Raw genomic sequence first — 57,671 nt, forward strand, 5'->3', positions numbered from 1 at the left:
TGGCTGGTCTGGTTATAGGTCTCAAAAACCTGCGGGAATTATTACTTTAGTTCGTGGACTTTATCAGTTTGAATCCACCTTTCTTGGCTGGAAACTCGCTCTAGGTCTACTTGTGTGTACACCGTAGTACCTTAAAAAGGGGGGAACCGGAATCAAAGTCCCCCTTAAAAAGGGGGATTTAGGGGGATCTAGAATTTTTGATGCCGACAAGAGGACTTTTCAAACATCTTCTTATGACAACGGGGAATGCACAACGTCAACGACAAGCCAATTGGGCTTTCATCGAAACCTGGGATTTCAAGTGCTGTGTTACAAAAAGTAAGTAATAGGCTGTTGCTTGTCTAGACTACTTAAGTTTTTGTATACACGGAAGCAAACCAGAAAATTCCATTAGGTAAATTTTTGCATTACAGCTGGGGTCTAGCTGAGATTGGTAGAATTAAAGTAGTAGGAATTTTCACCATCTAGCCATCAAGACTCATGCCCTCTGAAATTGCTGTAGAGAAAAAAAAGTTAAAAAATCCACCTTTGGAACTTCATTATTTAGGCGATCGCGTGCTGCGTCAAGCTGCAAAGCGGATTTCTAAAGTTGATGACGAGCTTCGCCAAGTGGTGCGCGAAATGTTGCAAACTATGTATAGCAAAGATGGCATTGGTTTGGCTGCGCCCCAAGTGGGAATTCACAAACAACTAATTGTCATCGACCTAGAACCAGAGAATGCAGCTAATCAGCCCTTGGTGTTGATTAACCCCACCATTAAACAAGTCAGCCGCGATATCTCCGTTGCCCAAGAAGGATGCTTGAGCATTCCCAACGTATACTTAGACGTAAAGCGCCCCGAAGTCGTAGAAATAGCCTATAAAGACGAGTATGGTCGTCCCCGGACATTAAAGGCTAATGACCTCCTAGGACGCTGTATTCAACACGAGATGGATCACCTTAACGGCGTGGTATTTGTAGACCGTGTAGAAAACTCCTTGACTTTAGCCCAGGAGCTATCTAAGAATGGCTTCTCGTATCAAGCGGTGAAACCAATAGTATAGGGGGCTAGTAGTGTATTTAACTCCAAAAAGCGGTTTATTTCTGGGTGGTTCTTGTGTGAGTGCGATCGCGGCTGTCGGTTCGATTTTTGAACTCAGTTACGGACGACCAGATTTTGGTTTCACAGCTACGGCAATTATCCTGGCATTGAGCATTCCACTCACAGGATTATTTTTCTTTGCCGCAGTGAAGGACGCAAGGGCTAACATGAAATAAGCATCAGGTACATAAAAAAGGTAAAAGGATGAAGGAAAAGGCAAAATTCATTCTTTTACCTTTTATTTTTGCTCTGTATCTTCCACTGCCCCTAAAGCTTTTAGCGTCAACAACTGCGCTGTGGTTAACCCTGTTACCCCGGTGATATTCATCCCTTCGTAGAGTCTCTGAATTCTAAGAGTTTTTAGGCACTCACCGATTTTAATATCCCAAAGCTTGATTGTTTCGTCTTCGCTGCCACTCGCTAGGATACAATTATCTGGGCTGAAACTGACCGATCGCACCCAACTGGTATGCCCTTGCAAAGTTTTAAGACATTGTGCTGTATGGATATCCCATAACTTTACTGTTTGGTCATCACCACTACTAGCCAAAATGTGTCCATCAGGGCTGAAGGCGACTGACCATACACGACTCTTATGCCCCTGTAAAGTTTTCAGGCATTGTCCTGTGTGGACATCCCATAACTTGACAATTTGGTCATCACCGCTACTAGCCAGAATTTGTCCATCTGGACTGAAGGCAACTGGCCATACCCAACTGGTATGCCCTTGCAAAGTTCTCAGGCACTTACCTTCACGAAAATCCCATAACTTCACGGTCTGGTCTTCACTACCACTCGCCAGAGTTTGATTATCTGGACTGAAGGTGACTGACCATACCCAACTGGTATGCCCTTGCAAAGTTCTCAGGCATTGTCCTGTGTGGACATCCCATAACTTTATTGTTTGGTCGTCGCCGCTACTAGCCAGAGTCTTACCATCGCAACTAAAGGCAACCGACCTTACCCAACTAGTATGCCCTTGCAACGTTATGAGGCATTTTCCCTCATGAATATCCCATAATTTCACTGTTTGGTCGTCACCACCACTGGCTAGAATATGACCGTCTGGGCTGAAAGCAACTGACCAGATCCAACTGGTATGCCCGTGCAAGACTTTGAAACATTTTCCCTCATGAATATCCCATAATTTAATTGTTTTATCGTCAGTACCACTTGCCAAGATGCGACCATCTGGATTAAAAGCAGTAGCCCGTACTCGATGGGTATACCCTTGTAAAGTTTTGACACATTTTCCCTCACGGATATCCCATAACTTCACAGTTTGGTCTTCACTACCACTTGCCAGAGTTTGCCCATCTGGACTGAAGGCGACTGACCAGACCCAACTAGTATGCCCAGTTAATGTTTTAATGTATTGACCCGTGTAGCCATCCCACAATTTCACCGTCTGGTCGTCACTACAACTGGCGATGATTTGACCATCGGGACTAAAGGCAACTGACCTGATCCAATTGGTATGCCCTTGCAGAGTTTTAAGGCAATTACCTTCATGAACATCCCATAGCTTTATAGTCTGGTCATCACTGCAACTTACCAGAAATCGACCATTAGGACTAAAGGCAACTGACCTTATCCATCCGGTATGTCCTTGCAGAGTTCTGAGGCACTTACCTTCACTAACATCCCATAGCTTAATAGTCTGGTCTTCACTGCCACTAGCTAATATCTTCGCATCAGGATTAAAACTAACTGGCCATACCCAACTGGTATGCCCTTGCAAAGTTTTGAGGCATTGTCCTGTGTGGACATCCCATAACTTAACGGTGCGATCGTCACTGCCACTAGCCAGAATCTTCGCATCTGGACTGAAAGTGGCTGACCATACTCGATGGCTATGCCCTTGCAAAGTTCTCAGGCACTTACCTTCACGAACATCCCACAACTTCACTGTTTGGTCTTCACTAGCACTGGCCAAAATTCTACTATCTGGACTGAAGGCAACTGACCATATACGGCTTTTATGTCCCGATAAGGCGAAAATTTCTCTAGTATCAGCAACTTGCCATAAATGGGTTTTCGCATCAGCATCGCCTGCTGCTAATAGTTTTCCATCTGAACTAAATGCTACCGAAGTAATACTACCTAAGGTTCCAGAAAAGGCAGACTTAGCTAAATCGGCATTGGCAAAATTGACATTATGCAAATTTACACCTTGTAAGTAGGCTTGCCAAACGGTCAGATTGGAAAAGTTGTAGCCAGTTAAATCTGTCTGCATTTGACACAACAAATTGAGAATATTTCCGACCGCATATCCTGGTTGTGGAGGAGATTTTTCTTGCAGTTTCGATAAAATTTTAGTCAGTTTGTCTTCAATAGTTTTGGTCAATCGGAAAATCGTGATTAACCTCTTAAGCACTGGTATAAGTATGAGGTTAATTTGAGCGTTCCTAATATAATCTTTGGCTGTAGCCTCACTCAGTGGATGACTCATGAATAGAGTCATTTCACCTGTGCTAATCTGTTGAGCAACTTTTTCAACTAACATCTCGGTGATGTACTCCATCACCACAGGTTGGAGCGTGAACAGTGCAGCACTTTTCTCAATTAGCGATCGCCTGCGTAGGGATTCCACTGCCTCTAGTAATTCCCTTTTTACCAAGGGACGCACAATATCGTCTAGCAAATCTTCTAGTGAAACTGCTTCACGCTTAATTGCTAACCAGTAAATGATTTCTTTTTCTAGATCAGATGTACGCTCAAACTGCTGATCTAATAAATTACGGGTGTCACCAAAAATTATCTCTCCTTCATCTAAAAAGGCAGCGATATCACCACCAAATAATTCCCGGATTGTCTCAGAGACTAGTTTTAATGCCAAGGGATTACCTGAATAATTCTCAACCAGTTTTGCCCAGTTGGTGTGTGAACCAAACAAGCCTTTATCTTTAAGAATTTCTTGCCCTTCTGTTTCTCCTAATCCGGCTAGTGATAATGTTCTGACTGGTGATGCTTTTCCCTCTAAAGGTGCAAATTCTTTGGGTTTTTCCCGAGAAGTTAGCACTAAACAACTTTGATGAAATTCTTCTCCTACCCGTTTGAGTAGCTGACCATAACCTTCATATCCTTCTCTATAATGTCCGGCGCGTTCGCCTCCTTGTAAAATCGTCTCTACATTATCCAACACCACAAGACAACGACGCTTTCGGAAATAATGAATTAGCAGCGTTATTCGCTCATCTACTGTTTTTGGCAAATCACTTTCTTGCTCATCAGATAAAAATCGGATCAGGATCGCCAACATTTCTTCGATAGGTGGAGCATTGCGGAGAGTTCGCCAAATCAGGCGCTCACAATTATTTTGCACCTCGTCTGCCAGTTTCACAGACAAAGCTGTTTTACCAATTCCTCCCATGCCTAATAATGCTATTAAGCGACAGTTATCCTTGACAATCCACTCCTTCAGCTTAGACAGTTCTGCTTCCCTTCCATAGAAGACACCACGAATACTAGGTGCTTGTCCCCAATTTTGGTAATTGTTGGCAATGGGTTTAACAGTAACTGAAGATGCACGATACTCACTTTCAATCACTTGCTGTAACTTGGTGAGCTTTCCTGGACCAGCCCCACTGACATGAAATTTTTTATAAACCTCACTTAATCTTTTGCGTACTGCCTCAGCGCTAATACCCAATTCTTTGGCGATCGCATTTGGCGATTTGTCTTGAACAGCATACAACAACACCTCTAGCTCACTGCTAGACAGACTCCGTTCTTGGGCTAAAGCCAAAAGAAATTCTTCGGGAATCTCACTCATACTCACACTAAGACAAACTACACTCCAATCTTAGCTCACTAGGTGAGAAATGAATCTACCCAGATTGACGCTTAAACTATTGTCTAGTGATGACAATGCGTTGTTGAGTCAGTATCTTGAAATAATTTTCTCAGTTTTACTTGACTAGGTAACTTAGTTACTTTATAGTGAGTTTAACACAATCGATTTAAATAACTTAGTAAGTTTGCGGTTGAATTACCCAAACTTAGTGAGTAAGAGGTAAAGGCAAAAGCTGGAACCGTTAATCGATTTTGAAAAATACAAGGATTCACAGTCTGTTGTCTGTATGAATTGCATTTTAGGGGTTGATGCGCGTAGTCTGCGTTCTGCATGATCACGAGCATGAAGCACCTAACTTCAATTTCAAAATTATCTTTGCAATTCATTTAAAAGTTTACTTCCACCATTTGTAATGGTATTTACAAATGGTTCAGGTTTGGTAGGACTATTGCGTGCCTTGACTAGCTAAAAGCAACGCAAGTATTGGCTCCTTTTTTAGGACAGTCGAGGTAGCTCTAGTTGCTGCTTAGATTCAACTCTCAAAACAGGACAAAAACTATGAAAATCAATCTCAAAGATGATGAGAATCTACTATTCAAGTGGTTTTCTCAGGGACTCAAGTATTTTCTGCTGACTCTGCTTGGTTTAGCGATCGCTCTTGTATTGTCTCATGTTTTTGGCGCTGCCTCAATAGCTGGGATGCTTTTATCCACAAGCCTATGGATATGCTTTGTGAGGATAGCAGTATCTCTGTTTTGTCTATTTGCGATCGCCATGATTGTTGAGTCTTGGAGTTGATTTTTCATCCAATCATCAGCAACAAGATTGCAATTTTAGGTTCGTAGTGAAGCTTAATCAACTCTCTTGGGTTAAATGCAAGTTTAGCCCAAGGCTTACCACTAGGAGATTATATCATGCCAAATAACAGCAACGGCTCTGGGGGAGAAACACTTTCGCCAATATTAGTCATCTTAGTGGCGGGGTCTATCTCTTTGGCGATCGTTAACAAAGCTAATCACCCAGCATATTTTGACATCGTTAAAATAGCTATGGCCTACAGCTTTGGCTCAATCAAGTCCCAAGGAAAAACTAAACATTCTAATAACCAGGATGAGGTAGATAAGGATGAGTTGAAATAGCAGGCGTGAAGATAGTAAAAAACAAGTATTTTTTACAGATAGCCTGCCAAAATTAAGCTCATTTCACTCCTAAAAGGGGATAGGATAACACGAAAGATTGATGACTGATGACTGTTAACCGTCATCAGTCAACAGTTAACGGCGGCGGGGCGGCTATCCCGGACACTTGTGTTGAGCGCAGTCAAAACACCCCTTGAGGAAGTGGGCTTCCCACCGCCAAAGGTGAGTTGCAGATTAGAATTTGCTTCTAAAATAGAAGAATGCTGTCAACTCCCAATCAACTACGGCGACTGTCTCAAGGACAACTCAACTTACTAGAAGCTTGTCCGCGTAAATTCCAACATACCTACCTAGAACAACTCAATTCGCCCTCAAATCCAGAACAGGAAGAACGGCAAACTTTGGGTAGTCGTTTCCACCTGCTAATGCAGCAGCGAGAAATGGGTTTGCCAATTGATAGTTTTCTGCAAGCAGATGCTAAACTCCAAAGCTGGATGCTAGCTTTTGCCGATGCAGCCCCAGAAATTTTAACGGCCGCATCTGATAATCAAACTTTCCGTGAGAGTGAACACTACCGCACACTGCAAGTTCAGGACTATTTGCTGACGGTTGTCTATGATTTATTGATTGCAGATAACCAACAAGCGCAAATTCTCGACTGGAAAACTTATCCTAAACCACCCAATAAACGCAAGTTAGAATCCAACTGGCAAACACGGCTTTATCTATATGTATTGGCAGAAACTAGCGACTATTTACCAGAAAATATTTCCATGACTTACTGGTTTGTCCAATCTGAGGGTAAACCGCAGAACATTAAATTTAATTACAATACTGCTCAACATACACAAATAGCAAAGAAACTTAATCAACTATTAAACCAGTTAACTAATTGGCTGGAATATTACCAAAATAACCAGCAGTTTCCCCAAGTTGTGGAGGGTAGTAAAATCTGTGATTATTGTCAGTTTGCCAAACGGTGCGATCGCACACAAGTTACTGAAGAAGCAGTGAAAGACTCATTGCCCAATTTTGACAGCATTCAAGAAGTCTCATTCAACCCTATACATTAGAGAATATTTGTCAAGTCCAGTAGGGATATAAAGAAATTACAACTTCTAAATTTATGTCAAGCTTTGACGAAACCGAAGCCATTTATGTCCGCGAATTAGGAATTGATGACATTGCTCCTATTTATCACTTGGGAGAAGGGTTATTTACCAGCGATTTATATCCTTATTTATACCGTACCTGGGACGAATGGGAGGTGATTGGACTTTACAACACCGATCCAGAATACTGTCTTGTGGCTGAAACAGACGGAGAATTAGCAGGATTCATTTTGGGAACCATCATCACCAAAGCATCCTGGACTTATGGATATATTCTATGGCTAGGAGTTAGTCCGAAGTTTCAGCGTCGGGGAGTAGCAGACAAGTTAGTTGATAAAGTCGTCGCCCGCATGATTGAAGATGGGGCGCGGTTTATGCTGGTAGACACTGATCCTACCAATACTTCAGCATTAAAGTTTTTTAACCGCAAAGGTTTTGGTAATATCCGCCAGCATATTTTCTTGTCGATGAATTTAAGCAAGCATGAATATTATGGCAGATTGATTGATTACGAACACCAAAAAGCTGAAAGAGCCGGTTACAAGCGATCGCGTCCAGCAATTCGCGCCCGGAAACCCGATAGCGCCGCTAATGAAGTAATCCTCAATCCCCTAGTGAGTGAATCTCAAACAACCGAAGATCAATCTCCGATTTAACTAGTTCCGTGAGTTTATGTCCCCCCCTTCTAAGCTGTTAAGCATTTAATTTGCACATTGAGATCGCAGGGGGGCAGGGGGCAGGGAGCAAGGGAGAGGGTTTGCAGCTTTTATTACCATGAAAATGATGCAATTTAAATGACGATTAGCTTATCAAGCAGCAAGTTTTGTGGTGAAGTCTAATTCCCTGTTGCAAAACTTAATTACGAATTACGAATTATTTAACAATGCCAGAACAACAGCAGTGGACTATAGCAGCAACCGAACAACCCCCGGAGTGGTTCATCCAAGCGGTGAAACAGCATACACCTGCATCAAGTGGAATATATGCAGCGCAATTGTTGTGGCAACGGGGAATTAAAGATCATCAACAATTAGCAGCTTTTATCAATTACAAAGCTTATCAACCAGCGAGTCCGTTTGAGTTTGGGCAAGAAATGCACTTAGCGATCGCACGATTGCAACAAGCGTATAACATCAAAGAAAAAATTGCTATTTGGGGAGACTTTGATGCTGATGGTATTACCGCCACATCTGTACTTTGGGACGGATTAGGGCAATTCTTTACACAAAAGACTCAGTTAATTTACTATATTCCCAATCGCCTGAAAGAATCTCACGGACTCAATAATCAAGGGATTGATAACTTAGCAAAACAAGGTTGCAAATTAATTGTTACTTGCGATACTGGCAGCACAAACCTTGAGGAAATTATCTATGCCAAACAACTAGGCATAGATGTAATAGTTACAGACCATCACACCTTACCCACTGAACGCCCACCCGTCGCAGCAATTATTAATCCTCGTTATTTGTCTAGAGAACATCAGCTGTTCAATCTTTCTGGGGTAGCGGTAGCTTATAAGTTGGTGGAAGCACTGTATCAAACCCTGCCTAATGTTGCCAAACATCCGTTAGAGGATTTATTAGATTTAGTAGCAGTAGGATTAATTGCCGACTTAGTGCAGTTAAGTGGAGATTGTCGCTATTTAGCACAGATGGGAATTCAACGACTGCAAGCAGATTTTCAACAGCCAGCAGCAGTGCGTCGCCGTCCGGGGGTGGGGCGATTATTAGAATTGTGTCAGAAAAATGGCGATCGCCCCACAGATATTTCCTTTGGTTTGGGGCCAAGAATTAACGCCGTCAGCCGCATTCAAGGTGATGCCAGTTTTTGCGTTGAATTATTAACTAGTCGGAATACCAAACGTTGCAACGAACTAGCCGAAGTTACAGAACTCGCAAACACCCGCCGCAAATCTTTGCAAAAAGATGTGCAAGCGCAAGTAGCACAAAAACTTACTCAATTAGACTTATCAACCACCAGCGTCATCGTCCTAGAAGATGCCCAATGGCCTGCGGGTGTCTTGGGCTTAGTTGCTGGACAAGTAGCACAAGAAACAGGTCGCCCAACGATTTTGTTGAGTACGGAAAGCGCTATTTCCGCAGATGTGGAGAATGAATATATCCCCGCATCTTCTCCTCCTCCCCTCGCCCGTGGTTCCGCCCGTTCGGTGAATTCTGTCGATTTGTACCAACTGGTGAAAGACCAAGCACATCTGTTACATCGCTTTGGGGGACATCCCTTTGCAGCGGGTTTGAGTTTGTTAGTGGAGAATATTCCTTTATTTACAGCAGCAATTAATCAGCAGTTGCGGCAATCTTTAGGTAGTACAACCCTAACGCCAACCGTGCAAGCAGACTTGACGGTAACAGTAGCAGACTTGGGGAAAGAGTTATTTTTAGAACTGAAACTGTTAGAACCTTGTGGAATGGGTAACCCTGTTCCGAAATTGCTAATTCAAAATTGCTGGTTTGAAAATGCTTGGCATCGCAATCAGCAGGATTGGCAAGGGAAAAAGGTACAGTACATTAAAACCGAGTTTGACATTCGGGATGATTCCAGCAGAAGTGCTTTTCCTGGTATATGGTGGGGGCACTACAAAGATGAATTGCCTATAGGAAGGTGCGATTGCATAGCAGAATTAGACTATAACACCTTCAAAAAACGTTATGAAATCAGATTAATTGCCGTGCGTCCGAGTGTTAACTCAGCACTCAACACTCGGAATTTACCACTCATCTTGGACTTACGAAATCAGGAACATTCAGCACTTAGGACTCAACACTCAAAACTGATTATCGAAGATTGTCCTACAAACTGGGATGATTTACGCGCGTGGTTGCGGCGATGTCTAACAGCAAGCAGTTCGCAACAACTAGCGATCGCTTGGTCTAAACCCAACCTTCAACCACCCAATCAAATTTGGCTGACTCTTGTCGGAATTGCCAAATATCTCAGTCGCACAAATCAACTAGTTACCCGCGTCCAACTGTTAGAGAAAATCGGCATCACTGACCAAACCTTACTTGTAGGCATCAAAGCTTTAAAATCTTTAGGGTTCACAGTCAAACGACAAGACCGTTATTTGCAAATCGCCTGGTATCCAAGCGAGAGTGCAGAAAACTTGGCCGACGCAGCCGTGGAACGATTTTTAGCTGCTGTCCGAGAAGAACAATTTCAGCGACAGTATTTTGCCGAAGTGCCTTTATCTACTATTGTTGCGATCGCAAGCTATGATAACTTGGTTTGAAAAATGTCATTACATAGAAATTGGTGGGATGGATACCTTACAGCAACTCGTGGTTCTCTGTCGGCAAAATTTGAGATATTCTTGGCGGCTAGCGTTTAACATCAGTTAATATGACTAATCGCGCTCTGGCTTAAGTTTTAAAATATACAGTAATGTTTGATGTTTAACTTGTAATTATGCTAACCAGTGTTGACCGTTTATTATTTGTCCGGCGAGTCCCGATTTTTAAGGAATTGCGGGATGATTTTATTGTGCGGCTCACTTCAGTAATGAACGAATTGTCATTTCCGGCTAATTACACCATCTTTCGCCAGGGAGAAGAAGGGCGATCGCTCTATATTGTTGTGTCAGGTCGAGTTAAAGTTCACATCGGCAATAAACAACTTGCAGAGGTAGAACAGGGAAAATACTTTGGTGAGATGGCAGTATTTGATACTCAACCTCGTTCCGCTACTGCAACGACTTTGGAACCTTGCGAATTTTTGGAACTGACGCAAGAGCAGCTATATGATGCGATCGAAGAAACTCCCGAAATTGCGGTGAATATCATTCGTGAGTTATCCCGTCTGATTCGCAAGTTGAATGATGATATGAATGTCACGTCTTTGCGAAGTTAATAATCAAGTCAATCTTGAATAACGGAGAATTAATTTAACGCAAGTAATAGAAGAGAAGATGAATTCATTTACCGCTTGACCTTCTATAGCCGTTCTCATTTACGTCAGTTACACCCGTAGGGGCACGGCAGTGCCGTGCCCCTACACCTCGTGATGTAATGTTGTACCGCATCTGAATGGGAACCGCTACCATGTTCTTCTTCTGAATCTTAGATTTTCATAATCAAGAAAATATTTTCTGATAGTTTTTAATTCACCCTACTAGGTTTTAGGCTTGCTTAGATTCACGTTTATTCCGACATTCTTTAATAAACTGCTGGGGAATTTCTCCACTTTCTCCCCAATGCAGATGAACATAAGAAGCATGAACATTTGCAGGTAAACTCCATCCCTCGTATCCCATATTTTCGTCACAATCATAGCGAGAAGTTTCAAATAGGGGATGAGTAGGAGTTAAGGTTAAATAAGAACGATGAAACTCATGTCCATAAACAGTTGTACCTGCCTTGACTAACAGATTATCTTGCAAAGCTAATGCACGACGGTAACCCAAAGTTAAACGCCCACCCATCACAGCAGATGTCGGTAAAACTCCCGCCATTGGCCAAGATTTACCCTCAAAATCGATAATTTGCTCACATAAATACATCAATCCTCCGCATTCGGCGATCGCAGGCATTCCTTGAAGAATTGCTGTTTTCACTGCATCACGAACGCTGGTATTCTCTGCTAATTGCTGGGCAAAAACTTCTGGGAAACCACCGCCAAAATACATTCCCTGCACATCTTTTGGTATTGCAGCATCTTCTAATGGACTCCAGAAAACCAGTTCTGCACCAAGTTGTTGCAGCAAATCAAGATTGTCTTGGTAGTAGAAATTAAAAGCGCGATCGCGGGCTACTGCAATTCTAACTGGAGAGGAGGGGGGATGAGGGGGATAAGGGGTATGAGGGAGAGGTTTTGATTTTAATAGGGGTAATAAATGTTGCCAATCGAAGCAGGTATCTCCTAAATCGGCGAGGCGATTAATTAAAGCGTTGAGTTCGGGAAGTTCTGCTGTGGGTACTAAACCCAAATGGCGATCGGGAATTGTAATGTTATCTTGACGGCGGAGTACGCCGAGTATTGGTAATTGTAAGGGTTCTAGGGAATCTTTGAGGAGAGAAAGGTGGCGATCGCTCCCCACGCGATTTAATACTACTCCAGCTATTTTAATTCTGGGATCAAAAGACTGGTAGCCATGAGCGATCGCAGCTACAGAACCAGAAAGGCGACTACAATCAATCACCAACACCACAGGTAAATCTAAAAGCCGTGCGATGTGTGCAGTACTCGCAAAATCAGTTGATTTTTGCTTTTCTTGCCCATGCCCTATTCCGTCAAATAACCCCATTACCCCTTCCACTAGGGCATATTCGCTCAGTTGACTATGACGGGCAAAACATTGCTGAATGTAGGCTTCGGAAGTCAATACGGGGTCTAAATTGCGACAAGGGCGACCAGTTACGTGTTGATGAAACATCGGATCAATGTAGTCTGGGCCTACCTTGAAAGATTGCACTAGGCGATCGCGACGACGTAAAGATGCTAAAAGGGTGAGCGTAACTGTTGTTTTGCCCACCCCACTACGTTCTCCAGCAATGATTACAGACATAAATGAAATAAATGAATGAGGTTTTAAATTAACAACTCGCGATCGCAGCTTGTGCTATGGCTTCTCGATGAGTTATATCAGGTTCGGTTATTAGCTGTGCCGCACCGTTAGCCATAGCCTAACGCACCACTTTACTAGGGTTGATAGCGAAGGCTAAAGTAAAAACCATCATCCTGAGCGTTATTACCGCGATCGCTCAGATCGATAAATGGAAATCCATAATCGAGCCGTAAAAAGAGATTATCAATTCCCATTGCCTGATTCCATAATAATCCTAAACCTGCGCCCACCAAAAAAGTTTGATCGGGCAGCTGATTGGGATTATTAGACTGATTCCAGACGGCTCCCATGTCCAGAAATGGCGCGAGTTGAATTGTGGATAAGCCAGATTCATTGCGCTGGACTGTGATCCGATCTTCTATAGCTACACGAAATCCATTATCTCCAGAACGGATATTTTGGCGATATCCTCTTACAGACTGTCCACCGCCAATCACAAATTGCTGAGAAGGTAAAAGGCTATCTGGTGTTAGTTGCAAGTCTGCTTGGATGAGCAACAGATGATCGTTGCTGAGTTGCTGTACGCGCTGGACTTGACCTAGCCAACTGAAAAAGCGACCATCGGGTATGGGGTCATTGTTGATAGTTGCATCTAATATGTCAATGCCAAAATTAAATTGCGATCGCAAAAACCAGGCTCCTTGAGGTTCGCGCCTAACATAGTCTTGACCAAATTTAATTACACTGGTGCGGCTAACGCCATTGGCATCAGGCCCAATGCCAAAGGGGGTTGCAAGGTTATCGAAGAGGAAGGTTTGACCATCTTGATAGGTAAATCCTAAGGATAGGGCAAATTCTTCTCTGGGCGATCGCATTAATGGTTGACGATAATTAATTTCATAAAGATCCTGGTTTGCTCGAATGCCAAACGCATCAAAGGGTGGCTCAGTGATTTCGCTGCGATTAAATGCCGCTCTAATTTGTACCTTACCGTTCATGGCGTTAACGGGAACTTGATAGCTAAAGTCAAAGGCATCGGAACCACCAGAAAGCGTGTGGTAATAGGAGCCTGCTAACTCATCTCCCATCCCAGTTAAATTGCGCGATCTTAATTCAACACCCAACCTTTCCGCACCAATACTCGGAGGCGAATAATTATCTACACCCAAGCTACCAGTTAAAGGGTTTGCCTCTTCAACTCTGACAATGAGAATACTTTGACCAACCTTACCCGTTGGACGCAGACGCGCTTCCACATTTGTGAATAGGGGATCGAGTCGCAACAGTTTCAGCTGATCTTCGAGCTTACCAGTATTTAGAGGGGTACCGGCACCTAGTTGGATGCGACTCCGAATATAAGATGGGTTTAATCGCCGTGTCCCTTCGATCTCAATCTCTGTCAAACGTCCTTCAAAAACTCGAATTACCACAACACCATCGGCGGTACTAGCTTGCTCAGTGTCTGGAATCGCTCTGGAATTTATATAGCCTTTATTTAGGTAAAGTTGGGTAACAGCATCTGCGGCTTGTCTGATTTCTTCTAAAGTCAAGTCCCGTTCTTCAAACGGCTTGACAACTGGATTAAAGTCATTTTCAGTAAATACTGTGCTGCCTACTACCTGGATTTTGCGAACCCGAATGCGTTGTGGTGGAGGTGATTGGGGGTTCGGTTCTGGTTGATTAGAGTCAGTAGCCGGAGAAGGTTCTGTTTCCTGTGCTATTTGTAACTGTGGGTGATTGCTATTTTCAGCCGGGTTTGGTGTAGAGATATCGGCTTTAGCTCTAAGTCCATTGGCAGTTACAATCCAGACCGCAGGCAGAATTAGCAAGCCACACTTGAAACTGAAACTGTGCTGACTCCATTTTTTAGTTGCCAGACTGTGCCAAGTGTCCAACTGATGAGAGAGATAGACAATTCTTTGCTGAGTCGTTGCTCCAGACTTAACACGAGTTTCTGTTCCTTTTGTCATTTCTTTTCGGTGGTGTGCCTGATCTTACGACATGGCTGATTTCAATTTTTGGGTATGCTACGGGTGCATGAGTATTTGAATATCATATTTTTGACATTCAAATTTAAGAAAATTTGTAACTAAAAGATAATAAACAGCAATCATTACTAAGTAAAAGCCCTTAACATTATATTCTGGTAAGCAGGTAGAAAACTTGGGATTACTTCGATGTCACCACTGATCTCCATTGTCATCGTCAATTACAATCGGGAGGCTTACCTTCAAGAAGCGATCGCCAGCGTCTTAGCACAGACATGGCAAGACTTTGAGCTACTGATTTGGGATGATGGCTCCACAGATGGATCAGTGGCGATCGCCAAAGAATATGCTCAACAAGATGGGCGAGTACGGGTAGTCCAAGCACACCATCAAGGGCTTACTGCGGCACTTAAAGCAGCAATCAAGCAAACTAGTGGCGCTTACATCGGTATCGTAGACAGTGATGATATCCTAGTCCCCACCGCCCTTGCCCAAACTGCTCAAGTCCTTAACAGCCATCCAGAAACAGGATTTGTTTACACCGATTACTTAAATATTGATCGAGACAGTAAAGTGATCGGTTACGGTCATCGCTGTGGCATTCCCTACTCTCAAGAAGGTCTTTTAGTCAACTTCATGACGTTTCACTTCCGCCTGATTCGGCGGTCGGTTTATGACCGGGTGGGAGGTGTTAACAAGTCGTTCCGTTGTGCCCAAGATTATGACCTATGTCTGCGACTTTCAGAAGTAGCTCAAGTGCGCCGTGTTCCAGAGCCACTTTACCTCTACCGGATTCATTCTCAAAGCATCTCTACTACCAAAAGAACAGAACAAATCCTCTGCTCTAAGCGAGCGATCGCTCAAGCACTTTGGAGACGCGGATTAGCAGACAAGTTAGAAATCGATGTAGAATTGCCAGCAGGTCGCTTCATATTGCGTCGTAAAAAACCTCTAGTGCCCAGCATCGCCGCTTCAGTGCTAGCTATTGTAGCGATGAGTTCGGGATTAGCCCAAGCACAACAAATTGTCCCTGCTACTGATGGCACAAACACAATTGTTACACCCAACGGCAACCGACTTGATATCACCGGCGGTACAACTTCAGGAGATGGTGTAAACCTCTTCCATAGTTTTCAACAATTTGGGATTTCACCAGAACAAATCGCCAACTTTCAAGCCAGTCCGGCGCTGCAAAATATTCTTGGTCGGATCACAGGCGGGAATCCCTCGATTATTAATGGCTTAATTCAGGTAACAGGTGGCAATCCTAACCTATTCTTGATGAATCCAGCCGGATTTATTTTTGGATCAAATGCCAGCTTAAATGTGCCTAGTGCTTTCACGGCGACAACAGCCAATGGTATTGGTTTTGGCAGCAGTTGGTTCAACGCTATTGGTATTAATGACTACACTGCTTTAGTTGGAAACCCCAACGGATTTGCTTTTAGTACCAACCAGCCAGGAGCGATCGCAAATGCTGGAAATTTGGCTGTAGGTGCTGGGCAAAATTTGAATTTATTAGGCGGTACGGTTGTAAACACTGGGCAACTTTCGGCACCGGGGGGACAGATTACTATCACATCCGTACCAGGGGAAAATTGGGTGCGTCTCAGTCAGCCAGGAAATCTGTTGAGTCTGGAAATTCAGCCCCTCGCCTCTAGTAGCAACCAACCTAATAACTGGACAATTCCCATTGCATCTTTACCGGAATTGCTCACAGTTGGTAACACTGACACAGGATTAACTGCTAACCCTGATGGGACTGTAAAATTGACAGGCTCTAATGTCACAATTCCTACAACTCCAGGGACAACGATTGTTTCGGGCATTGTGGATGTATCGAGTCAAACAGGCGGGACAGTAACTGCTTTGGGTAAACGAGTTGGAGTGATTGATGCCAATATTAACGCCTCTGGAAACAATGGTGGCGGTACAGTGCTAATTGGCGGTGATTACCAAGGTAATGGGACTTTACCAAACGCAGATCAGACTTATGTTGACTCCAAGTCCGTCATTGCAGCCGATAGCAATTTGAATGGAAACGGCGGACGCGTCATTGTTTGGGGTAACGATACAACCCAGTTTTTTGGTAATATTTCGGCTCGTGGAGGAGCAAATGCTGGGAATGGTGGTTTTGTAGAAGTATCAGGCAAAAATTTCTTGACTTTCAACGGTTTGGTAGATACTTCAGCCCCCAATGGTAGCTTTGGCACTTTATTATTAGACCCCAGCACATTGACAATTATCGATGGTGGAGTGGGTAGTTTTGATGCCACAGCTGGCAATATTGCCTTTGACGCTCCAGATATTGGAGCTAACACTGTTTCTTGGGGTGCGATCGCAGCTTTGGGATTCGGTGCAAATATCGACTTACAGGCTACAGGAAATATTACCATTAATGACATCACAGGAGCTACGCCTGGAGTGACTACCGATGGTGTCGCTACTTTAAATTTGGGTAATAGCGGTAGCTTCAGCCTGACTTCACAAAGCGGTTCTGTAAACTTTGTTGATCCCACCAACACAATCCAGACAACCGGGGGAGCCATTAACATTTCAGGAGCTAGCTTATCGCTGGGAAATCTAAATACAAGTACAGCTAATGACAATAGCGGCAATGTAACCTTGTCTGCAACTGGCGACATTACTGCGGGCAACATTATTGCCAGTGGTCAGGGTTACTCGTCCGCAGGTAATATTACAGTCCAAAGCACAAGTGGTGGAATTACCCTAAATAACCTAGACACTAGCAATAATCAAGGGTTTTTTGGATTTGGATATGGTAGTAATATTATTACGGATGCGGGAACAGTAAGTTTGAGTGCCGCAGGCAATATCCTCACAGGTACAATTAATTCTTTTTCAAATGATGCTAGTGAATCAGGTAGGGGTGGCGATGTAATCGCAACAAGCACAGGCGGCAGTATCACCACAGGGGGAATTAACTCGTCTTTAGTCAAGTTTGGAGGTGGCGAATTTACCGGCACGGCTGGCGCAGTCACTTTGACTGCCAGAGATAATATCATCGTTAATGGCGCTATTGATGCCTCAGCAACTGCTACCGGAGTGGATGGTGATGCAAGTGCTACAGGTGGTAACGTTACTTTACAAACCACCAATAACTTTGGCAGCACAATTCGCTTTAGCAGCATCAACGCACAGGCGACAACGGACTTTGGTGATGCTAATACCCTTCAAGGTGGTAATATCCAAATACTGACAAACGGACTAGTTCAAGGAATAGGGACGATTATTGTCGATGATATCGATACAGGTGTCACGATCGCTACAACTCCAAACGTTCAATCTACTCCTTCTGCGGAAGGTACTATCAGAATTCGACACGATGGTGGCCCAAACAATGTGCCATTTACTGTAGGTGATGGGAGTGTCAATGGCACAGCAGGGTCAATTAATACAGGCGACAATTCTATCGTTGCTTCAAACAGCTTTCCAGTCTTGCCCACTGGTGGAGATGCTAGCGGCACTCCAACGGATATCACCATTACTTCCGTCAACGCGCCTCCTACATTAACGGCAAACTCATCGCTACCCAATACCCAGACCAATCAAGCAGTAACCTTAACATTCTCTAGTTTGGCTGCACTGGTTCTCGATACTAATAATGACATCACCTCCATTCAGGTTGATGTGGTGAATACAGGAAATCTCACTGTCAATGGTCTTCCCGTTATCCCTGGTGTTACTACCTTATCTAGCGGCGATACTTTGGTGTACACACCCCCGGCAGATACTAATGGCTCACTCAATGCCTTTGTAATTAGTGCAAATGATGGCGTTTCCTCTTCTGCACCTGTACAGGTAGGAATCAACGTCAGTCAAACTCCTACCACGATTCCTACCCCGACTTTTACTCCGACTCCTACTCCAACTTTTACTCCGACTCCTGCCCCCTGTACATTCCAGTGCAATCCACCAGGTAAACCGATTGACCCTGGCACCAATAATCCTAATATTGATAACCCCGTTCTTGATACCAATCCCACTCCCGAAGGGAATTTCACAGATGATTTTGTCGACCATTTAGGCATACCCACTCCTAAAACTAAAACACTAGATGATGCCAAAGAAATTGCTCGCAAAATAGAAGAAGCGACTGGTGCCAAACCTGCATTTATTTACACCAGCTTTGTCCCCGTGGAGATTCTACCAGAGGAAAATTTAGGTAAAACTAAAAAATTTACTAAACAGTTGAATACCATAGCAGAGCAGGGTAGCGATCAACTAGAGTTAGTGGTAGTAACTGGAAAAGGTGACCCCATCCGCAAGCGCATCCCAGAAACGACCAGAGCCAAAGTTCTCCAAGTAGCTGAGGAATTTCGCAACCAAATAGTTAGTCCACAAAATCGTCGCCGCACCGGTTATTTGCGTTCATCTCAACAACTTTATCGCTGGATTATTGCACCACTAGAGGCAGATTTACAGGCAAGAGAAATCAACAATCTGGTCTTTTTACCAGATATTGGGTTACGTTCAACCCCAATAGCAGCACTTCACGATGGTAAGGGGTTTCTAGTAGAAAAATACAGCATTGGTTTGATGCCCAGTCTGAGCTTGACTAACACCCTTTATAAAGACATTAAAAAAGCTCAAATCTTAGCGCTGGGGGTTTCTCAAAGTACTCAGGGACAAGAGCCTTTACCAGCAGTCCCCCTTGAGTTATCAACACTGGTGTCTAAACTCTGGCAAGGCAAATTATTGTTGGACAAGCAAGCCACCTTAGAAAATCTCAAAACTATCCGCCGCCAACAACCTTTTGGGATTATTCACATGGCAACCCATGCCGATTTTGCTGCTGGTACTTTGAGTAATTCCTATATTCAACTGTGGGAAGACAAGTTACGCTTGAACCAACTACGACAGTTGCGCTTGAATGAACCCGAAGTTGAAATGCTGGTGCTGAGTGCTTGTAGAACAGCCTTGGGGGATGAAGAGTCCGAACTGGGATTTGCGGGTTTAGCAGTGCTGGCAGGTGTGAAAACTACTGTTGCCAGTCTTTGGTCGGTCAACGATGCTGGTACAGCAGCGTTGATGACGAAATTTTATGAGAACTTGAGGACATCTTCTATTAAGGCAGAAGCTCTAAGACTTGCTCAGGTAGGTATGGCTAAAGGACAGATTTACGTAAAGGATGGCCAAGTGCAAGGTTTGGGAGTAGCTGGGAGCTTGCCTTTACCTGCTAACAGTGTTGATGAAGGGGAGCAATTACTTACCCATCCTTATTATTGGGCTGGATTCACAATGGTTGGCAATCCTTGGTGAAGTGGGGAATTTGGCGACTCTCAATATGCTTGGGTTAAGCAAAGCGCAACCCAACAAAGCCACGGAAATGTTGGGTTTCGTTACTCAAACGCCACTTGCTACCCTGCGGGAACGCTAAAAGCGAACAAGTCGGGAAACCCGCCCAACGCAATGGCTCCCCAACCTACGCAGTTTAAGGCTTTTGGCGCTAACTAAACCGTATTGGTCTATAAATTCCTCTTTAACCTCTTCTCTCTGTGTTATGGCGGTTCTTGTTTACGTGAGGTATACCCGTAGGGGCACGGCACTGCCGTACACATCGTGGTGTAATGTTGTACCGCATCTGAATGGGAACCGCCATATCTGTGTCTCTGCGGTTTCTTTGAAACCGCAGAGACACAGAGAGCGCTGAGAAAAATGATCTTATTTTACGAATCAGCTTGAAAGGGCTAGTCCGAACAGAATTCAGTGGGGGGCTTACGGCGAATTAGTTAAACTAGGGAAAAATCTAAAATCCTTGCATTCCTTTCGCAGAGGAAGTAAGTAGGCGTGAATAATTAAAGGTTTGTAGTAAGGGTTGAAGCTTTTACTACTAGCTAATTTAATCAAATTTACATTGCTTAAAATAGTATGATTTATTCTTGGCCACTTACTTAAGTGAATATCTTTATGAGTAGTGTAGTCTTATTATTAATTGGTTTAGGGACTTTCTTCTTAGCTTGGAGGACTAAAGACGAAATTAATCGCATTGCGGCGATGGTAGCTGGGACAATTTCTCTGGTTTGGGGATTTGCTTTAGCTCCTGTGTCATTTCAATTAGTATTTGAAATTATCTCAGTTTTAGCGGCTTTCTTTGTTTGTATGCGTTGTTTGGGTTGTGATTTAAACCAAGATTGATTTCTGACTTGATAACGGATTAGTTTTCTGACTTCTTCAGGAGACAAATTTAGTAATTGAGCAGTCATTGCTTCTACCATATTAATCTCAGTTACTGGTATCACAAAATCCAACTTGATCAAAGCATTGTTGGCGGTTCTAACCTCAACAAAGCTAATTCCTTGCTCTTTTTGAATTTCAGCTTTGATTACTTTCAAGCTCACCGGAATCTGTACCTGCATTTGTTGATTAAGTTCTAGCTTTTTTTCTTGAGGATCTAATCCCAATTCTTGTGCGATCGCTACTTCTGAAAAATTTGAATGAGTGAACTCTAACTCTAACCTTTTAAGCACAGAATTATCCGTTTTAATCTTAACTTGAGTAATTTTTTGCTCTTGCTCTATTTTCAGATCAATCACTCTAAAATTCAGTGTGAGCTTCACCTGCGGGAGTGTATCTGCTTGCAACTTATCCAGCGTCCTGTAAGAGAATCCTAATAATTGCTTTGTTAACAAATCGCCACCAGTCCAAAAGGAATTTACCAACAATAGTAAAGATAAAATAAGTAGTAAAATTTGTGGTCGTAAATAAGGCATAAATTTTAAATTATTAATTTATATACAATATAAACTAGTCTGATATTGGCAAAGTTATAAACACCGAAAACTACCTATTGACGCATACATAATATGTCTTATGGTAGAACAATTTCAAATCTCAAATTGGGATAGTACTTATATAAGATATAAGGAAAAATTAGCTTTATTCTTATTAAGTAGTGCTGGCAATTTTCATGGAATGACTTGACATCGAAAGGTTTTATGCGGATATTACTAGTAGAAGATGATTTTGAACAATTAGAGCCATTACAAGGTATTTTATCCGAAGCCGGATATATTGTAGATGCTGCGGAAGATGGGGAAATTGCCCAGTGGTTGATTTCCGAAAAAGATTACGATCTCTTGATTATAGACTGGATGTTACCGACAATTAGCGGGTTGAGTCTGTGTCGCCAGTATCGTCTCTCTGGTAAGACTGCACCTGTGTTGATGTTGACTGCTAAAGACACCACGCCTGATAAAGTTATGGGTTTAGATGCGGGAGCAGATGATTATTTAGTCAAACCCGCAGACTTGGTGGAACTCTTGGCGCGGGTACGTGCTTTGGGGCGGAGAGTCCCCAATTGGCAGGGAGATAGCCTGCGGGTAGCGGATTTGCAATTGTATTTAGCTGAATTAAATGTAGAACGAAGTCACGTAAAAGTAGAATTATCTCCTCGTGAAGCCAAACTATTAGAATACTTGATGCGTCACCCTAATCAGGTTTTAAACCGTAACCAGATTGAAGAAGCATTGTGGGAGTGGGGTATGGAACCAGAAAGCAATGCTTTAACCGTGCTAGTACGCAAGTTGCGGCAGCGCTTGCAAGTATTGGGTGCAGCAGACTGGATTAAAACAGTTTACGGCATGGGTTATCGTTTAAATCCACAAGAATAAAGTTAGGAGTTATATCATGTCCGCTTAATTAGTTATTATTCAGGGCATCTATGCAAAAATCTTAAAACTCTCTTTCCCCCTGCTCCCTGCCCCCAGCGAGAAATGCGGTCTTAATGATAAGTCTTTTACCGGACATGATATTAGGAGCCACCCAATTTTAGATTTTAAATTTTTTCTTCAATGACCAATGACAATTTATGTTTAATCGTAGCCGTCGCAATCTCGCAAGTTGGTTCACCCTAACAATGGGTGGTATTCTGATTGCTTTTGCGGCGGTAGTTTACTATGTGGAAGTCATAGATGAGTTAGAGGAACTGGATAGATTACTTTATAAAAAAACCAGTGTGATGGCAGCGAATGTGAAGTCAGAACTGTACAATGGTCGGCGACAGCTAGACTTGGAACATGTACCATTGTTGGGGAGTATGGTACAACCATTGGCAGATAGTCAACTAGTGTATGCAAGTTGGTATGATGACCAAAAGCAACTAGTACAATTTTTTGGTGCGACTCCAAGCGATCGCCTTTCAGTACTAGGTGGATTTGATACTATCAAGACCGATGATAAAGTATGGCTGCGTCAGGTAACTTTGCCTGTTTACCAGGATGGTTTATTAATTGGTTACATGCAAGCAGCGATGCCAATCACATCTCTTGAAAGTGCTTTAGCTGAATTTCGGCTAGTTTTGGCGATCTCAGTGCCCATTACCTTGGGTGCAATTGCCCTGACTGGTTGGTGGTTGGGAGGACTAGCGATGCAACCAATTCGCCACAGCTACGATCACCTTCAACGGTTTACAGCTGATGCTTCCCATGAATTGCGATCGCCTTTGACAGCAATTATTAGCAATGCTCAGTTTGGCTTTCTGTCTAAATCTACCGATCTTGAGGTGCAGCGTCAACGCTTCCAAAAGATTTTTGATATCGGCCAGTCAATGAGTACTCTGGTGAATAATCTGTTGTTTCTAGCACGTTCTCAAGGTCAATTACCCACCGAATTGCTACAAGAAGTTGACCTCAAGAGTTTACTTGTGCAAATAACAAATGATTATATTACACACCAAGATGCACAACATCTTAGTTTGATTTCCAAATTGCCTAATAACAGTGTAACTGTATTTGGTGATGTTAACTTGCTCCGGCAAGCAGTTGTAAATTTAGTTAGTAATGCTTGTAAATATACTCCTGCTGGTGGTCAAGTGCAGTTGCAGTTATTTACTCAGTCCCATTCGGCTGTAATTCAAGTTATAGATAATGGAATTGGGATTCCCGAAAATGATTTGCCATATATATTTGAGCGATTTTATCGAGTAGATAAGAAACGCTCTCGCAAAACTGGGGGATTTGGTTTAGGGTTAGCTATTGCTCAACAAATAATCCAATCTCATGGCGGTCATATTAGTCTCAAAAGTGTAGTCAAAGAAGGGACAAATTTACAAATCTATCTTCCTTTAAAGTAATCTTGATATTTTTGATTATCACATTCTAGTCACATTTATTGTTAACACTGAAGATAAATCAGGCAAAGACGAAAACCCAGTAAGGGATGAGAATAAAATACGAGTGTTATTTAATCCGCATTCCTCAGTTCATTAATACTTTTGAGAGGTAAAATGGCTTCAGATCAACTCCAACATGCAATTGGTATATTTTCTCAAAAGCAAGGTGCATTACAGGCGCTCGATGAGTTGAGAAATAGTGGCTTTCCCATGAATAAGATTTCTGTAATCACCAAAAATCCCAAGCTAGATGAGCAACTTGATGATACCGACACGAGCGAAAATAATATTACTCCATCTGAAGGTGCAACAATGGGTGCATTAGCAGGTGCTAGGACTGGTGGTTTACTTACTTTGGTGGCTGGTTTAGGTGTGTTACTAATTCCTGGGTTTGGCCCAGCATTAGCTGTAGAGTCTTTTTTAGTAACTCTTTTAGGAAGTGGAGCTAGTGCAGCAGCTGGTGGTCTGGTTGGCGCACTTCGAGGGTGGTTTCTTCCCGAAGAAGCCGCGAAACTTTATAACGACCGAGTATTTCAAGGGAATTATTTGGTAACGATAGAAGGCACAGAAGATGATATCCGTTGTGCCGAACCAGTTCTGAGGCGTTGGGGTATTCAGGAGTGGCGGGTTGTTCAAATTCCTCAGAGTTCATTCAATCAATAGGGTCGAAGCGATTTACTAGATTTGCTACTACAACCATTGGTAAACCGACAAGAAAACAAATTAACCATTGATTTAAATTCAGTGGAGCAGTAGAAAATAAGTTATTCATTAAATTCCACTGACTGAAAATTATCTGCAAAACTATTGTACAAGCTATGCCAATTCCAATTGCTGAGGCATCGCTTACTGTCTGTCTAACTCCCCGAAGTTGATTAATTAGGGCAATTCCTAATTGACTAATACTTAAAAGATAAAAAATTCTACCAGCGACTAAAGCTTGAATTGCCATTGTTCGAGATAAATCTATATTTCCTGTAGTTTGTCGTATCCATTCAAATACACCAAAAATCAAAATCCAGTTAAAGATAGAAATTACCAGAATCCGCTTAACTAAACTTTTAGAAAGTAATGGTTCGCGGGGGCTGCGCGGTGATTTTTGCATCACCCTTTCAGACTTTGGCTCAAAGGCTAAAGGTACAGTCATCGCAATGGAATTAACCATATTTAGCCACAAAACTTGTAAAGATAAAATGGGCAATTCTCTGGCTAGCAGTACACTAATTAAAATTGTCATTGATTCGCCACCATTAACAGGTAGGATAAAGGCGATCGCTTTGAGCAAATTTCGGTAAACAGTCCGCCCTTCCTCAACCGCAGCTTCTATGGAGGCAAAGTTATCATCGGTCAAAATCATGTCTGAGGCTTCTTTGGCTACCTCAGTACCCGCGCCCCCCATTGCAATCCCAATATCTGCTTGTTTTAGGGCTGGTGCGTCATTGACACCATCTCCTGTCATTGCCACAACCTCTCCTTTAGATTGAAGGGCTTCCACAATGCGGAGTTTTTGTTCTGGGGCAACACGGGCAAATACTGCCCCATCTTCTATAGCCGTCGCCAGTTCTGATTTATCCATTTGGGCAAGTTCAGCGCCTGTGAAAGCCAGAACTTCACCATTTTTATTGAAGCCCATACGTTCAGCGATCGCTCGTGCAGTGATCGCATGATCGCCTGTAATCATTTTGACTTGGATACCTGCATTTTGACATGCTTCCACCGCTGCGATCGCTTCTGTTCTGGGTGGATCAATCATCCCTTGTAATCCCAAAAAAACCAAATCTTTTTCGATATCTGCATGATCGAGGGAATCTTGAGCCGCCGATGCAGATTTCTTCGCAAAAGCTAGCACCCGTAAACCCTGATTAGCCATTGCATCAACTTCTTGATGTACAGTTTCTGCATTTATGCGGGCAAGGTTTCCCTCAGCATCCAACATCTGCTGACAACGTTTGAGGATGGATTCTACCGAACCTTTAACATAGATAGTTCTAACTCGTGAAGAATTTTCCCTACTCCCTCCTTCATGCAAAGTTGCCATGTATTGAAACTCAGACTCAAACGGGATAATATCCAGCCTGGGCATTTCTTCTTCTAAGTTGCTACTAGTCATGCCAACTTTATTCGCAACAACTATCAAACCTCCCTCTGTGGGATCACCAACAACCTGCCACTGCCCGTCTTTTGTCTCCAAATGAGAATCATTGCATAACAATCCAGCTTTCAGGCATTCTTCCAAAACAGGAGAATTCTGCAAATCCACTGGCTGTTCATCGAACAAAATTTCTCCCTCTGGAACATAGCCTCCACCTGTAACTGTATAGTTTTTACCTCCGGAATGAATTGCTTGTACAGTCATCTGATTTTCGGTCAGAGTGCCAGTTTTATCAGAGCAAATGACTGTAGCACCGCCGAGAGTTTCAACTGCTGGCAATTTGCGAACGATCGCATGTCGTCGAGCCATGCGGGAAACACCTATCGCTAGTGTTACCGTAACTACAGCAGGCAAGCCTTCAGGAATTGCACTCACAGCAAAAGCAACAGCAGCTTCAAACATTGCTGCCCATAAGTTGCCATATCCCAGCCCGACTGCAAAAGTCAGCGCAGCTATACCCAAAATGATGTACAGCAAGGTACGGCTAAATTTATCAAATTTCCGAGTTAAGGGAGTTTTCAGGCTGGTTCCTTGCTCGATGAGTTGGGAAATCCGCCCGGTTTCCGTAGCTTCTCCAATCGCCACCACAATCCCTCTAGCAGTACCAAAGGTGACAAAGCTACCCGCATAAGCCATGTTAGTACGTTCTGCCAAAGGTGCATCTGCATCCAGGGGCTGGGTATTTTTTTCAATAGCGACTGACTCACCTGTAAGTGCTGATTCATTCACTTGCAGATTCTTGGCTCGTACAAGACGCAAATCGGCTGGTACTTTATCTCCAGAAGCTAGTAGCACCAAATCCCCAGGTACTAAATCTGCTGATGGAACCTGTACCTTTTGACCGTTGCGAAGGATAGTTGCGTTAGTTTGTACTGAAGAAGCTAAGGCTGCGATCGCACTTTCTGCTTTCGATTCTTGAATAAAACCAATAATGGCGTTAATCAGGGTTACACCCCAAATTACCCAAGCATTTACCCACTGTCCGATTAAAGCTTTGATTGCACCCGCAATCAGCAAAATGTACAACAAAGGTTGGTTAAATTGCAACAAAAACCTTAATATTGGGCTTGTTCCAGCTTTGCCCTTGAGTTCATTAGAACCAAAACGTTCTCGTCGTTTTGTGACCTCATCTGAAGTCAGACCTGTTTCTAGATTTGTGTTTAAATGCCGAGCCACCTTCGATTCAACTAGATTGTGCCATTGCTGTGGCTGCATAATTTCTTCAGATGTTGCTGTCATATTGTTCGCCTCAAGTTTGGACATTGGGAGAGTAAAGTCTGAGCGTTCCCCATTTGGTCGTTACGTAAACATCAAAATTATAAAAAATAAATGTGATTGAAAAGTGATTAACTACTTCAAGCCTAAAGTATAAAATCTAAAAAACAATTTTTAGATTTGCTCTCACCTGATATTCACATTTAAGAAGTAGGCTATAAATAGCAGGATACTAGTTAAAAAAGCTTGGCGTAATTTAGTTGTAATTACGGTATTCAATAACTGTATTGGTATATGTCAAAACAAAAATCCTATACCATTTTCTGGTTTTGGTTAAAAGTCACTTTATCAGCATTCTTTTTCTTGAGCGCGATGAATTTGTTGCTGCTTGTATTGTTCAGCTTTCTGAGAGTGCCTTCTTTTGTTATTGGTAATGACACATTTTGGTTATTGCGTTGGCAGTATGAGCCGGGTGCTAGTTTTGTAATTGCCTTCAATCCTTTGGTGTTAATTAGCATAGCGGCTGTCATTGGTTTTATTGGAATTTGGTGGAAACAAAAGCCCAAGCAGCATAGGAGAAAGACAAGATGAAATTAGGGCAATACTTGGGGTTGCTGGGACTAATTGTTTCGCTCTACATCTTCTGGCAAATTCGGCAGTTAGTGTTACTGTTGTTTACTGCTGTAGTATTGGCAGTGGCGATTAATCAACTGGTTTTGTGGTTTCAGCAGTTTGGAATCAAACGGATTTGGGCGGTTTGGCTGAGTGTAAGTATTGTCATAACACTGCTAGTTGGCGTTTTCTTTTTGATTGTGCCGCCATTTATCCAACAGTTTCGGGAATTAATAGTGCTTTTACCAACTGGAATAGATCAAATTCAACGGGCTATCAACTGGTTAGAAAAACGCATTCTAGAAATCTATTTACCAGAGATTCCTGACATCAATAATTTTATTGAACAACTACAACCTTGGGCTACAAATCTATTACAACAGGCGATCGCTCTTTTCTCAACCTCTGTAACTGCAATATTAGAACTTTTGTTAGTTATAGTTCTGACTTTAATGCTACTTGCTAACCCGCGCCCTTACCGGAGAGCTTTTGTCCGCTTATTCCCTGCCTTTTACCGTTCGAGAGTTAAAGAAATTCTCTCCCTTTGTGCAGAAGGTTTGGGCGGTTGGACAATCGGTGCTTTGATTGAAATGGTATTTATTGGCCTACTCAGTGGATTAGGGCTATGGATTTTACAAGTACCATTGGTACTAGCTCATGCAGTTTTAGCAGGGTTACTCAACTTTATTCCGAATATTGGCCCAACTTTGAGTGTAGTATTGCCAATGGCGATCGCTTTTCTCGATGCACCTTGGAAAGCCGGGGCAGTAATAATTTTATACATCGTAATTCAAAATATTGAAAGCTACTGGCTCACCCCAACCGTCATGGCAAGACAGGTGGCACTATTACCTGCTGTCACCCTGACGGCGCAAATTGTCTTCGTGACTCTTTTTGGAGCTTTGGGACTACTAATGGCAATACCACTGGCAGTAGTTACTAAGACCTGGATAGAAGAGGTGTTATTTAAAGATATTTTAGATCAGTGGCAGTAAGTTCCTTTCTCAAGTTCTTACCATATAGTTAACCGCGTATTCTGATATCACCTTGGCAGCCAGGTTAGTTGCCACCACTTAGTTAAAAAAATTTGAATTGCTTATGCGTGCGATGATTTTGGAAGCACCACGCCAACCCCTACGGTTAGCCCAATTGCCACAGCCAAAACCCAATTCTGAGCAAGTACTGATTCGCGTTCATGCTTGTGCTGTCTGCCGCACAGATTTGCATATAGTTGATGGAGAATTGACGCATCCCAAATTACCTTTGGTACTTGGGCATCAAATTGTAGGTACTGTAGAGGCAATGGGGGAAAGCGTTGATAAATTTAGTATAGGTCAACGAGTTGGTGTTCCTTGGCTCGGTTATACTTGTGGCGATCGCTGCCCCTACTGTCTCTCTAATCGGGAAAATCTTTGCGATTATGCCGAATTCACTGGTTACAATCTTAACGGTGGTTTTGCCGAGTACACTGTAGCCGATTACCGCTTTTGTTTTCCCCTAGACCCTAGCTATCCTGATTTGCAAGCTGCACCCCTGTTGTGCGGTGGCTTAATTGGTTATCGCGCTTACAGAATGGCTGGTGATGCACAAAAAATAGGTTTTTATGGCTTTGGTTCAGCTGCTCACATTTTGATACAACTGGCTTGTTATCAGAAACGTCAAGTCTTTGCCTTTACTCGTTCTGGCGATCTTAAAGGACAAGAGTTTGCCCGTCAATTGGGTGCAACTTGGGCAGGTAACTCAGATGTATTGCCTCCAGAACCTTTGGATGCAGCGATTATTTTTGCTCCTGTAGGAAATTTAGTCCCCACTGCTTTGCGTGCAGTAGCCAAAGGCGGTGTCGTAGTTTGTGCAGGGATTCACATGAGTGATATTCCCTCTTTTCCCTATGACATTCTTTGGGAAGAAAGGGTGTTGCGGTCTGTTGCTAATTTGACTCGCAGAGATGGAGAAGAATTTCTGACTTTAGCTCCCAAAGTTCCGATTCGTACAGAGGTAAATGTTTTTCCCTTAACTCAGGCAAATGAGGCTCTGGATGCCCTTCGTAGTGGGAAAATTGAAGGTTCGGCTGTTTTGGTTGTGGATTAGTATTTAGGGACAAAAATATACCCCCCGTAAGTAAGTCGGCGTAAATAATTATTGTTGCAATAAGGCAGGGGGCAGGGAGCAGGGAGAGAAAGAGTTTGAGCTTTATTTACTTTTATTTACATAGTTTAGTTTGCTTTTATTGCGCCGACTTACTTAGTCTAGCTAAAAATGTTAGGCTCACCGAAGAAGCGGAGGGGCGCTTTGCTCTTAGCAGGGGGAGCAAGAGAAGAGTCCCAAAGCCGTGGAGCGGAGTGGAACATGGGTATGAAGCCCCGCCATAAAGGGCGCTCTTACTGGGGCGGAGTAGTCGCTTCCGTCTCAGTTTTCCCCCTTACTCGCTGCCGCCTGCTCCCCTGCCTCTTTTGACTCGTGTAATTCTGTACTAGGAGTTTGAAGGTGAACCAGATTTTAAAAGATTTATCGACACCTGACTTAGTGAGAGTACTCGAAAACAATATGTTTGCATTCTTGACGAACTATGGCCATGCACCACATCACCAACTCAACTGTGGATCTAACCTGATTCGTTTTTCTACCGACATTTCTTTTCCCTTTTTTAACGGTGTTTGCCGTGCCCAACTCCAGCCTGACCAAATCGATGCTACCATCACCGAAACTCTCAACTACTTTACTGCCCAGCAGCTGCCAATGTTTTGGTGGATAGAAACAGCAACTCAGCCACCGGATTTAGGAAAGTATTTAGAAGCCCACGGATTAAGCAATTCAGGTGAATTTCCTGTGATGGCGATTGATTTATCGACTTTACCTGAGGAGTTGTTTGTGGTAGAAGATTTGGCGATCGCACAGGTTAAAGATCAGGAAACCCTGAAGCATTGGGTGCGAGTTGCAATGGTGGGCTTTGAAATTCCTGATTCCGAATATAATCCCTATTATGATTTAGAGTTAAGTTTGGGAATAAATTCCAAAGAATATATCCGTTTTATTGGCTGGTGGAAAGGTTTGCCCGTTGTAATATCAGCATTGTATCTAGATCCACAAGTAGCAGGTATCTACGTTGTTGCAACAATGCCAGAAGCAAGAGGAAAGGGATTCGCAAAAGCACTAGTACTAACTGCACTGCACAGAGCTTATGCCCTTGGATACCATGTAGCAACATTACAAGCCTCGCAAATGGGGGTAAATGTATATCGCCGCATCGGATTTCAGGAGTATTCTAAGATTGGAGCTTACCTTTGGACGGGTCAACTAAATCAAAAGCTATAGCTTCATGACTGGTTAGCTGTATTTACAGATACCGTAATCAAGCTACTAATAATTAGCTAGTGAGAGCTATTCTTTTAGTAGAAATATTTAACAGAAATACCCCAATTACAATTAGCCAAATCTCCCAAATTATAAAACCAATGGAAGTAAGTTTCCATATAGGTGTGGTTGGAATAACTGTTGCGATTAGTTCACTTTGTCCAATCAACCAAAAGGGTATTGTTGCTAAACCAAGCCAAGCAACCCAAGGTTTGAAAAGAGAAGATTTCAGCATTGCTATACCTACGCCTAAAGTCCATTGCGGAAACTATGATACACATTAGCAGGTATCTGCAAGACTTCTCCCGGCTGCAATACTTTGATATTTCCTTTCTCACCAACTTCCATCTCTAGTGAGCCACTTAAAACCTCAAAGATTTCTGTCTTAGTATCGTGATAGTGCAGCGGGCTACCTTGCGAACCGGGTGGCAGCTCAAACTGGAATTTTACATACTCCCCATTGGTATCATTAGTTGAGCAAAGAATCGTCATGCGATCGCCTGTCACCGGGTTCTCAATTTGTTCTCCATTTGAGTCTGTGGTCAAGGTTACGTTAGCAGAGTGAGTGCCTAGTTTTGCAGATATCATTTTGAAAAATTCCTTTCGCGTTGTTCATACTCTCAAGGTATGCTGTCTGCGGGATCTGGAATTGACATCCTGCGCCAAAGAATTAGCACTACGACACCTAAAAAAAACAGATACTCCAATACATGATGTTGCTTTTCTGCTCGGCTTTTCTGAACCGAGTGCATTCCACCGCGCCTTCAAACGATGGACAGGAAAAACCCCACGAACCTACAGGGGCTAAAATTACGATTACGTTAGCGACGTAGGAACGTCATTACGAATTACAAATTACTCAACCCGCTTAACTTCAAATCCCCGTAACCCTTCTGGTACCTCATACTCAACCACAACATCTTTAACTACAGCAGCAGGTGGCCCAGAGTGACACCAGCGAACCATGTCATCTACAACCTCTCGCGCCCCTTCAAAAACTGCCTCTACTCGATTATCGGGGAGATTCCGCACCCAACCAGTTAATCCCAACTGGCTAGCTGTATCCACAGTGGAATAGCGATAGCCCACTCCTTGGACTCGGCCAGAAATGAATACATGGGCGCGGATGATCTTTGGCAGTGCTGTGGAATTCTGCATAGACTGGTCTAATCTTTACGATTTCCAGTCTACCTAGTTTGTGTATACACAACCTGTTTTTAACTCCAACTCGCGAAATTAATCTCAGTCTTCGTCTTCATCTTCATCGCCGCGATATCTGTACTCGCGGTCTTCGTCTTCATCATCGTCATCGCTGCGATGTCTGTACTCACGGTCATTGTCATCGTCACCGCCATGTCTGTACTGGCTATCTTCGTCTTCGTCACTGTTATTTCTGTACTGGCGATCGCGATTATCCCACTCTTCATCACGTCGTTTTTGCTTGCCACCGGCTATATTCCTGAACATATCTCCTATTCCCATAATTTTCCTCCTGAGTTGGCGAATCTCTTTATTCAGGGTCACTTTAGTAGTTTGTCTAATGCTTGTGGTGGATAAATCTTCCAGCAGGTGTAAATAAAAATAAAATCACCCCTATCTTTGGGAGTGTAGCAGAGTAGTGATAAAGTGTTTTTCACTAGCTACTAACTGTTGTGCATTTAATTAAACAGTAGTCAGTTTTTCAACTTTGAATTATGAATTGCTTATGTCTAACCTGCCACCACTCAATACAGAAACAATTTGGGCAATTCTTGACGATAAACTTGATGATGCTACAGTCAACCAGTTGCTATGGCATTGTTTAGGCTATCGCTATGATTCCTCAAGTGCACAATGGGACAATAGCCAAGTTGCACCAGAATGGCAAGATGAGTACCCACAACCACCAAATTTCATTGAATCTCGCCCTGCAACAGTCAAGTTGACTCGTTCCATTCCTGCTGAAAACAAACAAATGCTAAAAGAAAAGCTCGGTTTCAAAGGTTACAAAATTGGTGAATTTGGGCCTCGGCAAACTCGCAGAGCAACGGCGGCAAGTTGGTTGTTAAGTTATCTACAACAAACTAGCGGCAAAATTGAGTAATCTTATACAGCAGGTATTTAGCAATAAATATATTTTTTTACCGAATATCTGCTATTTAATAAATTCATAAAAACCTTTCAGTTTTAGTAATACAGCCAGAAAATTCATTAATAAATATAATCTAGAATATTAGTTAAAAATCCTATAAACAGTCAAAAGTAGCCAATAATAATTAATTTTTATAAAGTATTTATAAATTCATCCTGAAGATAGAAGCACTGGCTACATAATTCTTTCTCTAGAGCGATTTGCAAATTTAATTAAGCATCAGAGAATACTTCTATTAACCCTTGATATTACAAACACTTCTATGGCAAAGCCAATTGAATTTAATTTATTTGCACCTTACAACAAAGGAGCCGCATTAATTGGTTCTTTTTCTGATTGGCAAGAAATTCCAATGGAAAAAGGTGATGATGGTTATTTTCGCACAAGTGTTGAACTAGAAGACGGCACTTATAAATATAAATTTCGTGTCCAGTCTAATTCATGGTTTTTTGAACCAGAACAATGGGTTGATGTTACAGACCCCTATGCAACTGATATAGATGAACTGAGTGGAAAAGATGATAGTGTTATCCGGGTCAAAGATGGTGAAAGAATTACTGATACCTATGTTTGGCAAAATGATGATAAACCTTTACCTGCTGACCACGAATTGGTAATTTATGAATTGCACGTCGGTGACTTTTCTGGTGGTGAGGATGATCCTTATGCAAGAGGCAAGTACAAACACGTTATTGAAAAGTTAGATTATTTGTGCGAACTAGGAATCAACGCTATTGAGTTGATGCCACTTAAAGAATATCCTGGTGATTATAGTTGGGGTTATAACCCCCGCCACTTCTTTGCAACAGAATCTAGTTATGGTTCTACTGCTGAGTTGAAAAAATTGATTGATGAGTGTCATGGCAGAGGTATTCGTGTAATTATTGATGGTATTTATAACCACTCAGAAGCATCTGCTCCCTTAACACAAATTGACCACGATTATTGGTATCATCATGAACCTCGTGACCCTGATAATAACTGGGGCCCTGAGTTTAATTACGAACATTATGACGAAAATTTAGATATTCATCCAGCGCGGAAATTTATTGGTGAAACAATCCGTTTCTGGATTGAGGAATATCATCTTGATGGTATTCGCTATGATGCGGCGCGGCAAATTGCTAACTACGACTTCATGCACTGGATTGTTCAGGAGGCTAAAAAAACTGCTGGCACGAAGCCTTTTTATAACGTTGCAGAACACATTCCTGAAACTACCAGCATTACCAATGTAGATGGGCCAATGGATGGTTGCTGGCATGACAGTTTTTATCACTGCATTCTAGAACATATCTGCGGTGATACATTTGATTTAGACCGTCTAAAAGATGTCATTGACTGCAAGCGCCAAGGCTTTTTGGGTGCCACCAACGTAGTAAATTACCTTACCAACCATGACCATAACCATGTCATGGTTGAATTGGGAAACCGTGAGATTTTTGACGAAGAAGCCTTTCGGCGGGTTAAATTAGGAGTAGCCATCCTAATGACTGCTGTTGGTGTACCTTTGATTTGGATGGGAGAGGAATTTGGAGAGTATAAACCGAAACAACCTGAATCATCCAAAATCGATTGGACGCTGTTAGGTAATGATTTAAATCGTAGTTTATTTGAATCATACAAAGGCTTAACCAACCTGCGTAAAAGCAATCATGCCCTTTACACAGAAAATATTGATTTTATCCACGAAAATCCAGAGGCAAAAGTATTAGCTTATACTCGTTGGAATGATGAAGGTTCTCGTGTAGTCGTAATAGCAAATTTCTCAGAAAACTTCCTAGCTGACTATCACGTTCCTAACTTTCCTAGCGCTGGTACATGGCACGAGTGGACAGGTAATTATGATGTCGAAGCCGGTGATGATGGAATTATAACTGACTTGGGGCCATACGAAGCCAAAGTGTTTGTATGGCAGTAATCATATACACTACCACTGAAGCACTAGTTCAATAGCAAAGAAAAAGGGGAAAGCTATTTCCCCTTTTTCAGTTATTACCTTACTCATCTACAGTCTAGTTAGAAATTTGTCAAGTAAAAAAGAAGCTATTTTAAAATTTCATGGGTTTATGTTACACTTTTTAGTTGAAGTGTGTATATAAAATTGCCAGAGCATCCCCATGCACAATAAATTATTTAATACTAATATCGACAACGCTAACATTGAGAACGATCGCATTTTATTAACTCCCAATGAAATCAAATCAAAATTACCTTTAACACAATTAGCCGAACAAAGAGTTTTAGCATATAGGCAAGAAATAGAACAGATTCTGGATTTTGAGGATCGCAGAAAATTTATAGTAGTTGGCCCATGCTCAATTCACGATCCAAAAGCAGCGCTCGAATATTCTGAAAAGTTGAAAAGATTAGCCGGGCAAGTCCAGGATAAGCTGCTACTAATTATGCGAGTGTACTTTGAAAAACCAAGAACAACCGTAGGCTGGAAAGGGTTAATTAACGATCCAGATATGGATGATTCTTTCCATGTAGAGAATGGGTTATTAATTGCACGGGATCTATTATTAAAAATTACAGAATTGGGATTACCTGCTGGTACAGAAGCACTAGATCCAATCATACCTCAATACATTAGTGAACTGATTACATGGTCTGCCATTGGAGCACGCACGACCGAATCACAAACTCACCGCGAAATGGCAAGTGGACTTTCGATGCCTGTGGGTTTTAAAAACGGTACTGACGGCAATATTCAAGTAGCTTTGAATGCCCTCCAATCTGCTGGAAACCCGCATAATTTTCTGGGAATTAATCAAAACGGACAAGTCAGCGTTTTTCAAACTAAAGGTAATGGCTACGGTCACGTAATTTTAAGGGGTGGTAGTCAACCCAACTTTGATGCAGCAAATGTCAAACTGGTAGAAGAGAAGTTAAAACAGGCGAATTTACCACCGAGAATTGTTATTGACTGTAGCCACGGCAATACCAATAAAGATTACAAATTACAAGGTGCTGTTTTAGAAAATATTGTTCAGCAAATAGTAGATGGTAATACATCAATAGTTGGCATGATGCTGGAATCTCATTTGTATGAAGGTAGTCAACCAATTACTGGTAAACAAGAAGAATTAAAATATGGTATTTCTGTAACTGATAAATGTATTGGCTGGGAAGAAACTGAAAAAATTATTTTGGCTGCTCACGAAAAACTTAAATAATACAATAGAGGCGCACAGGTAGCTGTGCGCTTTTACCTCAATACGCTTGGTGTTAGTGATATTTTGCCCTGGAAGATCCCCCCAACCTACCTTAAAAAGACTTGCCGTAATTTTCGACTTGTTGCCTTCCTCGGTTTTTCTTATAGATGCTGTTTCATATCTATTGGTATTGTGATATAGGTCTGTTACTATTTGTTCTAAGAATAAATCTCGGTTTTCAAGCCAGGTTATACCTGGCTTCTCTAAATCTTTTACAAATTAAACACATTATTTGATGTTTCACCTAGTGTTATCTGAAAACTACTCTAGATAAAATCATCTTTCAGGCTATTGATAGACCGTCATATCCGTATAAAGACAGAAAGAATACTTCAGCCAATCAGATAATATTAATTTTACTCCTAATAATTGCTGTGTTTATTCAGATTTTCTTTCAGTGGTATTAGACAACAAATGTTGCGGTAAATGTTACCCCGATTCTCCTGCGGGGTTTTTCTTTGAATTAGTGATGTCTACAACGAGTTTTTCTACGAGACGCTGCGCGAACGCTCCAATTAAAAATTGAAAATTATTAATTAAAAATTGCAAGACGCTCCTACGTCGCTCTAAGCGTTGGCATAGCCTCTCGTAGAGAAGGCTTTACGCTGCGCTATCAGTGGGGGCTTGTACCCCAAATTAATTAAAAATAAAAATTATTCTTCTTTTCAATTTTTAATTTTTAACTTTTAATTAAAAAAGGTCAAGATCCCTACGCAAGCAAGTTTACTAAGCCTGTAATACCTTAAACCACTTATTCAAAACTGTGCTGATGGTTTTCTTAATCTCATGCTTACGATTCCACTTCTGGAATGCCATTTCATACTCTTCGCCTTTGATTTGAAAGGTATTCCAGACATCCAGCCCTACAGGCAATCCACTGAATAGCAAAATATAAAGCGACCAAGAAATTCCGCCACCAGTGATTAAATTGAGTAGTATAAAAAAGCCATTGAAAATTGTATAATTCCCTAGACGCTTCTGAAATCTTCTGATGCGGTAAGCGTCAAAAGCCTTTCGCTGTTGAACTTGACCCTGTTGTACTAACCAATCGCGTTCTGCTAACTTTAAAGAATCAGGTGAAATTTCTAACTCAGCAGCAATTTCTAATATCTGCTCATAAGAAAATTCTGTATCTTTGTCATTAGCTTGACGAGCGATCGCTAAGTGCAGAATTTGTTGGACATCTTCTTGGCTATAAGAACGGAGGCTCTTGGGTTCAAATGCCGTCATAATTCTTTCTCTTATTATTACTTTTAATAGAAATTTGCTGCCTGATAGATCTTAAGCAGCTACACCACGACTATTTCCACTATTCTTACATTAGCAAATCTAAATGCTGTGCCGCATCTAATGTATTGGATTTTTAACTTTGACTAAAACGCGTCAATCCCTCCTCCACCTTCGCTTGTCGATAGGCGTAAATATCTTGAATAACTTGTACCCAACCATTAGCGACAGATTCGAGGATGCGATCGCCTTTTTCTTTAGTTGCGGTTGTGGCATCGCCAATCACTCCACTTTTACTGATATCTCGCGTCACCCAAGCCACAGGTAACTTCCCCTCCCAACTCAGTAAACTACTTTTTGATTGTTCTGGTGGATACTCTGCAACAGCTTTCTCTAGCTTCACTTGTTCTGGCAAAATCGATAACATAATGCTAGTTTCAGCGTCTCCGGCGTGCATTCCTAGCGCTGCTTCTTTCGGAGTCAATAAATCTTTAGTAATATTAGGCACTCGCCAAGTAAACAACGGGAATACCAAAAAGTCATCATACTTAACGTGCAAATCCCGCGCCGCCATTTGCATCACTTGGGGTTGTCCACCGTGGGAGTTCATTAACACCAGTTTTCTAAACCCAGCCCGGTAAATACTTTCTCCCACTTCCATAATGATTGCCGTGAGAGTTGCCGTGCTTAGGGTAATGGTACCGGGAAAGTGCCAGTGTTCGTTAGATTTGCCATAATAAAGGTTAGGTAAAGCATAAGCAGGAATACTTGCATCCAGCTTTTCCATTGCTTTTCCCAACACTCCCGCACCGATCGCAGCATCTACAATCAATGGCAGATGGGGGCCATGTTGTTCAATTGCTCCCACTGGCTGGATGATTACCACATTTTCCTTATCTGGCATTGCCTGGATATCAGTCCAGGTGAGGTAGGGAAAAAAGCGCTCTGGTGGAATGAAACTGTGCATATAGCTTAATTTGTGACATTTATATTTTAATGGTATTGGGTATTAGTCATTGGGTATTGGGCATTAGTTATTTCTTGCTTGCTCTCCCCAGCAATGTGAAGACTCTCCAAACATCCAGATATTATTTAGATGCAGCAGAGCATAATAACGAAGTAACAAGCACTAACTAAGCAGTAAGAAGGATGTAACTCAATGGTTGGAGAAAATGGATCGATTCGTACCCTATCGGTTGATATTGGCGGTAGTGGCGTTAAGGCTATGGTTTTGGATATTACGGGGAATCCGGTAACGGAAAGGGCGCGTTTAGATACACCCCAACCTGCTACACCGGAGGTTGTAATTAATGCAATTGTTGTGTTGGCAGCGGCTCAAGGTGAATTTCATCGTGTTTCGGTCGGTTTTCCCGGTGTGGTGCGCTGTGGAGTCACAGAAACAGCGGTAAACTTACATCCAGATTGGATTGGATTTGATTTGGAAACAGCATTATTAAAACACTTAAATAAACCTGTACGGGTGATTAATGATGCAGATATGCAGGGGTTTGGTGCGATCGCAGGTAAAGGTGTAGAACTGGTGATTACTCTGGGCACGGGGTTTGGTTCGGCTTTATTTGTAGATGGTAAGCTGGTGCCGAATATGGAAATGGGACATCATCCGTTTCGTAAAGGAGAGACTTTTGAGCAGCAGTTGGGGCGTGCAGAGTTAGAAAAAATTGGTGATAAAAGATGGAATAGGCGTTTAGAAAAAGCGATCGCATCCTTGCAACATCTGTTCAATTATGATTACCTTTACATTGGCGGCGGTGAAGCTGTAAGAGTGAATTTCCAGCTACCGTTAAATGTAAAACTTATCCCCAATATCACTGGTTTATTAGGCGGTATTGCTTTGTGGCGAGATGAGAAAAAGTAAAAACTTTTTCAGTATCCACAACTGAGCATACTAAGCGCGAGCTATGACGCTAGATGACTCGCTAGCGCTTTTCTACGAGACGCTACGCGAATGCTATCGGTATCGCGCTTTTAATTAAGGTGCTTCTATCTCAATATTTAAAAATGATATAAAAATTAACACAGGTTAGGTAAGAGAATTGCGAGACATTAAGTTCAGTGCCCCTGTGGAATTTTGCCATGCAGTAGTCTAAACTCTAGTTAAAATTCAAGTTTGTGTAATAACTTTGTACGATTTCATTTTCTTGAGATTGAACCAAGAATACGGCGAAGTAGCCATACAGATTCAATCACAAAGCAGATATTTAAGAATTATGCCTGAAAACTTCCATAGTCAAGTTGGTAAAACCAAAGAATGCTGCTACGAGCAGAATGTATCCTACAAGATAATAGTGATTGATAAAAAGTTTATAACCCCCTCTAAAGGAGGACAAATTGTTTGAAATCAAGAGCTTATCATTATTTTCAAATGTTGCATTAATCAATACTTAAAAAACTGACTCTATGAATCCAGTAGGATTTTTTTGGCAGTATAAACACGATAAAAGCAACATCAGCATACCAAGCGCGAGCCAAAGCCAACTAGGCAAATTTGTTTGATAGCATTCCCATATGATCATATAGTATGTTATTGTCTAAACCGTTGATTTAGATCCTATATCTTACAAGTTCGTGGCTTGATTCAAGATAAAAAAAGCACAAAGCTAATCATATTAGTCTGATTAAATGGAAGAGGAGGTGAGTAAATATGAGCATGACAATATTATCTGAAAAAAATAGTACATGACTTTTTTTTGGTCAGTATGCACTATTCCGGACAGCAGCAATGTTGTTGGTTAAAAGAAATATTGGTTGAAGTAAAATGAACTACAATGACTGAAATTGGCCTGATGATGACGGGCGTGTTAGCAATAAGACAAGCATCTGGAGCCAATTTGCCACAGCAGCAATTAGTTCAGATGGAAAATGACCAAAACCAGTCAAAAGAGAGTCAGTTAGAGATAACTGCTCAAGTTACACCACCTGAATTCATGCAGACAGATGGGATTTCCCAGGCTTCTGCCGCAGCGATCGCACCAGATAAAGAACATATACTTAAGAAAATCAGCAAAAATAATCAGTTCCTAGCTTCTTCTAACTTAGGTAAATCTAAAAAGTATTCTCAATCTGGAGATAAAGTCCGTGCAAAGGCTACAGGACGGTTCCAGAAGTTTAGTAGCCAACCTATGCCGACTCTTTATTTCGGTAGCTCTGGTCTTGCTGTCAGAGTCTTACAACGGCTGTTAGTGTCTAACGGTTATGCAATTAGAGTCGATGGGATTTATGGCGCACTGACAGAGACTGCTGTCAAAGCCTTTCAAAATCAGCGAAATTTAGGAGTAGATGGAATAGCTGGTCAACGAACTTGGCGGGCGTTGACAATTTAGTTAAAAGTTAGGAGTTAAGAGTTATACCGATTACCTCTGAGGTTGCTCCTGAACAATTTTACTCAAGCTCCAAATCTTGCCAAGCTTGATTTTGTGCAGTTTCATAAACAATTGGTATTTCCATATCTTGCACCAGACGATTAAAATCGCGGCTACCAGAACAAAGCCTGCCACCGCAGGCTACAAAACCCTTGAGATTCCGTAGTCCGCGCAGGCGGATTTCGTTTGTGTAGCCGCGACTTCCAGTCGTTAGATACTAAGGTGCAAGATGTGAGTATTAGGAGTTACGAAAATTTGTGATTTTTATAATTCCTAACTCCTAACTCCTAACTCTTCACTCCTAGCTTAATTATCGGTACTTATGCTGCTCTAATAGCTGTTGCGCTCTTGGCTTGTAAATTAAATAGAATAAAGCCTCTATATAGCGCAGCAAATCTTCCCGATTCTCCTTCGAGGTAAAGTTCCAGAAGCCATAAATCCTTGCTAATGATAATAGCTTGCTAGTGTGAATTTTCCAAGTATAGGTGCTGTAAACTCGGTCAATTGCTCGCTTGGAAATTTCATCCCAGTAATTAGGATTTTGTTCACATTTAGTGATGAAGTCCACAATTTTCGTGGCTGTCTCCTCTAAATTTGTTGGGTTAATCAAAAATCCATTAACCTTATCTTGAATAATCTCCAGTGGCCCACCAAATTGTGTGGCAAAAGTCGGTAATCCCGAAACCATCGCCTCTAAAATTGTCAACCCAAAAGCTTCAAATAAAGCTGGTTGTACAAAAATTCCCTGATGATCGGCAATCACTCGATAAATTTCACCAGAATCAGCTTTAGTCAGGCGCACGCCCAGCCAACGAATCTTCCCGTGGAGATTGTACTCGTCAATGATTTGGTAGAGTTTGATAATTTCGTCACGTTCTTCGTTGTCGCCTGATTCTTCGACGCGCAATTTACCCGCTACCAAAATTAAGTTGCAATGCTCCTGTAATTCTTTGCTTTGACCATAACATTCAGCTAAACCTGTGAGGTTTTTGATGTGGTCAAGACGCGCCATTGAGAAGAGAGGGCGCTTGTTAGGATCGTCGAGTTTGCCAAAGATTTGCGCGGGGTCTTCCAGAGTAAAGAGTGTTTCTGCAAGGCGTTGGCGATCGCTCTCCACCCTGTCTTTAGTCCGGGTGTAAGGGAAGTAATTATTTTCGTTTACTCCAGGCGGCACAACATTAAATTTGGGACTAAATAATTCAATGCCATTGGTCACATGGTACAACTCCGGCATAGTGAAGCACTTATAAGACTCGTACTGTCCCACACTATCCGGTGTTCCAACAATTTCTTGGTAGGTGCTGCTGATCACAAAATTGGCAGCATTCATTGCAATCAAATCAGCTGTGAATTGCAAAGAAAAATGATATTTCTCCTCTAATTCTTGCCAGTAAAGGTTACTAAACAAGTATTTAGATTTTTCTAAAGCATGGGCAACATTGCATTGGGTAACTTTCAACCGTCGCGCCAGCAAGAAAGCTATTAAGTTCCCATCAGTATAGTTGCCAACTATTAAGTCAGGTGTACCTTGAAATTCTGCCCGTAGTTCTCTTTCTGAATCAATGGCAAAAGTTTCTAGATAAGGCCAGAACTCAAACCGGGAAATCCAGTTTTGAGTCATGTTGGGATTAAATTCCCGTAAAGGGACTCGCAAAATCCAGGCATTTTCGGTACCGTGGACTTTTTCTAGCCGTTGATTACAAAGGGTGCCATCACTATTAGGAATCAAGCGGGTGAGAATAATCACCTTTGGCTCGACATTCAATTTCTCTAAACCCGCAAGCATGACATCTTCTTGTAGCTGCTTCTCTAGGCTCTTTGCTTGGTCAAGGACGTAAACAACCTGACCGCCAGTATCGGGACGGCCTAACACTCCCTCTTGCCCAAACCAACCGTGAGCTGACACCAAGACGATTCTAAAAATCATCGGAACCCGTGAAATGAAGGCTTCTAGGGTCTGAGGATCGGCAGAATCAATCAATTCATCGAGAATATTTAAAGTTTCCCGTACACGCCCTGCGGTGTTACCCCAACCCGGTTCAAAACCCATTGACTGCAATTGGAACCGGAATTGTTCGTAGGGTTCATCTTCGGGGCGATTATTAACAAAACCGATAGCTTTCTTAACTTGCTCCGAAAGTTGCTGCTGTGATTGAATGCGATCGTTAATCAGCAGTTGAACACCGTTGTAGTGGTGCAGGCGTAAGAAATTCAATAGGCTTTCCAGCAATTGTTTGGAATCTTGAAATATTTTGCTGGATAGATAGCGGTTGAGAAATTGTACCCCTTTACCAATATTTTTGGGGTCGCGGATGACTGGGGTGTAGTCATAAAACGGGCCGAAGTCCAATTCTAGCAGGTCGCCATCGTTGGGATGATATTTATTCACCAAGCGATCGCGCAAATCCAACAAATCCTGCACCGTCATCGGCTCAATGCTCAAGTCTGATGTCAACCAATAAACTTCTTGGCTAGCAATCTTAGAACGGATGATGAAACAGAAGTTTGAGTCCTCCTGAATAATTTCTTGAGTATAGTAAATTAGTTTGCCTAACTCAGAGGAAGTGTAAAATTCCTCAGGTTTCTGGGACTTGGAGCAATACTCACTATATACATTCAGTATGTCGTTCCGCAGCAAGTACTTCTTTTCTTGTTGGCGTAATTCACTAAGAAAGGAACGCAAATCACTTCTTTCTTCACTATCTAAGACTGCTTGAAGCAATTCAGACATGGCAACTCCACTAGATAACGATGTTTGCATTGTTGACTGTCAAGGCAAGACAAATAAGCCTCCACCTTTTGTTAGACACATATAAACACGAAATAACACAGATAAATTATATTTATCTGTGTACCTACAAGTATCAACTTTTCAGCAGGCACTTAAACCGTGTTCTTCTTTACTTAAAGTATCTATGACTAAGTATTTTTGACTCTAACTAAAGGAATACAATTTTTATTTCTTTTGATAGATGTTAATAAATAACTGCATGGCTCTATCTCGGGCACAATATCTCACGCCCTCGACTGCTTGAGTTAACCTTTACTATATCATTTATTTACGTGTATTTGATTATTCGCACACTGGTAATGTCAAGATTTTGCTTTCAAGCTCTATAAGGCTTGTAAATAAATACTTTTTTAATTATTCTAGAGTGTTAATATTCATTTTCATCGTGGGTAGAGATGATCTATCCGACGACTTTGGACATTACTAATATTTTGGTACTTTGGGTAATCAGTAATTGGCTTGCTATCATCTATTTCCCTACCTTTGACACCTACAAAATTTTATTGTTCCGCTTAAAGCTTAACTATTCAGTTAAACTTCAATGAACTAAAATCAATTTTTGTTCCAAGATAGACTAATCTTGATACACCCTAGTTATAATTTAAGCAAAAGTTGTTTAAATTGAGTCAATTTATATGGCTACCAATCCGGATAAGTTAACAGCTTCTGACCACAGTATAGGCAATATTCTTATTATCTCGTTACTTGCCTTCTGTGGACTGACTTTGATCATTCTTTTAGGCATTTTTTAAGAGTTAAATGTGTGTTCCAAAACTCCTGATGCTAAGATTCCCGATTTCTTATAGAAATCGGGAATCTTAATATAACGTGAGTTCGACAAACCTCTTAGAGACCTTTTTATTAAGCTGATTAGACGGACACTATATGATAATCCGTCGAACTAACTTTAATATTAAAAGTTAATGCTCCAGAGAAGTCTGAGCAAAAGCTTAGTGCAATGGGCGCAGAGAGAAAGAGCACCTCACAGCTTTTATAAACCACGTTTTTGGAATAATTCATATTTAGCTATCAAACTTTCTACACTATCGGCGTTGCGTAGACACCTACTTCTGCAAATAAGCAAGCTGCGCGTAAGCGTCCCGCAGGGAACGTAGAGAAGTGGCTTGTCGTAAGACATTGCACACCTAATTTTCATTTAGAAAGTAGATTTACTTATATACATCAAGCTTTTTATAAGTAAATCTGATGAATTACATTAGGTTTGCGACTCTTCCAAGTCCATACACTCGTAGATGGCAGATCCTTGCTAAAGTAATGGTTATAAATGTTCAGAACCACAACCCATTTTTTGTAAGAGTTATGGATCAGTCGGTATTAAATTATGTAGGGCGAACGATGGGAATTGAACCCACGAATGGTGGTACCACAAACCACTGCCTTAACCACTTGGCTACGCTCGCCATTCAACAATTTGAATTATAGCAATAATTTGGCAAGCGATCAAGAGTTTTTCTTCAAGGAACGGATTTAGTTGATTTAGAGTCTCTGGAATCTAACAATTACAATGTATTTTACTTGGCAAACATGAAACCCTTAACGATCATTGCATATACTGGAGCAGCAGCAGGACTCGCCGCCTTGGGTGTGACAATGGCGAATACCAATCCCAGTCAGGTTGAGTATGAAGAATATGCAGTGCAACGGCTGACAGAATACTTAAAAACCGATGTATGCAAAAAAACCACCAATCTTATAGAAAACTTAATCCGCTTTAATTGTGATAAGTTGGTTGATTCGGCTAACCCGCAAATCCAAGAAATTATTGCCAGGACTACAGAAAGACAAAATTATATTATTTTTAGCATTTACCGTACAGATTTAACAATAAATTCTTGGCTACCTTCTTACAAATTTGAAACGGTGGGAGGTTTTGATCAATTTTATACTTACACTGCTGAAGAGCAATAAGGCAAGGAGCAGGGGGAGATGAGGGAGCTGGGGGAGCAGAAGCTTATAGTTATCTTGGATGTAGAAATTGAGTAATTTAATTTTTGAAGTTACCGATAAAAGTGATTAAGAATACTTCTATTTAGTGATTGATAATAGTTTCAATAATTACCAAAGTTACCAAAGTACCTACTACCACCAGCTTAATATTAAGTAAAATATGAGAATTAGTCACTGAGAGTTCAAGCTTTGCCGATGTCATCTGCGTATCTGCTAGTATCTCACGGAAGTCGCGATCGCCGCCCAGAAATTGCTATGCAGCAACTAGCAAAGCTGGTATGTAACAAATTGCCAGAAAATCACAACAATAGCGAGCATCTTGTTGGCATAGCTGCTTTGGAAATGAGTCCTCAGCCTTTACACGAGCAGATTCAAGAATTTGCCAAGAGCGCTTTTGGCGATTGCAAACTATCTCAAAACCAGAATCGCCTCAAAATTGTACCGCTGTTTCTGTTGCCGGGAGTCCATGTCATGACAGATATTCCAGCCGAAGTAGCACTAGCACAACAGGCTACTGGTCAGGATATCACGATTGAGTTGCAACCACATTTAGGCTCTCACCCCAATTTAGAGAAATTGCTGGCAAAGCAAATAGCTGCTATAGAAGCAGAAGCATGGATTCTCTTAGCTCATGGTAGCCGTCGCCCAGGTTCCAAAGAAACTGTGGAAGCTATGGCTGCGAGTTTGCCAGCCGTAGCTGCTTATTGGTCTGGGCCTCCTAGTTTAGAATCACGGGTGAAAGAGTTGGTAGCTGCTGGTTATCGGGAAATTGCAATTTTGCCATACTTTTTATTCGCTGGTGGAATAACTGATGCGATCGCGGCCTCCATAGAGGAGCTAAAATTACAATTTTCTGCGGTGAATTTCCAATTGGCACAGCCACTGGGAGCAAGTGCAGAATTAGCCGAGCTAATTTGGGATTTAACAGATAGATAGATGAACCGCACAGAAAAACAGGAGAAAAAGTATTTGGGAAAGGTTTATTTAGTAGGTGCGGGGCCAGGAGATCCAGGACTAATTACCCTGAAGGCTAAAGGTTTGTTGGAATGTGCAGATGTAGTCATCTATGATGCCTTAGTGAGTCCGGCAATTCTGGCAATGATTAATCCCCAAGCCGAGCAAATTAACGCTGGGAAGCGGAGGGGAAAACATTCACTGTTCCAGGAAGAAACAACACAATTGCTGATTGAGAAAGCGCAGGATCATGCAATTGTGGTGCGGCTAAAGGGTGGCGATCCTTTTATTTTTGGTCGCGGTGGCGAAGAGATGGAAGAATTAGTTAACGCGGGAATATCAACGGAAGTTGTGCCGGGTATCACATCGGGAATTGCTGCGGCGGCCTATGCAGGTATTCCATTGACTCATCGACTGTATAGCTCTTCGGTGACATTTGTTACTGGTCACGAGGCGGCTGGTAAGTATAGACCGAAGGTGGATTGGAATGCGATCGCTCACGGTTCCGAAACAATTGTAATTTATATGGGAATTCACAATCTGCCTTATATTGTGGAGCAATTAAGTGCAGCTGGGTTGAATTTAGAAACGCCCATTGCTTTGGTGCGCTGGGGTACGCGCCCAGAACAAGAAGAATTGATTGGTACTTTAGAGACAATTGTAGAGCAGGTAGAGCAAACTGGATTTGGTGCGCCTGCGATCGCAGTCATTGGACAAGTAGTAAATATGCACAGTATTTTGTCTAGTTGTCGTCCAGTTTGATGGTTGGCGCAAACGTAAAATCCAGTGTATTTAAGTTTCTCGAATCCAAAATGCCAATCCTCCTCCACGACCACGAGCTGCAATGAAATCTTCTGTAACTAAAAAGAAGGCAAAGAAGGGTAATTTAGCTATAGGCTGGTTGTAGAAATCTTCTGTTTGAACTTTACCAGAACGCATTGGTCTGTCATATACAACACGATCAAACAAACTGATAAGCATTTGGTTAAAGTCAAATGCCAATAAATTTTTTTTACCTAAATATTGCACTGGCCCTTTAAGTTTCAACAAAACTGGGCCAAATTCAACCTGATTACTAATTTCGCCCATGTTTGAATCCTGTTCTAAAGTGGCATCAAAGGAAACATGGATTCTTATAAACTTGGGTACATACAAACCCTTGCCTAATACAATTCCCCCGCGCTTTCTGACTTTTTTAGTGCCAGTAGCAAAGCAAAGTTGCCATTTACCTAGAAGAGACTCAAACGGATAAGTTAAGCGTTGCTGCTTGGCAGATTTTTCTGCTTCTAGCAACGCATTTACTAATATTTCAGCACTAGGACGTGTGCCTCTCTGGCCTCGATACCCAGCCGCAGCCTGGGATAGTACGGTCACAAAGTCAAATGTCGCTTTAGATGCCAAATTAGCTGTCATAATTTAACTATTTCTTTGCTTTTCTGATAGATTGTAGCGTTATGGGGAGTAGGGAGTGGAGAATCGGGAAGAGGTATTTTCATAGTTGGTTGTCAGATTTTTTCGGGATAAAGTCTCTTCCGTAAGGTAGAATGATTCTCTTTCATTAGGTATAGCTGGCTTTTGATTAGGGTTACGACGGGCTGTGCTAACGGCCCAAGCCACCGCTACCTCACCTACGATACAGTGCATCCAAAGCTTTGGCTCTTGTTAATGACCAAATTCTGTAACAATGGTTAACAATCTGACAATTCAGATCATGTGGAAAAGTTAACGCAAAACCTTACCCCTCAGGCCCCAACCCTTGTATGGAATGGGGAGAATTCAAAGCCTCTCGATAACAGGAGAGAGGAATGAAAGTGAGGTTTTCCAAATGTCGTGAAAAGTCAGGGTTAACAATAAGCCGGAATACTAATCTAAGCTACTCATGAGCCAGAGTTCTCAAAACAGCCCTTTGCCACGCAAACCCGTTCAATCATATTTCCATTGGTTATACGCTTTCTGGAAATTCTCTCGCCCTCACACGATTATTGGTACAAGTCTGAGTGTGTTGGGTTTATATTTTATTGCCATTGCTGTTTCTTCAACTGGATTTTCTGGCATTCCACTGAGTCGGGTTTTGGGCGCATGGATTGCTTGTCTGTGTGGCAATGTCTACATTGTGGGGCTGAATCAATTAGAAGATGTTGATATTGACAAGATTAATAAGCCTCATTTACCGTTGGCATCAGGTGAGTTTTCTCGACAGACAGGGCAATTTATTGTCGCTTTTACTGGGATTGTGGCGCTAGTTGTGGCGTGGCTAACTGGGCCATTCTTATTTGGGATGGTAGCAATTAGTTTGGCCATCGGTACTGCTTATTCTTTACCACCAATTCGCTTGAAACAGTTTCCATTTTGGGCAGCGCTGTGTATTTTTTCGGTGCGCGGCACGATTGTTAATTTAGGGTTGTATTTGCACTATAGTTGGGTGCTGAAACAAAGCCAAGGAATTCCGCCTGTGGTGTGGGTGCTGACGTTATTTATCTTGGTGTTTACCTTTGCGATCGCTATATTTAAAGATATACCAGATATGGAAGGCGATCGCCTTTATAATATCTCTACTTTCACTATCAAACTCGGTTCGCAAGCTGTGTTTAATCTAGCTCTTTGGGTGATAACTGTCTGCTATCTGGGGATAATTTTGGTTGGCGTGCTACGTGTGGCCTCAGTTAACCCCATATTTGTGGTAATTACTCATTTGGCACTGTTAATCTGGATGTGGTTGCGGAGTTTGGCAGTAGACTTACAAGATAAAAGTGCGATCGCTCAATTCTACCAATTTATCTGGAAACTCTTTTTTATCGAATATCTGATTTTTCCTATCGCCTGCCTTTTGGCTTAGACAATGCTAGAAACCTTTCCCACTACTTCTATTATCGCTGCTCTTGTAGTTGTTCTCAGTCTGTCAATTCTTGGCTATTTCGCTTGGAAAACTTTGATTACCTCAAACTTGTTTCAAAAAGGAATCAATCTTGCTCAAGCAAAAGATTACCAAGGTGCAGAAGTAGCGTTTCGTAAGGTGATTTCTCTCAACTCTACTAATGATGTGGTGCGCTTGTTTTTGGGAGATGTTTTAAACCAGCAAGGCCAAGTAGAGGAAGCAACAGAATTATTCCGGGAAGTGATTCGCCGCAGCCCAAAAAATCCTGATGCTTATTTGCGTCTGGCAAATATTCTCATGCAGCAAGAACGAGAAGAGGAAGCTAAAACTAACCTGCTACAAGCTAAAGATTTATTGCAAAAACAACGCCAACCTGAAAAAGCTAAAAAAATCACTCAACTGTTAGATAAAATGAGTGCTAAGTCAATTCCATCTTAAGTTAATTCAGAATTGCGGAGATTAAGTTTTCCTGTTCCGTCTCCTAATTTTTACCATTATTTCCATGATGGGGAGAATGGGTTTTGGTTTAGAATTTGCCAGTATCTACCGCAATTATATCTGCAATTTTCGCAAGTTTGACCACTCACTTTATCGCCCTTAAAAGTGAAATATTATGCGCTATATATATCCACAATGAATTGATTTAGGGTTTAGAGGAGAAGATGGTGGGAATTTTAAAATCTTGTCTTTTTGCAAAACATCCACACCAACAGTTTTTTTGGTTTGTAAAGACATATTATATTTTCCTTAAGCAGTAAAGGAACTAGACCACTACATCATTAATATTTTAGTACTAAAATAGTAAAGCAATTCTCATTTTACTAGGTACTAGTTAGGTAGCAAAGTAGTGCACTCCTACGACGAGGTTATATATTCATCTGTGGTTAATTATTTTTTCTGTACCGTTATCTGTGCAGTAACTGCTATATCAGGTGAAGGCAAGAAAGAGCAAAAATGACAATTCAATAGCCAAGCCGCCTTCGGTTAGCTCTTAATACCGATGTGCGAACAACTTGGGCTAATTAAAAAAATAAATTTAGTAGTAGATTTTATAGATTCAAAAAAATCAAGTGTTTATGTCAGACATAATATCAGAATTATGGACTAATTTTTTTACATCAGGATCATTTATTCCACATGGACACTGCTATCTATGGCAAACGAATTTAGTTTGGTTACACATATTATCTGATTCGTTTATTGCACTAGCTTATTACTCAATTCCAGCTACACTCTTCTACTTTGTCCGCAAGCGGCAGGATTTGCCCTTTGATTGGATTTTTCTACTGTTTAGTGCATTTATCGTAGCTTGCGGCACTACTCATTTAATAGAGATTTGGACACTTTGGCATCCAATCTATTGGGTATCGGGGTTTGTCAAAGCAGTAACTGCAATAATATCTGTAGTTACTGCACTAGAACTTATACCTCTAGTTCCACAAGCACTGGCACTTCCTAGCCCTGCTCAATTAGAACAAGCAAATCAAGAACTTCAAACACAAATAGCCGAACGCTTACGGGTAGAGAAGGAACTACGAAAATACCAGAATCATCTGGAAGAAATGGTTGCTGTTCGCACCAATGAAATTACCAAGACCAACGAGCAATTACAACAAGAAATCCTTGAGCGTCAACGCATTTTAGAAATTCTCCGACAAAGTGAAGAACGCTATCGTTACCTAGCTGAGGCAATTCCTCAACTTGTATGGACAACCAATCCTAACGGTGAATGTGATTTTTTTAATCAAAATTGGTGCGAATACACTGGGCTAACATTAGAGCAGTCCTTGGGTTCTGGTTGGTTGGCTGCATTGCATCCAGATGATGTCCAAAGTGCTGATGAAGTTTGGTCTAATGCTGTAAAAAATAGCACTATATATAACAATGAATATCGCTTTAAACGGGCTTCTGATGCCTCCTATCGTTGGCAGCTAGCGCGAGCTTTACCACTCAAAGATGAGCAAGGTATTGTAGTGAAGTGGTTTGGAACATGTACAGATATCCACGAACAAAAACAAATACTTGAAGAACGGGCGCACCTGCTGGAATTAGAACAAGTTGCACGAGCCAAAGCAGAAACAGCCAATCGAATTAAGGATGAATTTTTAGCCGTCCTTTCTCACGAACTACGCACTCCACTAAACGCAATACTCGGCTGGTCAAAGTTGTTGCAAATCGGTAGGTTAGACAAAGCAAAGACATCTGAAGCACTAGCCACAATTGAGCGGAATGCTACCTTACAGGTTCAACTCATTGAAGACTTGCTGGATATCTCTAGAATTTTACAGGGCAAACTGACGCTGAATATTACAGAGATTAACCTAGAGTCTACGGTATTGTCTGCACTACAGACAATGCGTTTAGCGGCAGAAACAAAGTTGATTGAGGTAAGTACAGTATTTGAAGCCCGTGTGGGGAAAGTTATGGGCGACTCGACTCGTTTGCAACAAGTTGTCTGGAATCTCCTTTCTAATGCTGTCAAGTTTACACCAAAGGGAGGAAAGATAGAAGTACGACTAGAGCAAGCTGATGGCTATGCTCAAATCATAGTTAGCGATACAGGTAAGGGAATTAGCGCTGAGTTTTTGCCATTTGTGTTTGATTACTTTCGCCAAGCAGATAGCACCACTACGAGGAATTTTGGTGGATTAGGACTGGGATTGGCAATTGTGCGTAATATCATCGAGATACATGGTGGCCTTGTCAAAGCCAATAGCCACGGTGAAGGCAAAGGGGCAATATTTACTGTTAGCTTGCCGCTTTTGCAAGATGAAAGCCCAAGTCTGGCGGATGAACAAAACTATGTTCCATTATTAACTCCTAACTCTTTACCTCTCACTGGCGTTCGAGTTTTAGTTGTCGATGATGATGCTGATTCACGAGATTTTGCTGCTTTTGTATTAGAGCAAGATGGGGCTTTTGTTATCGCGGTATCTTCAGCATTTGAAGCATTACAAGCTTTAGCACAGGTAAAACCAGATGTGTTGGTCAGCGATATTAGTATGCCCGATATGGATGGCTATATGTTAATACATCAAGTGCGAACTTGGACACCAGAGCGAGGTGGACAAATTCCAGCAATTGCCTTGACGGCTTTTGCTAGAAACGATGACCAGCAAGAAGCGCTAAAAGCTGGGTTTCAGATGCATGTGCCCAAGCCTTTTAACCCAGAAGAATTAATTGCAGCTATTGCTAAACTTGTCGAAACAAAAGTGTAAGCAATTAGTTAAAAAACAACTTTTTAATTCTAATAAAGCCTCAGCTATTGTGTACAAATGGACACTTGTATGAAAGTAGACTTGTATCAAGTTAGGTTAATCACTTATAATTCCTGCTAGACTCCGCTGAAGTCCACTTGACTGGACTTCAGCTATGAGACTCGGAATTTCTTCCGAGGCGAGATAGAAACGCAGTGGGAAATTTATTAATAAAGATATGGCTGCGGCAAGACTTGTGTGGGGAGGGTCTGGGGTGTTTTTATGATAGCAATTAGCTGCACTCAATATTACATGTAAATCAAGCAGGTAAGGTAATAATAAATGCTGAAAAACAAGAATCTACTGGTAGCAGCTATTATCTGCTTGTGTTTGAGTAATGGAAATACTGCCTTTGGTAAAGATGTTGGCGTTGTTTTATCAAAAATTCCAGGCTCAAATCAGTCCGCAGTTCCTCAAAACAAAAACGCAGTTGCTAACTTTGAGCAAGGAACCAATCTCTACAAACAAGGAGATTTCAAAGGAGCAGAGGCGGCTTTTCGCAAAGCAATTGAACTAGAACCCAACTTTGCACAAGCTTATATTGCTTTGGCAAATACTCTTGACGATCAAGGTAAACCACAAGAAGCGATCGCACATTACAAAAAAGCTATTAGCCTCGATCCTAAAGACTCTGGAGCATACTTCAATTTGGGTTTGACTTTAGCAAGGCTCAATCAGTTAGAAGCTGCGATCGCCCAATATAAGAGAGCTATCAGCCTTGAACCCAAGTATGCAGACGCTCACTATAACTTAGGAAATGCTTTGTACGCTCAAGGCAAGCTAACAGAAGCAGTCACCGAATATACAGCAGCTATTCGCCTCAAACCCAATTATGCCCCAACTTACACGCGTCTGGGAAATGTTCTGTACGATCAAGGTAAGCTAGAACAAGCAGTTACTCAGTACAAAAAATCCATTAGCTTTGATCCCAAGTATGCAGACGCTCACTATTACTTAGGGAACGCCTTGTATGCTCAAGGAAAGCCAGCAGAAGCAATCGCCGAATATACAGCAGCCATTCGTCTCGATCCAAAAAATCCCGCAGGTTATAATGCCCTGGGAAATACTCTGTACGCTCAAGGCAAACTAGAAGAAGCGATCGCCCAGTATAAACAAGCCATTAGCTTGGCTCCTAACTATGCAGACGCTCACTATAATTTAGCAAGCGCTTTTTACGCTCAAGGCAAGCTAGCAGAAGCAATCGCCGACTATACCGAAGCGATTCGCCTTGATCCAAAACATGCACAAGCTTACACAGGCTTGGGAAATGCGATGGATGATCAAGGGAAACCGCAAGAAGCGATCGCACATTACAAAAAAGCCATTAGCCTTGTACCCAACGATGCATTCACTTACTATAATTTGGGCATCACTTTAGGAAGAGAACAAAAGCTCGAAGAAGCGATCGTTAATCTCAAAAAAGCCAGAGAGTTATTCCAAGCTGAGGAAAATAAGGAGATGGTTGAGCAAGTTAATCAGCTAATCCAAAAAATTAATACCCGAACGAATTGAATCAAGGACAAGGGCACAAGGGGACAAGGGGAATGACTAATAAGCTGTTAAGCATTTAATTTGCACATTGAGATCGCAGGGGGGCAGGGGGCAGGGAGCAAGGGAGAGGGTTTGCAGCTTTTATTACCATGAAAATGATGCAATTTAAATGACGATTAGCTTAACTAATGACTCAAGAAAAGGGTAAAGTCTACCTCGTAGGTGCTGGGCCTGGAGATGTGGCATACCTGACGGTAAAAGCTTACAATCTCTTAGCTGCTGCTCAGGTTTTAGTCTACGATGCCCTCGTAGATGCTCAATTATTGCAGTGCGTACCACCTGATTGCTTGCAGTTGGATGTCGGAAAACGCGGTGGTAAACCCAGTACAACCCAAGCAGAGATTAACAAGTTACTTGTAAAGCATTGTCAGCAAGGAAAACAAGTTGTACGGCTCAAATCAGGCGATCCGTTAATTTTTGGGCGTTGTACTTCCGAAATTGAAGCGCTCAAAGCATCTGGTTGTGATTTTGAATTAGTACCAGGAATTTCCTCAGCCCTTGCAGCACCGTTGTTGGCAGGAATTCCCCTCACAGATCCGGTGTTGAGTCGCACTTTTGCAGTGCTTACAGCTCATGAACCAGAGGTTTTAGACTGGGAGGCGCTTTCACGGCTAGAGACATTGGTAATTTTGATGGGAGGGCAACATCTGCCAGAGATTGTACATCAACTGGTGAGACACAGGCGATCGCACTTAACACCCATTGCCATCATCCGTTGGGCAGGAACTCCTCGCCAACAAATCTGGATAGGGCAACTGGGCAATATTTTGGAACAAACCACCGAATTATCCATTTCTCCAGCAGTAATTGTTATTGGCGAAGTTGTTGGGCTACGCAATTACTTACAACCTGAGAAAATAGAATGTCAGGATTCAACTACAGCCCAAACTTCTAGCCCCCCTGTTATGTTAAGCAACCTCTTTGCCTCTCCCCAACCACTACCACTCACTGGCAAAACAATCTTGGTGACACGTTCAGTTGGACAAGCGGGTACATTTAGCGATCGCCTCATCGCATTAGGCGCAACAGTCATCGAAATGCCTACCTTAGAAATCGGCCCGCCCTCCAGTTGGGAAGCTTTGGATGATGCGATCGCTCATTTATCTGATTTTGACTGGTTAATTCTCACTTCTACCAATGCCATAGATTACTTTTTTGAAAGGCTAATCGCCCAAGGTAAAGATACCCGTGCCTTAGCTGGTATAAAAATTGCCGTCGTTGGCGAGAAAACAGCCCATTGTCTCAAACAACACTCTCTCCAAGCAGATTTTATTCCCCCCAACTTTGTTGCCGATTCTTTAGTAGAAAATTTCCCAGAGGATCTGGATGGTAAAAAGGTATTATTTCCCAGAGTTGAAAGCGGAGGAAGAGAAGTTTTGGTTAAGGAATTAACTCTCAAGGGAGCAAAGGTGATAGAAGTTGCCGCATATCAATCTTGTTGTCCTAGTGGTATCCCACCTGAGGCAAAGTTAGCTCTCCAAAATCGCAAGATAGATGTGATTACTTTTGCCAGTTCTAAAACTGTGCAATTTTTCTGTCAACTTACTAACAACATATTTTCCAGCAACTCTGATGTTAGTCAATTTTTAGAGAGTGTTTGTATTGCTTCAATCGGGCCTCAAACCTCTAAAACTTGTCATTTTTTATTCGGGCATGTGGATGTAGAAGCCCAAGAATATACTTTAGATGGTTTAACTCAAGCATTGATAACATGGGCGACAAATTCTTAAATGAGGGAGCAGGGAAGAGTAAAAAATGACAAATGACAAATGACAAAACGTATAATCGGCTTAACTGGAGGTATTGCCACAGGCAAAACCACTGTCACCAATTATTTAGCTAGCGCTTATAAGCTGCCGATTCTGGATGCAGATATTTATGCTAGAGAGGCAGTGTCTTTAGGTTCGCCTATTCTTGGTGCGATCGCTCAACGTTACGGCGAACAAATTTTACTACCAGATGGCAGCCTCAACCGCCAAAAACTAGGCGAAATTATCTTTAACCGTCAAGATGAACGCAACTGGATAGATAATTTGATTCATCCTAATGTGCGCGATCGCTTCCTCAAAGCAATTGCCCAGTCCTCCTCAGAAACACTGGTGTTAGTAGTGCCTCTATTATTTGAAGCGGGAATGACTGATTTGGTTACAGAAATATGGGTAGTGCGTTGTTCCCAAGAGCAACAACTACAAAGATTGATACAACGAAACCAGTTAAATAGAGAACAGGCACGAGCCAGGATCAATAGCCAATTATCTCTCGAACAAAAAGTGGCTCATGCAGATGTCGTTTTAGATAACTCTTCTACCCTAGAAGTATTACTGAAGCAAGTAGATGTCGCTCTAAAAAACACAAGTATGGACTAAATTAGATTTAACTTAAAAAATATACATAGACAACATTGTATAGATATAAAAGGTTTATAAATTGAATATTATCTAGTTAAGTAAAAAATACTTATATATGACCCCATCTTGTTAAATAATTCGGTGATTTTACAGTTGAAGCTGCGGATAATGGTACTGTAAATTTAAATTGTTATTGTACAAAATACATCATTTGGTAAAAATTAAAAATTAATAAATAAAAATTAAAATTTAACAAAAATTAATTGTAAATTATTGAGCTTATTTTAAAATTATTTTAGAAGTAGCTTTTCAAAAAACTACTTGTAATTTATTTTTTGCTACTGATGGGTGCAGGCATTTAATTAAAGATTGAGTGATACATTGCTTTTACTAGCTGTCAATTCGGTTGATTCCTAACTAGATTGTCCACCTGTTCGATTCTGGATTGGTGATTGAAAGGAATTGAGATTTACTTAGAGTCCAGAACTCTTCGTTATAGATTTCTTCTTTGGGAGAACTCACTTATGTCTTTGATCAGGACAGGTATGAACTTAAGTTTTAGTTTTTTAAGTAAGTTAGCCCTAGTTAGCTTTCCAGCAAACGAATTAAAACAAAAGAATAAAATACACGATTATAGCCAACTAGTTTGGGGAAGTGACTACGTATTTGAGCGCCTCAATGAAGGAATGATAGGGTATATGACTGGGATCGGCAGAAATATTAAACCCTGCGATCGCATTATTTTACGAGAAGGTTGTGAATCTTATCAATATCAAGTTGAGGAAGTTGATTATTACTCAGATCCATCTGATATGTGGATAGCTTTACTCACGCAAGTACCGATTGACTAAATATTAAAATCAACTAGTT

At 41.7% G+C, this 57,671-nt stretch carries 47 protein-coding genes and 1 tRNA gene; 32 read left to right on the plus strand and 16 right to left on the minus strand.

Annotated features, from left to right (window positions below):
• Nucleotides 1-480: 480 nt before the first annotated feature.
• Both def and H6G92_RS17505 read left to right on the plus strand, forming a co-directional pair.
• Entirely contained in the window at nucleotides 481-1,044 is a 564-nt protein-coding gene (gene def, locus H6G92_RS17500) for a peptide deformylase (RefSeq protein ID WP_190894917.1), read from the plus strand.
• 10 nt (nucleotides 1,045-1,054) lie between these two features.
• Nucleotides 1,055-1,258, plus strand: a complete 204-nt coding sequence (locus tag H6G92_RS17505) for a hypothetical protein (RefSeq protein ID WP_109011114.1) — start codon at nucleotides 1,055-1,057, stop codon at nucleotides 1,256-1,258.
• Between the two features lie 62 nt (nucleotides 1,259-1,320).
• Here the strand turns inward: H6G92_RS17505 and H6G92_RS17510 are convergent, their stop codons facing one another.
• Nucleotides 1,321-4,857, minus strand: coding sequence for a WD40 domain-containing protein (locus H6G92_RS17510; RefSeq protein WP_190894918.1), 3,537 nt, complete (start codon nucleotides 4,855-4,857; stop codon nucleotides 1,321-1,323).
• A gap of 579 nt (nucleotides 4,858-5,436) precedes the next feature.
• Here H6G92_RS17510 and H6G92_RS17515 point away from each other — a divergent pair.
• The 6 genes from H6G92_RS17515 (at nucleotide 5,437) to H6G92_RS17540 (ending at nucleotide 10,996) form a co-directional block, all read left to right on the plus strand.
• On the plus strand, nucleotides 5,437-5,676 hold the full coding sequence (locus tag H6G92_RS17515; protein ID WP_190894919.1) for a hypothetical protein: 240 nt from the start codon (nucleotides 5,437-5,439) through the stop codon (nucleotides 5,674-5,676).
• Nucleotides 5,677-5,792: 116 nt separating this feature from the next.
• Nucleotides 5,793-6,017, plus strand: a complete 225-nt coding sequence (locus tag H6G92_RS17520) for a hypothetical protein (RefSeq protein ID WP_190894920.1) — start codon at nucleotides 5,793-5,795, stop codon at nucleotides 6,015-6,017.
• A gap of 260 nt (nucleotides 6,018-6,277) precedes the next feature.
• Nucleotides 6,278-7,090 carry a PD-(D/E)XK nuclease family protein gene (locus H6G92_RS17525; protein WP_190894921.1) on the plus strand — a complete coding sequence of 271 codons (813 nt, stop codon included), beginning with the start codon at nucleotides 6,278-6,280 and terminating at the stop codon, nucleotides 7,088-7,090.
• 53 nt (nucleotides 7,091-7,143) lie between these two features.
• On the plus strand, nucleotides 7,144-7,785 hold the full coding sequence (locus H6G92_RS17530) for a GNAT family N-acetyltransferase (RefSeq protein WP_190894922.1): 642 nt from the start codon (nucleotides 7,144-7,146) through the stop codon (nucleotides 7,783-7,785).
• Nucleotides 7,786-8,012: 227 nt separating this feature from the next.
• Nucleotides 8,013-10,379: a single-stranded-DNA-specific exonuclease RecJ gene (gene recJ, locus H6G92_RS17535; protein ID WP_190894923.1), complete on the plus strand. Its 2,367-nt coding sequence runs from the start codon at nucleotides 8,013-8,015 to the stop codon at nucleotides 10,377-10,379.
• Between the two features lie 176 nt (nucleotides 10,380-10,555).
• On the plus strand, nucleotides 10,556-10,996 hold the full coding sequence (locus H6G92_RS17540; RefSeq protein ID WP_190894924.1) for a Crp/Fnr family transcriptional regulator: 441 nt from the start codon (nucleotides 10,556-10,558) through the stop codon (nucleotides 10,994-10,996).
• A 64-nt stretch (nucleotides 10,997-11,060) separates the two neighbouring features.
• Here H6G92_RS17540 and H6G92_RS40360 read toward each other — a convergent pair whose 3' ends face one another.
• From H6G92_RS40360 to H6G92_RS17550, 3 genes are all read right to left on the minus strand, one after another.
• Nucleotides 11,061-11,189 (minus strand): hypothetical protein, encoded by a 129-nt coding sequence (locus H6G92_RS40360; protein WP_277926756.1) that lies wholly within the window; start codon nucleotides 11,187-11,189, stop codon nucleotides 11,061-11,063.
• 75 nt (nucleotides 11,190-11,264) lie between these two features.
• Nucleotides 11,265-12,650: a cobyrinate a,c-diamide synthase gene (locus tag H6G92_RS17545; RefSeq protein ID WP_190894925.1), complete on the minus strand. Its 1,386-nt coding sequence runs from the start codon at nucleotides 12,648-12,650 to the stop codon at nucleotides 11,265-11,267.
• 134 nt (nucleotides 12,651-12,784) lie between these two features.
• Complete coding sequence (locus tag H6G92_RS17550; RefSeq protein ID WP_190894926.1) at nucleotides 12,785-14,620, minus strand: ShlB/FhaC/HecB family hemolysin secretion/activation protein; 1,836 nt, start codon at nucleotides 14,618-14,620, stop codon at nucleotides 12,785-12,787.
• 207 nt (nucleotides 14,621-14,827) lie between these two features.
• Here H6G92_RS17550 and H6G92_RS17555 point away from each other — a divergent pair, with 207 nt between their 5' ends.
• Nucleotides 14,828-19,921, plus strand: coding sequence for a CHAT domain-containing protein (locus H6G92_RS17555; RefSeq protein ID WP_190894927.1), 5,094 nt, complete (start codon nucleotides 14,828-14,830; stop codon nucleotides 19,919-19,921).
• Nucleotides 19,922-20,712: 791 nt separating this feature from the next.
• Here H6G92_RS17555 and H6G92_RS17560 read toward each other — a convergent pair.
• Nucleotides 20,713-21,372 carry a hypothetical protein gene (locus tag H6G92_RS17560; protein ID WP_242059176.1) on the minus strand — a complete coding sequence of 220 codons (660 nt, stop codon included), beginning with the start codon at nucleotides 21,370-21,372 and terminating at the stop codon, nucleotides 20,713-20,715.
• A 225-nt stretch (nucleotides 21,373-21,597) separates the two neighbouring features.
• On the opposite strand from H6G92_RS17560, the gene H6G92_RS17565 reads away from it, so the two are divergent.
• The 3 genes from H6G92_RS17565 to H6G92_RS17575 all read left to right on the plus strand — a co-directional run bounded on the left by H6G92_RS17565 (nucleotide 21,598) and on the right by H6G92_RS17575 (nucleotide 24,434).
• Nucleotides 21,598-22,272, plus strand: coding sequence for a response regulator transcription factor (locus H6G92_RS17565; RefSeq protein WP_190894928.1), 675 nt, complete (start codon nucleotides 21,598-21,600; stop codon nucleotides 22,270-22,272).
• A gap of 197 nt (nucleotides 22,273-22,469) precedes the next feature.
• Nucleotides 22,470-23,732, plus strand: a complete 1,263-nt coding sequence (locus H6G92_RS17570; RefSeq protein ID WP_190894929.1) for a sensor histidine kinase — start codon at nucleotides 22,470-22,472, stop codon at nucleotides 23,730-23,732.
• Between the two features lie 153 nt (nucleotides 23,733-23,885).
• Nucleotides 23,886-24,434 (plus strand): general stress protein, encoded by a 549-nt coding sequence (locus H6G92_RS17575; protein ID WP_190894930.1) that lies wholly within the window; start codon nucleotides 23,886-23,888, stop codon nucleotides 24,432-24,434.
• Here the strand turns inward: H6G92_RS17575 and H6G92_RS17580 are convergent.
• Nucleotides 24,424-27,162, minus strand: a complete 2,739-nt coding sequence (locus H6G92_RS17580; protein WP_190894931.1) for a cation-transporting P-type ATPase — start codon at nucleotides 27,160-27,162, stop codon at nucleotides 24,424-24,426. The genes H6G92_RS17575 and H6G92_RS17580 overlap by 11 nt on opposite strands.
• 270 nt (nucleotides 27,163-27,432) lie before the next feature.
• Here H6G92_RS17580 and H6G92_RS17585 point away from each other — a divergent pair, with 270 nt between their 5' ends.
• The 4 genes from H6G92_RS17585 to H6G92_RS40875 all read left to right on the plus strand — a co-directional run bounded on the left by H6G92_RS17585 (nucleotide 27,433) and on the right by H6G92_RS40875 (nucleotide 31,062).
• The gene (locus H6G92_RS17585; protein ID WP_190894932.1) at nucleotides 27,433-27,729 is read left to right on the plus strand and encodes a hypothetical protein; all 297 of its coding nucleotides are present in this window, start codon (nucleotides 27,433-27,435) and stop codon (nucleotides 27,727-27,729) included.
• Nucleotides 27,726-28,745: an AI-2E family transporter gene (locus H6G92_RS17590; protein WP_190894933.1), complete on the plus strand. Its 1,020-nt coding sequence runs from the start codon at nucleotides 27,726-27,728 to the stop codon at nucleotides 28,743-28,745. Before H6G92_RS17585 ends, H6G92_RS17590 begins: the two co-directional genes overlap by 4 nt.
• A 103-nt stretch (nucleotides 28,746-28,848) precedes the next feature.
• On the plus strand, nucleotides 28,849-29,838 hold the full coding sequence (locus H6G92_RS17595) for a zinc-dependent alcohol dehydrogenase family protein (RefSeq protein ID WP_190894934.1): 990 nt from the start codon (nucleotides 28,849-28,851) through the stop codon (nucleotides 29,836-29,838).
• 396 nt (nucleotides 29,839-30,234) lie between these two features.
• Complete coding sequence (locus H6G92_RS40875) at nucleotides 30,235-31,062, plus strand: GNAT family N-acetyltransferase (protein ID WP_190894935.1); 828 nt, start codon at nucleotides 30,235-30,237, stop codon at nucleotides 31,060-31,062.
• A gap of 52 nt (nucleotides 31,063-31,114) precedes the next feature.
• On the opposite strand, the gene H6G92_RS17605 is transcribed toward H6G92_RS40875, so the two are convergent.
• Nucleotides 31,115-31,336 carry a hypothetical protein gene (locus H6G92_RS17605; protein WP_190894936.1) on the minus strand — a complete coding sequence of 74 codons (222 nt, stop codon included), beginning with the start codon at nucleotides 31,334-31,336 and terminating at the stop codon, nucleotides 31,115-31,117.
• A gap of 14 nt (nucleotides 31,337-31,350) precedes the next feature.
• Nucleotides 31,351-31,689 (minus strand): cupin domain-containing protein, encoded by a 339-nt coding sequence (locus H6G92_RS17610; protein WP_190894937.1) that lies wholly within the window; start codon nucleotides 31,687-31,689, stop codon nucleotides 31,351-31,353.
• A gap of 1 nt (nucleotide 31,690) precedes the next feature.
• Here H6G92_RS17610 and H6G92_RS17615 point away from each other — a divergent pair, with 1 nt between their 5' ends.
• Nucleotides 31,691-31,909: a helix-turn-helix domain-containing protein gene (locus tag H6G92_RS17615; protein WP_242059178.1), complete on the plus strand. Its 219-nt coding sequence runs from the start codon at nucleotides 31,691-31,693 to the stop codon at nucleotides 31,907-31,909.
• A gap of 47 nt (nucleotides 31,910-31,956) precedes the next feature.
• On the opposite strand, the gene H6G92_RS17620 is transcribed toward H6G92_RS17615, so the two are convergent.
• A complete protein-coding gene (locus H6G92_RS17620) occupies nucleotides 31,957-32,259 on the minus strand; it encodes an acylphosphatase (protein ID WP_190894938.1) in 303 nt (100 codons plus the stop codon).
• 84 nt (nucleotides 32,260-32,343) lie between these two features.
• Nucleotides 32,344-32,568 carry a polyribonucleotide nucleotidyltransferase gene (locus H6G92_RS17625; RefSeq protein ID WP_242059183.1) on the minus strand — a complete coding sequence of 75 codons (225 nt, stop codon included), beginning with the start codon at nucleotides 32,566-32,568 and terminating at the stop codon, nucleotides 32,344-32,346.
• A gap of 238 nt (nucleotides 32,569-32,806) precedes the next feature.
• On the opposite strand from H6G92_RS17625, the gene H6G92_RS17630 reads away from it, so the two are divergent.
• The 3 genes from H6G92_RS17630 (at nucleotide 32,807) to H6G92_RS17640 (ending at nucleotide 36,411) form a co-directional block, all read left to right on the plus strand.
• Entirely contained in the window at nucleotides 32,807-33,184 is a 378-nt protein-coding gene (locus H6G92_RS17630; RefSeq protein WP_190894940.1) for a DUF1823 family protein, read from the plus strand.
• A 310-nt stretch (nucleotides 33,185-33,494) separates the two neighbouring features.
• Nucleotides 33,495-35,153, plus strand: a complete 1,659-nt coding sequence (locus H6G92_RS17635; RefSeq protein ID WP_190894941.1) for an alpha-amylase family glycosyl hydrolase — start codon at nucleotides 33,495-33,497, stop codon at nucleotides 35,151-35,153.
• A gap of 199 nt (nucleotides 35,154-35,352) precedes the next feature.
• The gene (locus H6G92_RS17640) at nucleotides 35,353-36,411 is read left to right on the plus strand and encodes a 3-deoxy-7-phosphoheptulonate synthase (protein ID WP_190894942.1); all 1,059 of its coding nucleotides are present in this window, start codon (nucleotides 35,353-35,355) and stop codon (nucleotides 36,409-36,411) included.
• A gap of 765 nt (nucleotides 36,412-37,176) precedes the next feature.
• Here the strand turns inward: H6G92_RS17640 and H6G92_RS17645 are convergent.
• Both H6G92_RS17645 and H6G92_RS17650 read right to left on the minus strand, forming a co-directional pair.
• On the minus strand, nucleotides 37,177-37,680 hold the full coding sequence (locus H6G92_RS17645) for a 2TM domain-containing protein (RefSeq protein WP_190894943.1): 504 nt from the start codon (nucleotides 37,678-37,680) through the stop codon (nucleotides 37,177-37,179).
• 133 nt (nucleotides 37,681-37,813) lie between these two features.
• Nucleotides 37,814-38,644 carry a creatininase family protein gene (locus tag H6G92_RS17650; RefSeq protein WP_190894944.1) on the minus strand — a complete coding sequence of 277 codons (831 nt, stop codon included), beginning with the start codon at nucleotides 38,642-38,644 and terminating at the stop codon, nucleotides 37,814-37,816.
• Nucleotides 38,645-38,836: 192 nt separating this feature from the next.
• Between H6G92_RS17650 and H6G92_RS17655 the strand changes: the two genes are divergently transcribed.
• Entirely contained in the window at nucleotides 38,837-39,553 is a 717-nt protein-coding gene (locus tag H6G92_RS17655) for an ROK family protein (protein WP_190894945.1), read from the plus strand.
• A 910-nt stretch (nucleotides 39,554-40,463) separates the two neighbouring features.
• Nucleotides 40,464-41,018, plus strand: a complete 555-nt coding sequence (locus tag H6G92_RS17660) for a peptidoglycan-binding domain-containing protein (protein WP_190894946.1) — start codon at nucleotides 40,464-40,466, stop codon at nucleotides 41,016-41,018.
• A gap of 349 nt (nucleotides 41,019-41,367) precedes the next feature.
• Here the strand turns inward: H6G92_RS17660 and H6G92_RS17665 are convergent, their stop codons facing one another.
• Together H6G92_RS17665 and H6G92_RS17670 are read right to left on the minus strand one after the other, a co-directional pair.
• Nucleotides 41,368-43,788 (minus strand): sucrose synthase, encoded by a 2,421-nt coding sequence (locus H6G92_RS17665; protein WP_190895019.1) that lies wholly within the window; start codon nucleotides 43,786-43,788, stop codon nucleotides 41,368-41,370.
• Nucleotides 43,789-45,196: 1,408 nt separating this feature from the next.
• A tRNA-His gene (locus H6G92_RS17670) sits at nucleotides 45,197-45,269 on the minus strand.
• Between the two features lie 124 nt (nucleotides 45,270-45,393).
• Here H6G92_RS17670 and H6G92_RS17675 point away from each other — a divergent pair.
• From H6G92_RS17675 to cobA (H6G92_RS17685), 3 genes are all read left to right on the plus strand, one after another.
• Nucleotides 45,394-45,777 (plus strand): DUF4359 domain-containing protein, encoded by a 384-nt coding sequence (locus tag H6G92_RS17675; protein ID WP_190894947.1) that lies wholly within the window; start codon nucleotides 45,394-45,396, stop codon nucleotides 45,775-45,777.
• A gap of 234 nt (nucleotides 45,778-46,011) precedes the next feature.
• The gene (locus H6G92_RS17680; protein ID WP_190894948.1) at nucleotides 46,012-46,752 is read left to right on the plus strand and encodes a sirohydrochlorin chelatase; all 741 of its coding nucleotides are present in this window, start codon (nucleotides 46,012-46,014) and stop codon (nucleotides 46,750-46,752) included.
• Nucleotides 46,753-47,532 carry a uroporphyrinogen-III C-methyltransferase gene (gene cobA, locus H6G92_RS17685; protein ID WP_190894949.1) on the plus strand — a complete coding sequence of 260 codons (780 nt, stop codon included), beginning with the start codon at nucleotides 46,753-46,755 and terminating at the stop codon, nucleotides 47,530-47,532. It abuts the gene before it with no gap.
• A 30-nt stretch (nucleotides 47,533-47,562) separates the two neighbouring features.
• Here the strand turns inward: cobA (H6G92_RS17685) and H6G92_RS17690 are convergent, their stop codons facing one another.
• A complete protein-coding gene (locus tag H6G92_RS17690; RefSeq protein ID WP_190894950.1) occupies nucleotides 47,563-48,183 on the minus strand; it encodes a hypothetical protein in 621 nt (206 codons plus the stop codon).
• Between the two features lie 39 nt (nucleotides 48,184-48,222).
• A complete protein-coding gene (locus tag H6G92_RS39100; RefSeq protein WP_206758842.1) occupies nucleotides 48,223-48,387 on the minus strand; it encodes a hypothetical protein in 165 nt (54 codons plus the stop codon).
• A 262-nt stretch (nucleotides 48,388-48,649) separates the two neighbouring features.
• Between H6G92_RS39100 and H6G92_RS17695 the strand changes: the two genes are divergently transcribed.
• From H6G92_RS17695 to H6G92_RS17725, 7 genes are all read left to right on the plus strand, one after another.
• Nucleotides 48,650-49,606, plus strand: coding sequence for a homogentisate phytyltransferase (locus H6G92_RS17695; RefSeq protein WP_190894951.1), 957 nt, complete (start codon nucleotides 48,650-48,652; stop codon nucleotides 49,604-49,606).
• 3 nt (nucleotides 49,607-49,609) lie between these two features.
• Nucleotides 49,610-50,083 carry a tetratricopeptide repeat protein gene (locus H6G92_RS17700; protein ID WP_190894952.1) on the plus strand — a complete coding sequence of 158 codons (474 nt, stop codon included), beginning with the start codon at nucleotides 49,610-49,612 and terminating at the stop codon, nucleotides 50,081-50,083.
• 638 nt (nucleotides 50,084-50,721) lie between these two features.
• Nucleotides 50,722-52,863 (plus strand): hybrid sensor histidine kinase/response regulator, encoded by a 2,142-nt coding sequence (locus H6G92_RS17705; protein WP_199344862.1) that lies wholly within the window; start codon nucleotides 50,722-50,724, stop codon nucleotides 52,861-52,863.
• A gap of 321 nt (nucleotides 52,864-53,184) precedes the next feature.
• Complete coding sequence (locus tag H6G92_RS17710; RefSeq protein ID WP_190894953.1) at nucleotides 53,185-54,414, plus strand: tetratricopeptide repeat protein; 1,230 nt, start codon at nucleotides 53,185-53,187, stop codon at nucleotides 54,412-54,414.
• Nucleotides 54,415-54,581: 167 nt separating this feature from the next.
• Nucleotides 54,582-56,183 (plus strand): uroporphyrinogen-III C-methyltransferase, encoded by a 1,602-nt coding sequence (cobA, locus tag H6G92_RS17715; RefSeq protein ID WP_190894954.1) that lies wholly within the window; start codon nucleotides 54,582-54,584, stop codon nucleotides 56,181-56,183.
• A gap of 39 nt (nucleotides 56,184-56,222) precedes the next feature.
• The gene (gene coaE / locus H6G92_RS17720) at nucleotides 56,223-56,819 is read left to right on the plus strand and encodes a dephospho-CoA kinase (protein ID WP_190894955.1); all 597 of its coding nucleotides are present in this window, start codon (nucleotides 56,223-56,225) and stop codon (nucleotides 56,817-56,819) included.
• A gap of 506 nt (nucleotides 56,820-57,325) precedes the next feature.
• The gene (locus H6G92_RS17725; protein WP_190894956.1) at nucleotides 57,326-57,652 is read left to right on the plus strand and encodes a hypothetical protein; all 327 of its coding nucleotides are present in this window, start codon (nucleotides 57,326-57,328) and stop codon (nucleotides 57,650-57,652) included.
• The last annotated feature ends 19 nt before the right edge of the window (nucleotides 57,653-57,671 follow it).

This window comes from Nostoc foliaceum FACHB-393, from assembly GCF_014698505.1.
GTDB lineage: Bacteria > Cyanobacteriota > Cyanobacteriia > Cyanobacteriales > Nostocaceae > Nostoc > Nostoc foliaceum_A.

Excerpts from the sequence above, each read along its gene's own strand:
- cobA (WP_190894949.1), top strand. The coding sequence starts at position 46,753 with ATGAACCGCACAGAAAAACAGGAGAAAAAGTATTTGGGAAAGGTTTAT.
- H6G92_RS17520 (WP_190894920.1), top strand. The coding sequence starts at position 5,793 with ATGCCAAATAACAGCAACGGCTCTGGGGGAGAAACACTTTCGCCAATA.
- recJ (WP_190894923.1), top strand. The coding sequence starts at position 8,013 with ATGCCAGAACAACAGCAGTGGACTATAGCAGCAACCGAACAACCCCCG.
- H6G92_RS17680 (WP_190894948.1), top strand. The coding sequence starts at position 46,012 with ATGTCATCTGCGTATCTGCTAGTATCTCACGGAAGTCGCGATCGCCGC.
- H6G92_RS17555 (WP_190894927.1), top strand. The coding sequence starts at position 14,828 with ATGTCACCACTGATCTCCATTGTCATCGTCAATTACAATCGGGAGGCT.
- H6G92_RS17560 (WP_242059176.1), bottom strand. The coding sequence starts at position 21,372 with ATGCCTTATTTACGACCACAAATTTTACTACTTATTTTATCTTTACTA.
- H6G92_RS17510 (WP_190894918.1), bottom strand. The coding sequence starts at position 4,857 with ATGAGTGAGATTCCCGAAGAATTTCTTTTGGCTTTAGCCCAAGAACGG.
- H6G92_RS17705 (WP_199344862.1), top strand. The coding sequence starts at position 50,722 with ATGTCAGACATAATATCAGAATTATGGACTAATTTTTTTACATCAGGA.
- H6G92_RS17690 (WP_190894950.1), bottom strand. The coding sequence starts at position 48,183 with ATGACAGCTAATTTGGCATCTAAAGCGACATTTGACTTTGTGACCGTA.
- H6G92_RS17545 (WP_190894925.1), bottom strand. The coding sequence starts at position 12,650 with ATGTCTGTAATCATTGCTGGAGAACGTAGTGGGGTGGGCAAAACAACA.
- H6G92_RS17700 (WP_190894952.1), top strand. The coding sequence starts at position 49,610 with ATGCTAGAAACCTTTCCCACTACTTCTATTATCGCTGCTCTTGTAGTT.
- H6G92_RS40360 (WP_277926756.1), bottom strand. The coding sequence starts at position 11,189 with ATGGTAGCGGTTCCCATTCAGATGCGGTACAACATTACATCACGAGGT.
- H6G92_RS17655 (WP_190894945.1), top strand. The coding sequence starts at position 38,837 with ATGGTTGGAGAAAATGGATCGATTCGTACCCTATCGGTTGATATTGGC.
- H6G92_RS17645 (WP_190894943.1), bottom strand. The coding sequence starts at position 37,680 with ATGACGGCATTTGAACCCAAGAGCCTCCGTTCTTATAGCCAAGAAGAT.
- H6G92_RS17610 (WP_190894937.1), bottom strand. The coding sequence starts at position 31,689 with ATGATATCTGCAAAACTAGGCACTCACTCTGCTAACGTAACCTTGACC.
- H6G92_RS17575 (WP_190894930.1), top strand. The coding sequence starts at position 23,886 with ATGGCTTCAGATCAACTCCAACATGCAATTGGTATATTTTCTCAAAAG.
- H6G92_RS17570 (WP_190894929.1), top strand. The coding sequence starts at position 22,470 with ATGTTTAATCGTAGCCGTCGCAATCTCGCAAGTTGGTTCACCCTAACA.
- H6G92_RS17515 (WP_190894919.1), top strand. The coding sequence starts at position 5,437 with ATGAAAATCAATCTCAAAGATGATGAGAATCTACTATTCAAGTGGTTT.
- H6G92_RS17710 (WP_190894953.1), top strand. The coding sequence starts at position 53,185 with ATGCTGAAAAACAAGAATCTACTGGTAGCAGCTATTATCTGCTTGTGT.
- H6G92_RS17550 (WP_190894926.1), bottom strand. The coding sequence starts at position 14,620 with ATGACAAAAGGAACAGAAACTCGTGTTAAGTCTGGAGCAACGACTCAG.
- H6G92_RS17595 (WP_190894934.1), top strand. The coding sequence starts at position 28,849 with ATGCGTGCGATGATTTTGGAAGCACCACGCCAACCCCTACGGTTAGCC.
- H6G92_RS17635 (WP_190894941.1), top strand. The coding sequence starts at position 33,495 with ATGGCAAAGCCAATTGAATTTAATTTATTTGCACCTTACAACAAAGGA.
- H6G92_RS17695 (WP_190894951.1), top strand. The coding sequence starts at position 48,650 with ATGAGCCAGAGTTCTCAAAACAGCCCTTTGCCACGCAAACCCGTTCAA.
- H6G92_RS17660 (WP_190894946.1), top strand. The coding sequence starts at position 40,464 with ATGACTGAAATTGGCCTGATGATGACGGGCGTGTTAGCAATAAGACAA.
- H6G92_RS17590 (WP_190894933.1), top strand. The coding sequence starts at position 27,726 with ATGAAATTAGGGCAATACTTGGGGTTGCTGGGACTAATTGTTTCGCTC.
- H6G92_RS17605 (WP_190894936.1), bottom strand. The coding sequence starts at position 31,336 with ATGCTGAAATCTTCTCTTTTCAAACCTTGGGTTGCTTGGCTTGGTTTA.
- def (WP_190894917.1), top strand. The coding sequence starts at position 481 with ATGCCCTCTGAAATTGCTGTAGAGAAAAAAAAGTTAAAAAATCCACCT.
- cobA (WP_190894954.1), top strand. The coding sequence starts at position 54,582 with ATGACTCAAGAAAAGGGTAAAGTCTACCTCGTAGGTGCTGGGCCTGGA.
- H6G92_RS17665 (WP_190895019.1), bottom strand. The coding sequence starts at position 43,788 with ATGTCTGAATTGCTTCAAGCAGTCTTAGATAGTGAAGAAAGAAGTGAT.
- H6G92_RS17540 (WP_190894924.1), top strand. The coding sequence starts at position 10,556 with ATGCTAACCAGTGTTGACCGTTTATTATTTGTCCGGCGAGTCCCGATT.
- H6G92_RS17565 (WP_190894928.1), top strand. The coding sequence starts at position 21,598 with ATGCGGATATTACTAGTAGAAGATGATTTTGAACAATTAGAGCCATTA.
- H6G92_RS17650 (WP_190894944.1), bottom strand. The coding sequence starts at position 38,644 with ATGCACAGTTTCATTCCACCAGAGCGCTTTTTTCCCTACCTCACCTGG.
- H6G92_RS17625 (WP_242059183.1), bottom strand. The coding sequence starts at position 32,568 with ATGTTCAGGAATATAGCCGGTGGCAAGCAAAAACGACGTGATGAAGAG.
- H6G92_RS17640 (WP_190894942.1), top strand. The coding sequence starts at position 35,353 with ATGCACAATAAATTATTTAATACTAATATCGACAACGCTAACATTGAG.
- coaE (WP_190894955.1), top strand. The coding sequence starts at position 56,223 with ATGACAAAACGTATAATCGGCTTAACTGGAGGTATTGCCACAGGCAAA.
- H6G92_RS17530 (WP_190894922.1), top strand. The coding sequence starts at position 7,144 with ATGTCAAGCTTTGACGAAACCGAAGCCATTTATGTCCGCGAATTAGGA.
- H6G92_RS17620 (WP_190894938.1), bottom strand. The coding sequence starts at position 32,259 with ATGCAGAATTCCACAGCACTGCCAAAGATCATCCGCGCCCATGTATTC.
- H6G92_RS17525 (WP_190894921.1), top strand. The coding sequence starts at position 6,278 with ATGCTGTCAACTCCCAATCAACTACGGCGACTGTCTCAAGGACAACTC.
- H6G92_RS17725 (WP_190894956.1), top strand. The coding sequence starts at position 57,326 with ATGTCTTTGATCAGGACAGGTATGAACTTAAGTTTTAGTTTTTTAAGT.
- H6G92_RS17580 (WP_190894931.1), bottom strand. The coding sequence starts at position 27,162 with ATGACAGCAACATCTGAAGAAATTATGCAGCCACAGCAATGGCACAAT.
- H6G92_RS17630 (WP_190894940.1), top strand. The coding sequence starts at position 32,807 with ATGTCTAACCTGCCACCACTCAATACAGAAACAATTTGGGCAATTCTT.
- H6G92_RS17675 (WP_190894947.1), top strand. The coding sequence starts at position 45,394 with ATGAAACCCTTAACGATCATTGCATATACTGGAGCAGCAGCAGGACTC.
- H6G92_RS17585 (WP_190894932.1), top strand. The coding sequence starts at position 27,433 with ATGTCAAAACAAAAATCCTATACCATTTTCTGGTTTTGGTTAAAAGTC.